General features: G+C 71.7%; 41 protein-coding genes and 2 pseudogenes (1 of these 43 running past the window's edge). 15 read left to right on the top strand and 28 right to left on the bottom strand.

Features of this window, described 5'->3' with window-relative positions; all coding sequences use genetic code 11:
• From ACZ6N8_RS10710 to rsgA, 5 genes and pseudogenes are all read right to left on the bottom strand, one after another.
• Positions 1-143: pseudogene (locus tag ACZ6N8_RS10710) on the bottom strand (C39 family peptidase); the annotation flags it as partial.
• A gap of 783 nt (positions 144-926) precedes the next feature.
• Complete coding sequence (gene uvrC, locus ACZ6N8_RS10705) at positions 927-2915, bottom strand: excinuclease ABC subunit UvrC (protein ID WP_466009123.1); 1989 nt, start codon at positions 2913-2915, stop codon at positions 927-929.
• 111 nt (positions 2916-3026) lie between these two features.
• Positions 3027-3509 carry a Rieske (2Fe-2S) protein gene (locus ACZ6N8_RS10700; protein WP_354829679.1) on the bottom strand — a complete coding sequence of 161 codons (483 nt, stop codon included), beginning with the start codon at positions 3507-3509 and terminating at the stop codon, positions 3027-3029.
• 167 nt (positions 3510-3676) lie between these two features.
• Positions 3677-6622, bottom strand: coding sequence for an excinuclease ABC subunit UvrA (uvrA, locus tag ACZ6N8_RS10695; RefSeq protein WP_466009121.1), 2946 nt, complete (start codon positions 6620-6622; stop codon positions 3677-3679).
• A gap of 217 nt (positions 6623-6839) precedes the next feature.
• The gene (gene rsgA, locus ACZ6N8_RS10690; protein WP_466009119.1) at positions 6840-7910 is read right to left on the bottom strand and encodes a ribosome small subunit-dependent GTPase A; all 1071 of its coding nucleotides are present in this window, start codon (positions 7908-7910) and stop codon (positions 6840-6842) included.
• Between the two features lie 179 nt (positions 7911-8089).
• Between rsgA and ACZ6N8_RS10685 the strand changes: the two genes are divergently transcribed.
• The gene (locus ACZ6N8_RS10685; protein WP_466009118.1) at positions 8090-8806 is read left to right on the top strand and encodes a maleylpyruvate isomerase family mycothiol-dependent enzyme; all 717 of its coding nucleotides are present in this window, start codon (positions 8090-8092) and stop codon (positions 8804-8806) included.
• A 7-nt stretch (positions 8807-8813) separates the two neighbouring features.
• Positions 8814-9467 (top strand): MBL fold metallo-hydrolase, encoded by a 654-nt coding sequence (locus ACZ6N8_RS10680; RefSeq protein WP_466009116.1) that lies wholly within the window; start codon positions 8814-8816, stop codon positions 9465-9467.
• A 147-nt stretch (positions 9468-9614) separates the two neighbouring features.
• Here the strand turns inward: ACZ6N8_RS10680 and ACZ6N8_RS10675 are convergent, their stop codons facing one another.
• Together ACZ6N8_RS10675 and ACZ6N8_RS10670 are read right to left on the bottom strand one after the other, a co-directional pair.
• The gene (locus tag ACZ6N8_RS10675; RefSeq protein WP_466009114.1) at positions 9615-10223 is read right to left on the bottom strand and encodes a DedA family protein; all 609 of its coding nucleotides are present in this window, start codon (positions 10221-10223) and stop codon (positions 9615-9617) included.
• Positions 10224-10324: 101 nt separating this feature from the next.
• Positions 10325-11008, bottom strand: coding sequence for a class I SAM-dependent methyltransferase (locus ACZ6N8_RS10670; RefSeq protein ID WP_466009112.1), 684 nt, complete (start codon positions 11006-11008; stop codon positions 10325-10327).
• Positions 11009-11201: 193 nt separating this feature from the next.
• Between ACZ6N8_RS10670 and ACZ6N8_RS10665 the strand changes: the two genes are divergently transcribed.
• Positions 11202-11405 carry a cold-shock protein gene (locus tag ACZ6N8_RS10665; RefSeq protein WP_007072071.1) on the top strand — a complete coding sequence of 68 codons (204 nt, stop codon included), beginning with the start codon at positions 11202-11204 and terminating at the stop codon, positions 11403-11405.
• A 49-nt stretch (positions 11406-11454) separates the two neighbouring features.
• Here the strand turns inward: ACZ6N8_RS10665 and ACZ6N8_RS10660 are convergent, their stop codons facing one another.
• From ACZ6N8_RS10660 to ACZ6N8_RS10640, 5 genes are all read right to left on the bottom strand, one after another.
• The gene (locus ACZ6N8_RS10660) at positions 11455-12732 is read right to left on the bottom strand and encodes an MFS transporter (protein ID WP_466009110.1); all 1278 of its coding nucleotides are present in this window, start codon (positions 12730-12732) and stop codon (positions 11455-11457) included.
• Positions 12729-13304, bottom strand: a complete 576-nt coding sequence (locus ACZ6N8_RS10655) for an ArsR/SmtB family transcription factor (protein WP_466009108.1) — start codon at positions 13302-13304, stop codon at positions 12729-12731. The genes ACZ6N8_RS10660 and ACZ6N8_RS10655 overlap by 4 nt, the downstream gene beginning before the upstream one ends.
• A 71-nt stretch (positions 13305-13375) precedes the next feature.
• Positions 13376-14251 carry a hypothetical protein gene (locus ACZ6N8_RS10650; RefSeq protein ID WP_466009107.1) on the bottom strand — a complete coding sequence of 292 codons (876 nt, stop codon included), beginning with the start codon at positions 14249-14251 and terminating at the stop codon, positions 13376-13378.
• Positions 14252-14395: 144 nt separating this feature from the next.
• Complete coding sequence (locus ACZ6N8_RS10645) at positions 14396-16069, bottom strand: CocE/NonD family hydrolase (protein WP_466009106.1); 1674 nt, start codon at positions 16067-16069, stop codon at positions 14396-14398.
• 2 nt (positions 16070-16071) lie between these two features.
• The gene (locus tag ACZ6N8_RS10640; protein WP_466009186.1) at positions 16072-16587 is read right to left on the bottom strand and encodes a MarR family winged helix-turn-helix transcriptional regulator; all 516 of its coding nucleotides are present in this window, start codon (positions 16585-16587) and stop codon (positions 16072-16074) included.
• 123 nt (positions 16588-16710) lie between these two features.
• On the opposite strand from ACZ6N8_RS10640, the gene ACZ6N8_RS10635 reads away from it, so the two are divergent.
• Positions 16711-18837, top strand: coding sequence for an MMPL family transporter (locus tag ACZ6N8_RS10635; RefSeq protein WP_466009104.1), 2127 nt, complete (start codon positions 16711-16713; stop codon positions 18835-18837).
• A gap of 60 nt (positions 18838-18897) precedes the next feature.
• Here ACZ6N8_RS10635 and ACZ6N8_RS10630 read toward each other — a convergent pair whose 3' ends face one another.
• Both ACZ6N8_RS10630 and ACZ6N8_RS10625 read right to left on the bottom strand, forming a co-directional pair.
• Positions 18898-19776, bottom strand: a complete 879-nt coding sequence (locus ACZ6N8_RS10630; protein ID WP_466009103.1) for a transglycosylase SLT domain-containing protein — start codon at positions 19774-19776, stop codon at positions 18898-18900.
• A gap of 34 nt (positions 19777-19810) precedes the next feature.
• Complete coding sequence (locus ACZ6N8_RS10625; RefSeq protein WP_466009101.1) at positions 19811-21229, bottom strand: DedA family protein; 1419 nt, start codon at positions 21227-21229, stop codon at positions 19811-19813.
• Positions 21230-21362: 133 nt separating this feature from the next.
• Between ACZ6N8_RS10625 and typA the strand changes: the two genes are divergently transcribed.
• The 3 genes from typA (at position 21363) to ACZ6N8_RS10610 (ending at position 24947) form a co-directional block, all read left to right on the top strand.
• Positions 21363-23231, top strand: a complete 1869-nt coding sequence (gene typA / locus ACZ6N8_RS10620) for a translational GTPase TypA (protein WP_203176814.1) — start codon at positions 21363-21365, stop codon at positions 23229-23231.
• Between the two features lie 113 nt (positions 23232-23344).
• Positions 23345-24193, top strand: coding sequence for a serine hydrolase (locus ACZ6N8_RS10615; protein WP_466009098.1), 849 nt, complete (start codon positions 23345-23347; stop codon positions 24191-24193).
• Between the two features lie 52 nt (positions 24194-24245).
• Positions 24246-24947 (top strand): lysoplasmalogenase, encoded by a 702-nt coding sequence (locus ACZ6N8_RS10610; RefSeq protein WP_466009097.1) that lies wholly within the window; start codon positions 24246-24248, stop codon positions 24945-24947.
• Here the strand turns inward: ACZ6N8_RS10610 and ACZ6N8_RS10605 are convergent.
• Positions 24916-25713 carry a tyrosine-protein phosphatase gene (locus ACZ6N8_RS10605; RefSeq protein ID WP_466009094.1) on the bottom strand — a complete coding sequence of 266 codons (798 nt, stop codon included), beginning with the start codon at positions 25711-25713 and terminating at the stop codon, positions 24916-24918. The two genes, ACZ6N8_RS10610 and ACZ6N8_RS10605, sit on opposite strands and share 32 nt — an antisense overlap.
• Positions 25714-25756: 43 nt before the next feature.
• Here ACZ6N8_RS10605 and ACZ6N8_RS10600 point away from each other — a divergent pair, with 43 nt between their 5' ends.
• Both ACZ6N8_RS10600 and ACZ6N8_RS10595 read left to right on the top strand, forming a co-directional pair.
• On the top strand, positions 25757-26854 hold the full coding sequence (locus ACZ6N8_RS10600; RefSeq protein ID WP_364362700.1) for a mandelate racemase/muconate lactonizing enzyme family protein: 1098 nt from the start codon (positions 25757-25759) through the stop codon (positions 26852-26854).
• Positions 26855-26913: 59 nt separating this feature from the next.
• On the top strand, positions 26914-27828 hold the full coding sequence (locus ACZ6N8_RS10595; protein ID WP_466009092.1) for a C40 family peptidase: 915 nt from the start codon (positions 26914-26916) through the stop codon (positions 27826-27828).
• A 37-nt stretch (positions 27829-27865) separates the two neighbouring features.
• Here the strand turns inward: ACZ6N8_RS10595 and ACZ6N8_RS10590 are convergent, their stop codons facing one another.
• Positions 27866-28864, bottom strand: a complete 999-nt coding sequence (locus ACZ6N8_RS10590) for a TerC family protein (protein WP_466009090.1) — start codon at positions 28862-28864, stop codon at positions 27866-27868.
• 386 nt (positions 28865-29250) lie between these two features.
• Between ACZ6N8_RS10590 and ACZ6N8_RS10585 the strand changes: the two genes are divergently transcribed.
• Entirely contained in the window at positions 29251-29544 is a 294-nt protein-coding gene (locus ACZ6N8_RS10585) for an antibiotic biosynthesis monooxygenase family protein (RefSeq protein WP_364362697.1), read from the top strand.
• A gap of 112 nt (positions 29545-29656) precedes the next feature.
• Here ACZ6N8_RS10585 and ACZ6N8_RS10580 read toward each other — a convergent pair whose 3' ends face one another.
• From ACZ6N8_RS10580 to uvrB, 4 genes are all read right to left on the bottom strand, one after another.
• Entirely contained in the window at positions 29657-30514 is an 858-nt protein-coding gene (locus tag ACZ6N8_RS10580; protein WP_364362696.1) for a helix-turn-helix domain-containing protein, read from the bottom strand.
• A gap of 186 nt (positions 30515-30700) precedes the next feature.
• Positions 30701-31069 (bottom strand): VOC family protein, encoded by a 369-nt coding sequence (locus tag ACZ6N8_RS10575; RefSeq protein WP_466009088.1) that lies wholly within the window; start codon positions 31067-31069, stop codon positions 30701-30703.
• 65 nt (positions 31070-31134) lie between these two features.
• Complete coding sequence (locus ACZ6N8_RS10570) at positions 31135-31971, bottom strand: AraC family transcriptional regulator (RefSeq protein WP_466009086.1); 837 nt, start codon at positions 31969-31971, stop codon at positions 31135-31137.
• Between the two features lie 70 nt (positions 31972-32041).
• Complete coding sequence (gene uvrB / locus ACZ6N8_RS10565; RefSeq protein ID WP_466009084.1) at positions 32042-34150, bottom strand: excinuclease ABC subunit UvrB; 2109 nt, start codon at positions 34148-34150, stop codon at positions 32042-32044.
• Between the two features lie 299 nt (positions 34151-34449).
• On the opposite strand from uvrB, the gene ACZ6N8_RS10560 reads away from it, so the two are divergent.
• Positions 34450-35928, top strand: coding sequence for a hypothetical protein (locus tag ACZ6N8_RS10560; protein ID WP_466009083.1), 1479 nt, complete (start codon positions 34450-34452; stop codon positions 35926-35928).
• 23 nt (positions 35929-35951) lie between these two features.
• Here the strand turns inward: ACZ6N8_RS10560 and coaE are convergent, their stop codons facing one another.
• Positions 35952-37130, bottom strand: a complete 1179-nt coding sequence (coaE, locus tag ACZ6N8_RS10555) for a dephospho-CoA kinase (protein WP_466009184.1) — start codon at positions 37128-37130, stop codon at positions 35952-35954.
• A 165-nt stretch (positions 37131-37295) separates the two neighbouring features.
• Entirely contained in the window at positions 37296-38795 is a 1500-nt protein-coding gene (gene rpsA / locus ACZ6N8_RS10550; RefSeq protein WP_139586953.1) for a 30S ribosomal protein S1, read from the bottom strand.
• A gap of 379 nt (positions 38796-39174) precedes the next feature.
• Between rpsA and ACZ6N8_RS10545 the strand changes: the two genes are divergently transcribed.
• The 4 genes and pseudogenes from ACZ6N8_RS10545 to ACZ6N8_RS10530 form a co-directional block, all read left to right on the top strand.
• A complete protein-coding gene (locus ACZ6N8_RS10545) occupies positions 39175-39981 on the top strand; it encodes a class I SAM-dependent methyltransferase (protein WP_466009082.1) in 807 nt (268 codons plus the stop codon).
• A gap of 57 nt (positions 39982-40038) precedes the next feature.
• A complete protein-coding gene (locus tag ACZ6N8_RS10540; protein WP_466009080.1) occupies positions 40039-40641 on the top strand; it encodes a Uma2 family endonuclease in 603 nt (200 codons plus the stop codon).
• Between the two features lie 36 nt (positions 40642-40677).
• On the top strand, positions 40678-40896 hold the full coding sequence (locus ACZ6N8_RS10535; RefSeq protein ID WP_466009078.1) for a hypervirulence associated TUDOR domain-containing protein: 219 nt from the start codon (positions 40678-40680) through the stop codon (positions 40894-40896).
• Positions 40883-41227, top strand: a pseudogene (locus tag ACZ6N8_RS10530) (DUF3140 domain-containing protein); the annotation flags it as partial. The gene ACZ6N8_RS10535 and the pseudogene ACZ6N8_RS10530, both read left to right, overlap by 14 nt.
• Before the next feature lie 162 nt (positions 41228-41389).
• Here ACZ6N8_RS10530 and polA read toward each other — a convergent pair.
• The 6 genes from polA to ACZ6N8_RS10500 all read right to left on the bottom strand — a co-directional run.
• On the bottom strand, positions 41390-44089 hold the full coding sequence (polA, locus tag ACZ6N8_RS10525) for a DNA polymerase I (protein WP_466009076.1): 2700 nt from the start codon (positions 44087-44089) through the stop codon (positions 41390-41392).
• A 133-nt stretch (positions 44090-44222) separates the two neighbouring features.
• Positions 44223-44933: an ABC transporter ATP-binding protein gene (locus tag ACZ6N8_RS10520; RefSeq protein ID WP_466009075.1), complete on the bottom strand. Its 711-nt coding sequence runs from the start codon at positions 44931-44933 to the stop codon at positions 44223-44225.
• A complete protein-coding gene (locus ACZ6N8_RS10515) occupies positions 44923-45828 on the bottom strand; it encodes an ABC transporter ATP-binding protein (protein ID WP_466009073.1) in 906 nt (301 codons plus the stop codon). The genes ACZ6N8_RS10520 and ACZ6N8_RS10515 overlap by 11 nt, the downstream gene beginning before the upstream one ends.
• A 7-nt stretch (positions 45829-45835) precedes the next feature.
• Positions 45836-47026, bottom strand: coding sequence for a branched-chain amino acid ABC transporter permease (locus ACZ6N8_RS10510; RefSeq protein WP_466009071.1), 1191 nt, complete (start codon positions 47024-47026; stop codon positions 45836-45838).
• The gene (locus ACZ6N8_RS10505; protein ID WP_364362684.1) at positions 47023-47973 is read right to left on the bottom strand and encodes a branched-chain amino acid ABC transporter permease; all 951 of its coding nucleotides are present in this window, start codon (positions 47971-47973) and stop codon (positions 47023-47025) included. Before ACZ6N8_RS10505 ends, ACZ6N8_RS10510 begins: the two co-directional genes overlap by 4 nt.
• 109 nt (positions 47974-48082) lie before the next feature.
• Positions 48083-48417, bottom strand: the 3' portion of a protein-coding gene (locus ACZ6N8_RS10500; RefSeq protein ID WP_364362683.1) for a branched-chain amino acid ABC transporter substrate-binding protein. 832 nt of this gene lie beyond the right edge of the window; 335 of the gene's 1167 nt are visible here — the last part of the coding sequence; the start codon falls outside the window, past its right edge; the stop codon is at positions 48083-48085.

The raw sequence follows: 48417 nt of genomic DNA, 5'->3' as shown, positions 1-48417 counted from the left end.
TTGCGGTCGGACTGCGACTGCGAGACGGGCTTGCTGGTGTTCGGGGCGGCGAACGCGGTGGTGACCGGTCCGGCGATGGCGCCACCGGTGAACGCCAGCCCAGCGGCGGTCAGTGCGGTCTTACGGATCAGATCGGTACGCATGATGGCGTGCTCCTCTGCATGTCGGGGGTACACGACACACCCACAAAGGGGGGCGGGTGCGCCGCACGTGCAAGGGGGAAAAGGTCTTTGCTCCCGGCGGCCCTAAAGGGGCCGGCGTCGGGAAGGGTGTAACGGTGCGGGGCGGCGGGTCATTCCACCCGGGCTCTGCGGCTTGCGGTGCTCCGGGGGGTGCGGGATGTGTAACCGGCCGGGCCGGCGACCCATTCCGCAGACTCGCGGCGGATGCTCTCGAGGGGATGCGACCCGGGGCGGCCTGTCAGGCGTTCCCGGCGGCTGCCGCCCTCAGCGACCCGAGGTCGCGGCGGCATGCCAGGTATAACGACCCCGCCCGGCCCACGATTCCACCCCCACCGTGGCACCGGGCACGAGACACCGACACCCAAACCCGACAGCCGCCCCACCATCGAACCCGCCGAACCCGACACCGCACCCATCCGCCACCAGACCGGACCTCCCCCCGAGCACCCCCGCAACCAGGCACCCTCACCAGATCGCCCCTCGAGGCCACGGACCGCACCCGAGGCAGCCGCGATGACCACGACCGCAGGTCCATCACCCACCCGACACCACCCCCAAAGATCCCCACAACGTCAGCGAAACTGCCGCCTCACCACGCGCTGACACAGCACCTTCCCCGAAGCCGCGCCGATCTTGGGCGCGTCGTGACCGGCGTGGCGATACCGGACAGCGCGGCCGGTGACGCCCAACGCGACGCATCACCCCGGGTCGTGCCGCGACGTGACCCGGGAGCAAGAGAGGGCGTCAGGTGCTGGGCGTCGCGTCCACGCTCTCGTCGGTCTTCGTGTCGTTGTCGAGGGCGGCCAGGATCGCCTCGGCGGTACGCCGACCCACCCCGGGCACCTCGGTGATCTCCTCGACCGTCGCGGCGGAGAGCCGCTTGAGCGACCCGAAGTGCCGCAGCAGTGCCTTGCGCCGCACCTCGCCCAGGCCGGGTACATGGTCGAGTGCCGATTCGGTCATCCGCTTCGAGCGGCGTTGCCGGTGGAAGGTGATGGCGAAGCGGTGCGCCTCGTCGCGAACCCGTTGCAGCAGGTAGAGGCCCTCGGAGGTACGCGGCAGGATGATCGGGAACTCGTCGTCGGGGACCCACACCTCCTCCAGTCGCTTGGCCAGCCCGCACAGGGCCACGTCGTCGATGCCCAGGTCGGCGAGGGCCTGGGCCGCGGCCGCGACCTGTGGGGCGCCGCCGTCGACGACCACCAGCTGCGGCGGGTACGCGAACTTGCGCGGCCGGCCGGTCGTCGGATCGATCAGCACGCCGACCTGCGGCTCAGCCGCGTCGTCCGGGGTGACCGGGTCGTCGGCCGACTCGACGCCCACCTCGCCCGTCTCCGCCCGCGCGTCCAGGTAGCGGGCAAAGCGACGGCGCAGCACCTCGGACATCGCGGAGAGGTCGTCGGTGGCGCCACGGACGATGAACCGCCGGTATTCGCTCTTGCGGGGCAGCCCGTCCTCGAAGACCACCATGCTGGCCACCACGTCGGTGCCCTGGATCTGCGAGATGTCGAAGCACTCGATGCGCAGCGGCGAGGTGCGCATGCCCAGCGCCTCGCTGATCTCGTCCAGTGCCTTGCCCCGGGTGGTGAGGTCGCCGGACCGTTTGAGCTTGTGACGGGCCAGCGCGTCCTTGGCGTTGCGCTCGACCGTCTCCATGAGTGAGCGCTTGTCGCCCCGCTGCGGCACCCGCAGCGACACCCGGCTGCCCCGGTGGTTGGAGAGCCATTCCGCGAGGGCGTCGGCGTCGGCGGGCAGCTCGGGCACCAGCAGCTCCCGGGGCACGTCGGCCTCGCCGTGCTCACCCCCGTACACCTGGGTGCAGAAGTGGTGGACGAGGTCGCCGGTGGTCAGGTCCTCGGTCTTCTCCACCACCCAGCCGCGCTGCCCCCGGACCCGGCCGTCGCGGACGTGGAAGACCTGCACGGCCGCCTCAAGCGGGTCGTCCGCGAACGCGACCACGTCGGCGTCGGTGCCGTCGCCCAACACCACTGTCTGCTTCTCCATGGCGCGGCGCAGCGCGGCCACGTCGTCGCGCAGTTTGGCGGCCCGCTCGAACTCCAGCTGCTCGCTCGCCTCGGTCATCTCGCGTTCGAGCTTGCGGACCATGGTGTCGGTCTTGCCGGCCATGAAGTCGCAGAAGCCGTCGACGATGGCGCGGTGCTCGTCGGCGGAGACGGTGCCCACACAGGGCGCCGAGCACTTGCCGATGTAGCCGAGCAGGCAGGGACGGCCGACCTGGCCGGCCCGCTTGAACACCCCGGCGGAGCACGTCCGGGCGGGGAACACCCGCAGCAGCAGGTCGAGGGTCTCGCGGATGGCCCAGGCGTGCGAGTACGGACCGAAGTAGCGCACCCCCTTGCGCTTGGCGCCACGCATCACCTGGAGACGCGGGTACTCCTCGTTGAGGGTCACCGCCAGATAGGGGTACGACTTGTCGTCGCGGTATCGGACGTTGAACCGGGGGTCGTACTGCTTGATCCAGGTGAACTCCTGCTGGAGCGCCTCGACCTCGGTGCCGACGGTGATCCAGTCCACCGACTCGGCGGTGGTGACCATCTGCCGGGTGCGCTCGTGCAGGTTCCAGATGTCGCCGAAGTAGGAGTTGAGCCGGCTGCGCAGGTTTCTCGCCTTGCCGACGTAGATCACCCGGCCGGTGCCGTCGCGGAAGCGGTAGACCCCCGGTAGCTCCGGGATGGTGCCGGGTGCGGGGCGGTAGGTCGAGGGGTCAGCCACGTCAGCAAGCCTAGTCCGCGCCCCCGACAGGCCACCGCAACCGCTTGATCGACTCAGGTTCCCGCGGGACGGGTCGACCCGGCGGCGGCGTCCTGCCGGGGGCGCGGCCGGTCAGGCGAGGGAGATCTGGTCGCCGGTGACCTTGATGTCCTTCGGCGGCAGGGGCTTGGTGGCCGGTCCGGCCTTCACCGAGCCGTCCTCGATCGAGAACTTGCTGCCGTGGCAAGTGCAGTTGATGGTCCCGCCGTCGACGTTCGTCACCGGGCAGTTCTGGTGCGTACAGATCGGGCTGAAGCCCTTGAACTGACCGGCGGTGGGCTGGGTGATCACCACGCCCTCGGCGGCGAGGACCTTGCCACCGCCGACCGGGATGTCGTTCGTGGTGGCCAGCGACTGGGCATTCTGCCTGTCGCCGCCGCCCGCGTCGCCGGTGCTGGGCACGGCCGGGCCGCCGCTGGTCGGGGCGGCGCCCTCACCACCGTCGTCGCTGCCGCAGGCGGCCAGGACGACGGCCGCGCCGACCGCCCCGACGCCGGTGAGCAGGGCCCGACGGGTCTGCGTACCCGGACCGGTCAGCGCCTGATCGTCACTCATGCCTCGCCTCTCTCTAGCCCACTGCGCCGGGTCGGAAGCCGGCCACACTTCTTCACACGGGCAACTGTGCCGGATGGTTCACCGCGCCGCCTGTCCGACCCGGGAAATGCGAACGGGGCGGGCCCGACCGGACCCGCCCCGTACAAACTGACAATGCCCGACCGGGGTCAGCGCGCGGCGGCTGGCATCTTGCGGCTGGCCCGCGCCTTCGTCACACCGTTGGCCTTGGCGGCCCGGGTGGTGGCGGCTGCCGCGCCCTTGGCCTCGCCGTCGAGCTTGAGCACCTGGCGCAGGAACTGACCGGTGTGGCTCTCGGCCACCTCGGCGACCTCCTCAGGGGTGCCGGTGGCGAGCACCGTGCCGCCCCGGTGACCACCCTCGGGACCCATGTCGATAAGCCAGTCGGCCGTCTTGATCACGTCGAGGTTGTGCTCGATGGTGATCACCGTGTTGCCCTTGTCGACAAGACCCTCGAGCACCATCAGCAGCTTGCGGATGTCCTCGAAGTGCAGGCCTGTGGTCGGCTCGTCGAGCACGTAGACCGTCCGCCCGGTGGAACGCTTCTGCAGCTCGGACGCGAGCTTCACCCGCTGCGCCTCGCCGCCGGAGAGGGTCGGCGCCGGCTGGCCGAGACGTACGTAGCCCAGGCCGACGTCGACAAGGGTCTTGAGGTGCCGGTGGATGGCCGGGATGGCGGAGAAGAACTCGGCTGCCTCCTCGATCGGCATCTCCAGCACGTCCGAGACGGTCTTGCCCTTGTAGTGCACCTCGAGGGTCTCCCGGTTGTACCGGGCGCCCTTGCAGACCTCGCAGGGGACGTACACGTCGGGCAGGAAGTTCATCTCGATCTTGATGGTGCCGTCGCCGGAGCACGCCTCGCAGCGACCGCCCTTGACGTTGAACGAGAACCGCCCGGGCCCGTACCCCCGCACCTTGGCCTCGGTGGTCTCGGCGAAGAGCTTGCGGACGTGGTCCCAGACACCGGTGTAGGTGGCCGGGTTGGAGCGGGGCGTCCGGCCGATCGGCGACTGGTCCACCCCGACGACCTTGTCCACGTGCTCCAGACCGGAGACCCGGGTGTGCCGGCCCGGCACCAGCCGGGCGCCGTTGATCTGGTTGGCCAGGACCGCGTAGAGGATGTCGTTGACAAGCGTCGACTTGCCCGAGCCGCTGACCCCTGTGACGGCGATCAGCTGACCCAGCGGAAACCCGACTGTCAGGTTGCGCAGGTTGTGCTCCCGCGCGCCGTGCACCACCAGTTCGCGGGACGCGTCCTGCGGGCGACGCGACGTCGGCGTCGGGATCGACCGCTTCCCGGACAGGTACGCCCCGGTGATCGACTCCTTGTTCTTCAGCAGCGCCGGGACCGAGCCGCTGTGCACGATCTTGCCGCCGTGCTCACCCGCGCCGGGCCCGATGTCGACGATCCAGTCGGCGGTACGGATGGTGTCCTCGTCGTGCTCGACCACGATCAGCGTGTTGCCGAGACCGCGCAGCCGGATCAGGGTCTCGATGAGCCGGTGGTTGTCGCGCTGGTGCAGGCCGATCGACGGCTCGTCGAGCACGTAGAGCACGCCCACCAGGCCGGAACCGATCTGGGTGGCCAGCCGGATGCGCTGCGCCTCGCCGCCGGACAGGGTGCCGGCCGGCCGGTCCAGGGACAGGTAGTCCAGGCCGACGTCGAGCAGGAACCGCAGCCGGGCGTTGATCTCCTTGAGGACCCGCTCGGCGATCATCTTCTGCCGGTCGGTCAGCTCGATGCCGGCGAGCAGGTCGGCGCACTCCCCCACGGACAGGTTGCAGACCTCGGCGATGCTCTTTCCGGCGAGGGTGACGGCGAGCACCTCGGGCTTGAGCCGGGCGCCGCCGCAGGCCGCGCACGGCACGTCGCGCATGTAGCCCTCGTACTTGTCGCGGGACCACTCGGACTCGGTGTCGGAGTGCCGGCGCTCGATCCACTGCACCACACCCTCGAAGCCGGTGTAGTAGGAGCGCTCACGGCCGTACTTGTTGCGGTAGCGCACGTGCACCTGGTCGTCTGAGCCGTGCAGGATCGTCTTCTGCGCCCGCGCCGGCAGCGCCCGCCACGGGGTGTCGACGTCGAAGTGCTGCGCTTCGCCGAGCGCCTCCAGCAGGCGCAGGAAGTATTCCAGGTTGTGCCCGGTGGACCAGGGCTGGATGGCACCCTCGCGCAGGGAGCGCTCCGGGTCGGGGACCAGCAGCTCCGGGTCGACCTCCTTCTTGGTGCCCAGACCTGTGCACTCCGGGCAGGCGCCGTACGGCGCGTTGAAGGAGAAGACCCGGGGCTCGAGATCCTCGATGGCGAGCGGGTGGTCGTTGGGGCAGGCGAGATGCTCGGAGTAGCGGCGCTCCCGGTCCGGGTCGTCCTCCGGCAGGTCGACGAAGTCGAGCAGCACCAGGCCGCTGGACAGGCCCAGGGCGGCCTCGACCGAGTCGGTCAACCGCTGCTTGGCGCTCGGCTTGACGGTGAGCCTGTCGATCACCACCTCGATGGTGTGCTTCTCCTGCTTCTTGAGCTTCGGCGGCTCGGTCAGCGGGTGCACCACGCCGTCGACGCGGGCGCGGGCGTAGCCCTTGGCCTGCAACTCGGCGAAGAGGTCGACGTACTCGCCCTTGCGGCCGCGGATGACCGGGGCGAGCACCATGAACTTGGTGCCCTCGGCCATCGCGAGGACCCGGTCGACGATCTGCTGCGGGCTCTGTCGGGAGATCCGCTCGCCGCAGACCGGGCAGTGCGGCTCGCCGATGCGGGCGTACAGCAGGCGCAGGTAGTCGTAGACCTCGGTGATGGTGCCGACTGTCGAACGCGGGTTGCGCGAGGTGGACTTCTGGTCGATCGAGACGGCCGGGCTCAGCCCCTCGATGAAGTCGACGTCGGGCTTGTCCATCTGACCGAGGAACTGCCGGGCGTACGACGAGAGCGACTCGACGTAGCGGCGCTGCCCCTCGGCGAAGATCGTGTCGAAGGCCAGGCTCGACTTGCCCGACCCGGACAGCCCGGTGAACACGATGAGCGCGTCCCGGGGCAGGTCGAGACTGACGTCACGCAGGTTGTGCTCGCGCGCGCCACGGATGATCAGTCGGTCGGCCACGGTGCGTGTACTCCCGGGAGAAGACGAAGCGGAGGATCTGTCCCGCTCTGGAGTGATTCGGAGCGGTCGTGCGGGCGCGGAGAACGCGCCTCGGCAACTCTAGCCCCGAGGTACGACAGTTTTCCCCGCCCGCACATTCCCCCAGCTCAGCCCGGTCGGCCGCACCCCCGCGAGCCCTCACCAGGCGCCGGGGTCAGTAGCCCCCGGGCGCCGGTGGTCAGTAGCCCCCGGGCGCGGGTGGCCGGGCCGCCCGCCGTCGGGCCGAACGCCATCCGCCACGCCGCTCGGCGGCCAGCCGCGCCTCGCGGCGTCGACTCTCGTGCGCCACCTCGCCCTGCAGCCGCCGCCAGCTCTCCCACCGGCGGGTGGAGAGCTCACCACTGCGCAGCGCATCGCGGACGGCGCACGCGGGCTCGCCGTCGTGCCCGCAGTCGGCGTACCGGCAGCCCTGCGCCAACCCGGCGATGTCGGCGAACGCCCGGTCGAGCCCGGCCACGCCGTCGAGCAGGCCGACCGCCCGTACGCCGGGCGTGTCGATCACCGCCCCGCCGCCGGGGATCGGTACGAGTGCCCGCCAGGTGGTGGTGTGCCGCCCCTTGCCGTCCACCCGCCGGATCGCCTGCGTCGGCATCATCACCGCGCCGGCGAGGGCGTTGACCAGGCTCGACTTGCCGGCGCCGGACGGCCCGAGCAGGCCGAGGGTGCGCCCCGGCGCCACCTCGTCGCGCAGCCGGTCGAGCCCGGCGCCGGCCTCGGCGCTGACCGGAAGCACCGGCACCCCGGGGGCGACAGCGGCGAGCTGCCGGGCCAGCGCGGCCGGGTCGGCCGCGAGGTCGGCCTTGGTCAGCACGACAAGCGGCCGCGCCCCGGACTCGTACACCAGGGAGAGCAGTCGCTCGATCCGGCCGACGTCCGGCTCCGGGTGCACCGGCTCGACGACGGCGGCCGTGTCGAGGTTGGTGGCGAGCACCTGGCCGCTGGCGTCCTTGCCGGCGGTACGACGGACCAGCGCGGTCCGTCGCGGCAGCACCGCCTCCACGGTGACCCGGCCGTCGGGCCAGTGCCCGAGCAGCACCCAGTCGCCCGTGCAGGGCAGCGCGGAGGGGTCCCGGGCGGCGGCGGCCAGGACCGTCCCGCCCAGGCTGGCCCGGACCGGGCCGGACGCGGTGAGCACCGTGCAGACCCCCCGGTCCGCCCGGGCCACCCGGCCCGGTCGGTACTCGTCGCGGGTAGCGGCGTACGCCGCGCGCTCGGCGTCCCAGCCGAGGGCGGTCAGGTCGATCGTCATGGCATCCTCATCGGTGTCGAAGCTGGTGATGGCGGTACACGCGTGCCACGTCCGGCATGATCACCACCTCCGTCCGACGTCCCGGTGCCGCATCTGCCGCTGACGGTAGGTCGCGCGCCGACGCGCCGAAAGCGATTTCCCCGGCGACTGTGTGACCGGTTCACCGTTAGGGTCTACGGGTGACCACGGATCCGCTGCTGCTGATGGGTGAGGTGGACGCCGCCACCGACCGGTTGCTGCGCACCGCGGCCTCCTTCGACGCCGCCGACCTGGCGGGCGCCTCGCTGCTGCCGGGCTGGACGCGCGGGCACGTGCTGGCCCACCTGGCGCGCAACGCCGACGGCTTCGTCAACCTGCTCACCTCGGCCCGCACCGGCGAGCCGGTGCCGATGTACGCCTCCCTGGCGGCCCGTACGACTGACATCGAGACCGGCTCGGGCCGGCCACCCGCCGCGCACCTGGAGGACCTGCGGCGGACCGCTGACCTGTTCGCCGAGGCGGTCGCGGCCATGCCTGTCGAGGCGTGGGCGGCGACGGTGCAGGCACGGCGGGGCCCGTGGCCGGCCGCTCTGCTCGTCTGGGGCCGTCTGCGGGAGATCGAGGTGCACCATCTCGATCTGGCCGCCGGTTACGGCGCCGCCGACTGGTCGGAGACGTTCACCCAGCGACTGCTGCGGGAGGCAGCCAGCCATCACGCGACGGGGGCGGCACCGCCGTCGCTGGTGCTCCGCGTCGACGGGAGCCGGCACGAGGTGGTCATCGGCGGCCGGGCCGACGCCCCTGTCGTCTCCGGTTCCGCCCCCGACCTCGCCGCCTGGCTGATCGGCCGTGGCGGCGGCGACACGCTCTCCGTCACCCCCGACGGTCCCCTGCCCACTCCACCGGAATGGATATAGAAACCTCATGACCTACAGCGGAGATGTCACCCAGGGTGGCGCGCCGGCGGTACGAGAGCTGGACGGGCTCACCATCAGCAAGCTGTCGGTGGGTCCGATGGACAACAACGCCTACCTGCTGCGCTGCACGGGCACAGGGGACCAGGTGCTGATCGACGCCGCCAACGAGGCGCCCCGGCTGCTGGAGTTGATCGGTGACGGTGGGCTGACCGCGGTGGTGACCACCCACCAGCACATGGACCACTGGGTGGCGCTGGAGGAGGTGGTGGCCAAGACCGGCGCGCGGGCGCTCGTGCACGCCGACGACGCGGAGGGGCTGCCGATCGAGGCGGAGCGGCTCGCCGACGGCGACACCGTGCCGGTCGGGGACTGCGCGTTGGAGGTCATCCACATCAAGGGGCACACCCCGGGCTCGATCGCGCTGCTCTACCGCGATCCGGCCGGCACCCCGCACCTCTTCACCGGCGACAGCCTCTTTCCCGGCGGGGTCGGCAACACGGACAAGGACCCGGAGCGCTTCGCCGCGCTTATCGACGACGTCGAGCACAAGGTGTTCGACAGGCTTCCGGACGACACCTGGTTCTACCCCGGCCACGGCAGGGACAGCACCCTGGGAGCCGAGCGCCCGGCCCTGCCCCAGTGGAAGGCCCGCGGCTGGTAACGCCGAACCCACGAAGATCCCCAACAGCGGGTCGCCGGCGAACACCGGCCACGACGGGGCGGGGGCCTGCCGTGCCCGGCGCAGGGATCAAGCCTGACCGCCCGGAGCCGGGCACGGCAGGCCCCCGCCCCCACCACGCACCAGGACTCACAAAGCAACAGCGAACAACCGACGCCGCGCCCCCAGCAGCACGACCGAGGCCAGCACCAGACCCACACCCATCGTGACAAGCAGGGGGCTGGGCTCGCCGGGGAGCAGGCCGGCCAGGGACCGCGACGCGGTGCCCAGCGCGAGGTAGAGACCGGCCCAGGCGGCGGCGCCGACGGTCGCGCAGCCGAGGAACCTGCGGTACGACATGCGCAGGCCACCGGCGGCCAGCGGCAGCAGAGCGTTGAACACCGGCAGGAACGGCGCGACGACCATCATCCGGCCACCGCCGCGACGCAGGATCCCTTCCGCCGCGCTCCAGCGGGCCTCGCCGATCCAGTCGCCGACCCGGCTGTGCCGCAGCCGCTCGGCGTACCGGCGGCCGACGAGGAAACTCATCGACCAGCCGGCGAGACACCCGGCGAGCACGGCGGCGAAGGTGGCGAGCCCGGTGGTGGGACGGCCCACCCCGACCGCGGCGAGGATCGCCACGTCGCCGGGGATGAGGACGCCCAGCAGCGGTACGGCGTCGAAGAGCATGACGACCCCGAGCGCCCCCATCAGCAGCAGGATGGGCAGCTCTCCGACCTGGGCAAGCCATTGCGTCATGTCCCGTACGCTATGGCCGGCGGGCCACCGTGGACATCCGGTCGCGTCCCCCAGCGTCCCCTGGTATCGGCCTCGGGGTCGCCCCTGAGGTGGCCTCGGCCTCAGGCCGGTCGCAGCACCAGCACCTGGCGTAGTGACGAGTCGACAGACGGTTCGGTGGTGGGCACCGGGTAGTCGGCAAGCACCGTCAGGCGGTCCTCGGGCAGGTGCCCCCGGTCGGGGTCGCCGACCAGGACCTCGGCACCGCCGGCGGCGGCCCGTTGCAGGAACGGCAGCACCCGCTCGGCCAGGGCGCGACTGTAGAAGACGTCTCCGGCGACCACCAGGTCGGCCTCCGCGCCGGCCTGGTCGAGCAGGTCGTCCCCGGTGGTGTCGACGCTCACCTGGTTGACCCGGGCGTTGATGGTGACGGCGGCCACGGCGTACGGGTCGATGTCGTTGGCGACCACCCGTGCGGCGCCGGACAGCGCGGCGGCGATGGCCACCAGGCCCGATCCGGCGGCGAGGTCGAGCACCCGCCGGCCGGCGGCGAGCTCGGGGTGGTCCAGCAGGTGGCGGGCCAGGGCCTGACCGCCGGCCCAGACGGAGGCCCAGTAGGGCGGCGGGAGGGCGTGCCCGGCGGCCGCCTCCATCCGTGCCCACCAGACGATCGCGTCCTCGGCGAGGTGCAGCCGTACCTCCGGGACGAAGGGGGTGGGCACGAGCCGAAGCCGGTCCAGCCCGTCGCCTGGAGCGTCGATCTCGCGCTCCAGCACGGACAGCGCGGCGGCTGTGGCACCCTTCATCGGCGCAAGCATGCCCCAGCGGAGGGTCGGCGGGGCGTGTTTCACGTGCCGCCGCGCAGAGTTCACCCGACTTCGCGCAAAGACCTACGGCACTTCGGCCGGCGGATCCGGGGTTTGCCCGTTACTGTCGAACAGGTACGGGCGATCATCGGTCAACGGCCGAGGGTCAGCCGCTTTGAACAGGGAGAGATGCATGGCAACCGGCACGGTTAAGTGGTTCAACTCGGAAAAGGGCTTCGGCTTCATCGAGCAGGATGGTGGAGGGCCGGACGTGTTCGTCCACTACTCCGCCATCGCGACGAGCGGCTACCGGGAGCTCAACGAGGGCCAGAAGGTCGAGTTCGAGGTGACCCAGGGGCAGAAGGGTCCGCAGGCGGACAACGTCCGCCCGATGTAGCTCCGTGCCGGTGACGGCGGCCGGGTCTCCGGCCGCCGTCGCAGCGCACTCAAGACGCCGCCGGGGCGGCGGGCAGGTCCCGCCGCCGCCGGAGCGGTCCGATCAACAGAATCATCGGCGTCAAGGCCAGCCAGGTGGTCATCACCGTGATCGCTGTGCCGACGCCGTAGCGCGCGCCGACCGCACCGGCGAGCAGGGCCGCCAGCGGGATGGCGCCGAAGTTGAGCAGATGCATGCTCACTGTCACGCGGCCGAGCAGGTGGTGCGGGGTGTACGTCTGCCGGAAGGCGCCCTTGACCACGTTGCCGACGGCCACCCCGAGGCCGATCAGCACGCCGCCGAGCGCGGGCCAGATCAGGCCCACACCGGGTGCGGCCAGGGGGATGAGCAGCGCGGGCGGGCCGGTCAGGGCCGCTCCGATCAGCATGGCCCGTGCGGTGCCGAACCGCCGCGCCAGTGTGGTGGCCAGCAGCGCGCCGACGATCCCTCCGACGCTCATGACCGCGACCAGGGCACCCACCATGCCGGGCGCGAGTCGCAGCTCGCGGACCAGGAAGACCACCAGAACGGCCTGGTAGCCGGTCAGTCCGATGTTGCTGGCCGCACCGAAGACCGTGAGCACCCGCAGGTACGGGTCGCGGATGACGAAGCGCAGCCCTTCGGCGATGTCGCGGCGCAGGGACCGGGAACGGTCGGTACGGCCGGCGCGTGGCTCGACGGTGCGGATGCGCAGCAGGAGGGCCGCGGAGAGCAGGAAGCTGACGGCGTCCAGCAGGAGCGCGGCGACAGCTCCGGTGAGCTGGGCGATCAGGCCGGCGAGACCCGGCCCGACGACGTAGCTGACGGTATGGGTTGCCTGGAGCTTCGCGTTGCCCTCGGGCAGTTGCTCGGGGCGCAGCACGACGGGCAGGTAGACCTGGTTGGCGGTTTCGAAGAAGACCCGCGCGGCGCCCGCGCCGAGTGCGACGAGCAGCAGCTGCCCGACGGTGAGCCGGTCGAGCGCGGCGGCGAGGGGCACGCTGAGGAAGGCCAGCGCGCAGAGCAGGTCGCAGATCACCATCACCGGCCGGCGTGGCAGCCGGTCCACCCACGCCCCTGCGGGGAGGCCGATCAGCAGCCACGGTAGCCAGGCCGCGGCGGTGAGCACCGCCACCTGGAACGTTCCGGCGTCGAGGACGGCCACCGCGACAAGCGGCAGTGCGACTGTGGTGACGTTGCTGCCGATGCTGCTGACGGTCTGGGCTGTCCAGAGCAGCCGGAAGTCCCGGTGCCGCAGCAGCCCGCCGCGCGCTGGGGCGCGACGGGGAGCGCCGGTGGTCGCGGTCACGGCCGGGCCGGGACGCCGTGGGCGAACACGAACACGGGCTGGCGGTCGCGGCCGTCGTCGGGCAGCGGGCGCTCGGCCCAGCGGGCCAGCAGATCGATCATTTCGCGGCTCAGTTCGGCCAGTTCCTCAGGGGTGAGGTGCATCCACTTGTCGGTGGAGAACGGGCCGTCGTACCAGGCGGCCTGCGTCGCCTCGTCGGCGGCGTGCCAGGCGCGGGCCAGGGCGACGTGCCTGTCGAGGTTGAGGGAGACGGCCGCGTCGGCGACGGCCCGGGCACCGGGGTCGCCGTCGAAGTCGCTGCTGGACCAGCGCACTCCCCTGGTGACGAGCCGCCACCACCGTTCGCGTCGATCGCGGGCCAGCTCGGGGGCCTCGGTGACCAGCTCAGCGGCGGCGAGGACCTTGAGGTGGTGGCTGACGTTCGCGGGCGCCTGCTCGGTGCGGTCGGCGAGCATGCCGACCGTGGACGGCCCGTGGACCTTGAGGACGTCCATGAGCCGGCGGCGCAGCGGGTGGGCCATGGCCGCGAGGACCCGCGAGTCGGTGACCTGGCGTACGTCTGGGCTCTCCATGCGGTCAGCGTGACATCCGCAACAACTCTTGCGCAATGGTTTTTGCCCAAGAGTTGTTGCGGATGGCCGGGTCAGGCCGCCAGACGACGCGCCAACTCGTCGGCCACCTGCTTGGCCATCGTGGGCGGGATGGCCGCCGCGATCCGCTCCGGGGTCAGGCCGGACAGCACGCCCTGGATGATGGCGGGCTCGTCGGTGAAGTCCCGACCGGACAGCGCGGCCAGGGCGGACTGCAGGGCGCTCAACTGCGCGCCCAACGTCTTGAGCGTCGGGTGCGCCGGCGCGTAGTTGGTGGCGGTGGCGTCCTCGCCCAGGGCCATCCTGGTGTAGATCTGGCCGATCGGGTTGCGGCCGTCCAGCACTGTCAGGTTCTTGTGGACGGCGGCCAGCCAGTTGTGCTCTTCGGGGGTCATGTCGTTCTCCTCCAGGAGTCCGATGGAGCTGAGGTAACGGCGGAACAGGGGTCGCTGGTCACGACCCGCCTTGATCGCGTCGCGGAAGAAGCTGACGTGGGTGTGCCAGCGGTGCGAACTGTCGCCGCTGGTGCGCTTGCCGAGCCGGTCCCACCGCTTCACTGTCTTACCGTCGAGGCTGTAGATGATCTCGCGGATGTCCCTGGTGTCCGCCGCGTTCGCGGCGCACTGCCCCACGCACCAGCGCGAGAAGCTGGCCAGGGTGTGCGTACTGCCGCCGGAGCGGACCTCGAAACCGCCGACGTCGAGCGCCGCCGCGTCGAGGGTCAGACCGGCCCGGTCCCGGGGTGACTCCACCACCGAGTAGTCGTTGGTGACCACCCGATCGGATCCACAGTGGTACCCGCCGCGGTGGGCCGGATCGCCGACGATGCCGACCTCCGCCGGCTCCAGATCGTCCGGTCCGGGGGCGTTGTCGAGGTGGGTGAGAAGCAGGGTTCGAAGGGCCAACAGATTCGCCGGGGCCCGGGTCATGGGGTCCCCCTTTCCGGATGGACGGGGGCCGGGCACGGCGTCACGCCGCGTACGCGGTGTGGGCTTGCGGGCGAGCCCGGCCTACTGGTGCACGGCGCCGGGCGTTGACCCAACCATAGCCCGCTATATGGACGAATGCCCAGCTCAGACGCGTGACGGTTGCGGGGAGCCAGAGTGGACGACTGGAAGGATCAGCGCGGAGGGGCGCTCGGGGTCGTGGAAGACCTGCCGCCAGCCGGCACGCAGCGTCACCGCCGTACCGAGGGATTCGCCGGTGCCCGGGTTGCGCGCCCAGCGCGGATGGGCGCCTCCGCTGACCTGCAACCGCAGCCGGTGCCCGGCGGCGAACCGGTGCGCGGTCGGCCAGAGCGGCACCGGCACGCGCACCGCGCCGGACGGGTCTGCCGGAAACCGGTCGGGCGCGACCCGGACCAACCCGTCGCAGATGTTCCGGGACCTGCCCCGGCGGTCCACGTCGCACAGTCGCACGAAGACATCCAGGTACGGCAGCTCGCCCCGGACGTGGATGTCGGCGCGTACCGGCCCGACGACCTCCAGCGGCCGGGTCAGCGGGGCGCTGGTGTACGTCAGCACGTCGGTTCGGGCCTCGACGCGCCTGTTGTCAACAGCGCCGGCGCGTTTCGCGACGAGCAGCGGCCCGCCCTGTGACGGGGTGGGATCGGCCGGGTCGTAGCGGAACTCGTCAGGCGTCGACGGCACTGGCGCACGTGTCGCCAGCTCGCCGTCCGGGTGCAGGTGCCAGGCGGTGTCCGTCGCGGGTGGCGGCCAGTCCGGCAGGTCACGCCAGCCGCCGCCGCGGCCCCCCACGTACAGCCGGACCGGCGCCGTCGACCCGCCCGGACGGCGACCCCCAGAGGTCAGTTGCGTGTCGAGCCAGGCCAACCCCTCCCGCAGGGCGGCGGCGAACAGTCCGGGACTGCCGTGCGTCCACGGCCCGATCACGAGGCGCCCCGGGGCACCGGCGGCGCGCAGCGTGGCGTGGTCGTCGAGCTGGGCGGGCAGGAAGATGTCGTGCCAGCCGGTGACCATCAGCACCGGTGCCCGTACGCGGGCGACCCGGTCGGCGAAGACCCGCGTCCGCCAGTACGGGGCGTCCGGAGTGTGGTGGCGCAGCCACTCCTGGAAGAAGGGGATGGTCACGCCGGTGGCCACCCGGTCGGCGTCGGCCAGCGGCAGGTGCTCCAGCGCGGCGGCCAGCCGGGGCTGCCCCCGTTTGAGCTCCCACTGCCGGGCCAGCCACGGCACGGTCTGCGCGTGCAGCAGCTCCGCCCAGGTCAGCACCGTGTCCAGGGCGAAGGACTCCCCCGCGTACGTCGAGTCGCGGGTGGCCGAGGCGGTGACCACCGCGACCATCGCCCGCAGGTCGTCGCCGGCGTCGGCGGCCAGCGCCCACTGCGCGAAACCCTGGTAGCTGATCCCGAACATGCCCAGCGCACCGGCCCACCAGGGTTGGCGGCGCAGCCAGTCGAGGGTGTCCAACCCGTCGTCGCGTTCGTGCACCAGCGGGGCGAAGGTGCCGCCGGATCCGCCGGTGCCCCGGCAGGACTGGATGACGGCGTGCCGGCCGCGTGCGGCGAGCAGCCGCCCGAGCAGACGTAGCGGGCCACCCCGCCCGTAGGGGGTGCGGATCAGCACCGTCGGGGCGTCGGAAACGGTAGGGGCGTAGTGGTCGGTGCGCAGCACCACCCCGTCGCGGACGCGCACCGGGATGTTCCGGGTGACCCGTACCGGCCCGGTGCGGGTCACCGGCAGCCGCAGTGCGGCACCGGCCAGGCGGGCGACGAGCGGACCCGGCACGGTCAGCTCGTCGGACGGCGGGGCGGCTCGGGTCGGGCGGCGCGCACCGAGTCGCGGTGGGTACGGATCGACTCGCTCATCGCCGTCATGAACCGCTGCACCACCTCCAGCTCGTCCTCGCTGAACCGGTCCATGACCGTGTCGGTACGGGCGCCCAGCGGCCGGAAGAACTCCATGGCCAGCGCGGCGCCCTGGTCGGCGTAGTGCAGCAGCACCTTGCGCCTGTCGGCGGTGTCCCGGTCCCGGCGGATGTGCCCGGCCCGTTCGAGTCTGTCGATCAGGGCGGTGACCGAGCCGGAGGAGAGGTTGAGCTGTTCACCGAGGCGCCCGGGGGTGATCGGGTCGCCGAGCATTTCGGCGTCCATCACGGCGATCAACGCCTGCAGGTCGGTCGGGTTGAGCCCGTGCAGGTTGGCGAACGCGTGGCCGACCTGCTGGGCGTCCACCGCGTACCGCCGAAGGTTGTTGGTGATCTCCCCGACCAGTTGTGCACGGCGCGTGTCACGCCGCCGGTACATGCCGTGAGTTGCCACCTCGTGCCGCTTCTCCCCGTCGTCCGACCTCCGGTTGCAGCATAGAGCAGCCGGAGATAATCTCGATAACCAAGATACTCGGCGCTCGAAACACATGGGGTCTACCTGATGTCCGTCTTCACCAGAGTCGCCCGCGGCCGGTTGGCCGCGTGGCTCACCGTGGCCGCCGCGATCGTCGTCGGCGCGGCCGTCTTCGGGCTACCCCGGCCGGACAATCCGGCGCCTGTCTCCGCCAGCGGGCTGTCCGTGCAGTGGCAGTCGACGCAGGTGGAACGCCTGCAGGACCAGCTTCCGTCGAGCGAGGTGCAACCCGCCATCGTGGTGGTCAGCCGCGACGACGGCGGCGCGCTGAGCGAGGCCGACCGGGGTGCCGTCGCCGCCCGCTCCGGTGAGTTGGGCAACCTCGCGGTGGGCGGGCGGGTCAGTCCCCCGCAGCTCTCCCCGGACGGCACGGTGGCGCTGGTCGCCGTACCGCTGAGCACCGCCGGCGGCCAGGATGAGGTCACCGGGAAGGTCGACGAGGTCCGCGCCGCGCTTGAGGCGCTGCCCGAGGGGCTCGCGGTCGAGGTGACCGGCGCTCCCGCCTTCACCGCCGACCTCGCCTCGGTGTTCGAGGGCGCCGACATCACACTGCTCGCGGTGACCGCCGCCGTGGTGGCGCTGCTGTTGCTGATCACCTACCGCAGCCCGTTCCTGTGGATCGTGCCGCTGGTCGTGGTCGCGGCGACCGAGCAGATCACCCTGCGCGCGGTCGACACGATCGTGCCGGCGTTCGGGATCACCCTCCAGTCCGGTCAGGTCACCGGCATCGCCAGCGTGCTGGTCTTCGGCGCCGCCACCGACTACGCCCTGCTGCTCATCGCCCGCTACCGCGAGGAGCTGCGCCGCGACGAGAACCGGTTCGCGGCGATGCGCGCCGCGTTGCGCCGCACGGCCGAACCGATCCTGGCCAGCGGCGGCACCGTGGTGCTCGGCGTGCTGACCCTCCTGCTCAGCGAGCAGGAGACGAACCGGGCACTGGCCGTGGCCTGCGCCACAGGTGTGGTCTTCGCCATGCTCTCGGCGCTTTTCGTGCTCCCCGCCGTGCTCGTGCTCTTCGGCCGTGGCCTGTTCTGGCCGTTCGTGCCCAAGGTCGGCGGCCCGGCCCGCGAGGGTCGGCTCTGGGGTCGGCTCGGCGCCGCCGTGGAACGCCGTCCCCTGCCGGTCGCCGTGCTGGCCACCCTGCTGCTCGCCGGCCTCGCGCTTGGTGGGCTCGGTATCCGCACCGGCCTGTCCGAGACCGAGCAGTTCCGGGCCCAGCCGGAGGCGGTCACCGGGGCGCAGACCCTGGCCCGGGCGTTCCCCGCCGGCACGACCCAGCCGGTGGCGGTGCTCACCACCCCGGCCGCGGTGCGGGCGGTCACCGACGCCGCCACCGGCGTACCCGGCGTCTCCTCGGCCCGTCCCGGCGACGCCGGAGAGGCCGTCGCCCAGGTCGACGTGGTGCTGGAGGCCGAACCCGGCACGGCCGCCTCGGACCGGGCGATCGAGGCGCTGCGCGACGCCGTCGCCGCCGTTCCCGACTCCGCGCCTCCCGCGGTCGACGGCGCCGACGCGCCCACCGGGGCGATCGTCGGCGGCACCGTGGCCGCCACGTACGACTCCGACGAGGCAAACGACCGGGACCTGCGGCTGATCATCCCGATCATCCTGCTGCTGGTCGGCGCGGTGCTCGTGCTCCTGCTGCGTGGCCTGCTCGCGCCGCTGCTGCTGGTGCTCACCGTCATCGCGTCGTTCTTCGCCAGCCTCGGCGCCGCGTGGCTGCTCTTCGACCACGTGCTGGGCTTCCCGGCACTGGACAGCGGGGTGCTGCTGCTCGCGTTCGTGTTCCTGGTGGCGCTCGGGGTGGACTACAACATCTTCCTGGTCACCAGGGCCCGGGAGGACGCCCGCACGGCCGGCACCCGGGACGGGATGCTCTCCGCCCTGCGGGTCACCGGCGGCGTGATCACCAGCGCCGGCGTGCTGCTCGCCGCGGTCTTCGCCGTCCTCGGTGTGCTGCCGCTGATCACGCTGACCCAGATCGGGATCATCGTCTGCATCGGCGTCCTGCTCGACACCCTGCTGGTCCGCACGGTCCTGGTGCCGGCGCTGGCGTTCCTGCTCGGCGACCGCTTCTGGTGGCCCGGCCGGATCAAGCGGGACCACGACGCGGACACCCAGGAGGCACCCGAGGCGGTCGCCGCCCGGGACTGACAGGCGTACCAACCCGACGGCGGGGCCGTGGCGCGACTGCCACGGCCCCGCCGCCGTCGGTCAGTACGTCAGGCAGACGCACTCGGTCATCAACGCCCGCACGTTGCGCACGTACGACGGGTTGGGGATGGTCAACGGCTCACCCTCCCGCGCCACCGCCGCGTGCCCGTAGTTGTACGCGGCGATGACGGCGTTGAGCAGGCAGGAGTCCAGCTCCGAGGTGCACAGGGCGGCGTCGAGGCGGAAGTCGGACTCGAAGTACATGTCGCCGATGTACTTGGTCAGCCAGGCCAGGTAGTTGGCCCCCAGGTACGCGTTGTCCCGGTAGTCGTCGATGTCGTAGCTCTGCTCGAACCGCTGGTTCATCCAGGTGGCGGTGCCCGACATCACCTGCATCAGGCCGACACCGCCGTCACAGGCGTAGATGTTGGACTGCCAGCCGCTCTCCTGCCAGGCGGTGGCCTTGACCAGTTCGAGTGGGATCTTGATGTCCGGTGCCGAGGTCGGCCAGTAGGTGCGCGCGGCGGCGTCGGTAAGTGCCGCCTTCACCGCCGACCGGCTCGCCTGGGTGCCCTTGTAGCTCGGCTTGCAGGAGGCCGGAGCCGGCTTCGGCGGCGGCGGCGGGACCTTTGTCTCGCTGGGCGGCTTGGCCACGGCGCGCGGCTTCGGCGCCGACCCGGTCGTCCGGGTCGGCTTCCTGGTCGGCTTGGGGGACGCGGTGCGGCTGGGCGCGACGCCCATCGACGCCACGGCGCTCGCCGACGGCGTCGGCTCCTCGGTCACCTCGTCCAGGGGGACGTCGGTCGGGGCGTCGGCGACCGGTACCGGCGCGCCCAGGTCCGCCGGGCTGTCGCCCTTGTCCGCGCAGCCGGCGAGCGTGCCCGCCAGTAGGAGCCCGGCGAGCCCCGCGGCGCTCAACCGACCTGTCCATCGAACCATCGCCGTGCCTCCCCCGTGAGACTGTCGCCGCACCCTAGCAAGGTTCGACAGGCCGCCGAGGCCCCTGCGGCGGCGTCCGGACCGGCTCCACGGGCTGCTCCCGATCCCTGATCGCCCGGTCCCTCGTGGCCCAGGCGACGACGAACACCACGGTCCACAGCACCCCGAGCAGCACCGCCGCCGCGGTCCCGCTCGCCGTGTCCAACCCGAGGTAGAGCCGCGCGCCGCCGACGCCCACCACGCCCGCGGCGGCGGCCGTCCAGGCGGCCACCGCCGCCGGCCAGCGGGCGCTGCGCGACACCAGCCAGGCCAGGGTGCAGAAGCTCGCCGCGACCACCGCGTTCTGGGTGGGGAACGGGACCGACTCGCGTCCGCCCGGCCCCGCCGCGGGCGACCCGGTCAGTTCCGCCACCACTGCCAGCACCAGCAGCGGCACGAACGCGCCCACCGTGCCGACCACGCTGAGCAGGTCGGCCCGCCACGGCCGGTTCCGCCACGCCACCACCGCCGCCACCAGCGCCACCAGCACGATCAGCACCCACCCGCGCACCAGCGACACCACTACCGCTGTGGCCTCGGCGGCGTCCGGGGTCCGCCGGGCGGCGAACCAGCCCCCGATCGCCCCGTCCAGCGTGGCGAGGCCGCTGTTGCGTACCACCACGGCGAGCAGACCGGCGATGGCGAACACGGCGGCGAAGAGCAGCAACAGCCCCGCCGCGAGGTTGAGCAGCAGCGTCCAGGCCGGCCCGACCCGCATGGCCACCAGGAAGAACAGCAGCCCGTACCGGGCGCTGAGCCAGCGCACCGGGGGCAGCGCGCCGGCGCGGGAGAGCAGCGCGCGCACCGGGTCGGGGTTACGGCCCAGCCACCGGCCGGCGAGCACCACGCCCAGCAGACCGGCCAGCAGCACCAGCGCCGCACCCGTGGCACGGCCCAGGAAGCCGGAGACCGTGTCGTACGACTCACCGGCGAGGTGGCCGAGCAGCACGGAGCCGCTCACCCAGGTCACCACGCCGGCGATGTTCCACGGCGCGAACCGCCGGTACGGCATGCCTGCCGCGCCGGCCAGCCGGGGCACCAGGGTGCGGGCGAAGGCCACCCAGCGGGCGGCGAACACGCCCCGTCCGCCGAGGCGGGCGAGCATGGCCTCGGCCCGACCCCACCGCTCCGGCCCGACCCGGTGCCCCAGCCCGGCGCGCAGCTTCGGGCCGTACCGCCGCCCGGCGCGGAACGCCAGCCCGTCACCGAGGACAGCCGCGACGATCATCGCGACCAACGCCGGGCCGAGCCGCAAGGTACCGTTGTAGGTGAGGAAGCCGACGAGCAGCAGGGTAGCCTCACCCGGCACCAGCAGGCCGAAGATCACCGCGGTCTCGCCCGCCACGATCAGCGCGGCGACCAGGTAGATCCACAGAGTGGGCAGACCCTGCACCGCGGTCAGCAGGTCGTGCACTCAGGCCCCCGGGACACGGGAGCCAGCATGCCAGCCGGGGGAACGACCGGCACAGCGGTTTCACCAGAGATCAGGGGCACCTGGGGGTGACCCCGACGCAGCCTGCGCGAGCGCAGGCGGAAGGATAGAGGGTATGCAGCTTCGCACCGACCTCCGCAACGTCGCCATCATCGCTCACGTCGACCACGGCAAGACCACCCTGGTCGACGCCATGTTGCGGCAGGCCGGCGCGTACGGCGCACGAGGCGAGACGACCGAGCGGGTGATGGACTCCGGTGACCTGGAACGGGAGAAGGGCATCACCATCCTGGCCAAGAACACCGGCGTGCGCTACCTGCCCGCCGACGGGTCGGACCCGGTCACCATCAACATCATCGACACCCCTGGCCACGCCGACTTCGGTGGCGAGGTGGAGCGCGGCCTGACCATGGTCGACGGTGTGGTGCTGCTGGTGGACGCCAGTGAGGGCCCACTGCCGCAGACCCGCTTCGTGCTGCGCAAGGCCCTGCGGGCCCGGATGCCGATCATCCTGGTGATCAACAAGGTGGACCGTCCGGACGCCCGGATCAAGGAGGTCGTGGACGACACCTACGAGCTCTTCCTCGACCTGGACGCCGACGAGGAGCAGATCGACTTCCCGATCGTCTACGCCTGCGCCCGTGACGGCATCGCCTCGCTGACCCAGCCCGCCGACGGTTCGGTGCCCGACGACAGCACCTCCCTGGAGCCGCTGTTCCGCACCCTGCTGGACACCATCCCGGCCCCCGCGTACGAGGACGGCGCGCCGTTGCAGGCGCACGTCACCAACCTCGACGCCTCGCCGTTCCTCGGCCGGCTGGCGCTGTGCCGGGTCCGCCAGGGCACCATCAGCAAGGGCCAGACGGTGGCCTGGTGCCGCACCGACGGCAGCACCCAGCGGGTCCGCATCTCCGAGATGCTGATGACCGAGGGTCTGGAGCGCAAGCCGGCCGAGACCGCCGGGCCGGGCGACATCATCGCCGTGGCCGGCATCTCGGACATCATGATCGGTGAGACCCTCGCCGACGCGGAGAACCCGGTGGCGCTGCCGCTGATCACCGTGGACGAGCCGGCCATCTCGATGACCATCGGCACCAACACCTCGCCGCTTGTCGGCCGGGTCAAGGGCTCCAAGGTCACCGCCCGGATGGTCAAGGACCGGCTCGACAAGGAGCTGATCGGCAACGTGTCGCTGCGGGTGCTGCCCACCGAGCGGCCGGACGCCTGGGAGGTGCAGGGCCGCGGTGAGCTGGCCCTTGCCATCCTGGTCGAGCAGATGCGCCGGGAGAGCTACGAGCTGACCGTCGGCAAGCCGCAGGTGGTCACCCGGGTGATCGACGGCAAGACCTGCGAGCCGGTGGAGCGGCTGACCATCGACGCGCCGGAGGAGTACCTGGGCGCGATCACCCAGCTCCTCGCGACCCGCAAGGGCCGGATGGAGCAGCTGGTCAACCACGGCACCGGCTGGATCCGGATGGAGTGGCTGGTTCCGGCGCGTGGCCTGATCGGCTTCCGCACCGAGTTCCTCACCGACACCCGTGGCACCGGCATCCTGCACCACGTCTTCGAGTCGTACGAGCCGTGGTTCGGCGAGCTGCGGACCCGCAACAACGGCTCGCTCGTCGCCGACCGGGCGGGCGCGGTCACCGCCTTCGCGATGATCAACCTCCAGGAGCGCGGTCAGCTCTTCGTCGAGCCGACCACCGAGGTGTACGAGGGCATGATCGTCGGGGAGAACTCCCGCTCCGACGACATGGACGTCAACATCACCAAGGAGAAGAAGCTCACCAACATGCGGGCGTCGACCTCCGACGAGACCGAGAAGCTGATCCCGCCGCGCAAGCTGTCGCTGGAGCAGGCGCTGGAGTTCTGCCGCGAGGACGAGTGCGTCGAGGTCACCCCGACCGCTGTGCGCATCCGCAAGGTGGTGCTGGACCAGCAGCTGCGCGGCCGGGCCGCCGCCCGCCGCAAGCACGCCGGCTGACCCACCGGCACCCGGCTTCCGGGCGCGTCGGCCGCTCGCGGCCGGCGCGCCCGTTTGCTTCCCGGCGCGGGTACGCGGGCCCGCCCGGCAGGTGATCGGCTACGGTCACCGGCATGACCTGGGATGATCTCGACGCCCACCTGGACCGGGTGCCCGGCACCGTGTCGGCGTACGTGGGCCGGCTCGACGCACCGCCGACCTGGACCCGGCACGCCGACGCCGCCCACTACGCCGCCAGCACCATGAAGGTGGCGGTGCTCGCCGCGCTGCACCGCGCCGCCGAGTCCGGCGTCCTGGACCTGGACGCGCAGGTCCCCGTGGTCAACGAGTTCGACTCGGCCCAGCCCGGCGCGCCCCGGTTCTCCTGCGCCAGGCACTACGACAACGACGACGCGGTCTGGGACCGGGTCGGCGGCGCCGCCCCACTGCGGTGGCTCTCCGACCGGATGATCGTGCGGTCCAGCAACCTGGCCACCAACCTGGTCATCGGGCACGTCGGGCTGCCGGCGGTGGCGCAGGTGTGGGCGGCGGTCGGCGCCCGTACCAGCGTCACCGGGCGGGGCATCGAGGACTTCGCCGCCCGCGAGGCAGGCATCACCAACGAGGTGACCGCCGCGGACCTGGCCGCCCTGTTCGGCGCGCTGGCCACCGGGGCCACCGCCCCCGGCCACCTCGCGTCCCCGGCGGGATGCGCGGCCATGCTGGACGTCCTGTTCGCCCAGGAGCACCGCGAGGACCTGGCGGCCGGCCTGCCCGAGGGCACCCGCATCGCGCACAAGAACGGGTGGGTGCGCGGGGTCCGGCACGGCGCGGGAGTGGTACTGCCGGACGACGCCCCGCCGTACCTGATCGCCGTCTGCACCACCACCGACCTGGCCGGCGGCGACGACGTCGAGGACGACGCCTGCCTGCTGCTCGCGCACGTCTCGGCGCAGGTGTGGGCCGCCCGTCACCAGCTCTGACCGGGACCGCCGCTGCGGCTAGGCTGCTCGCACCCCAACCCCGGAGCCGTCGATGCCGCGCAGCCGCACCATCCTGATCGTCTTCCTCGCCGTCACGGCGGTGAACCTGCTGGCCAACGCCACCGACAACCGCCTGGCCGAGGTGCTCAGCAAGCCGCTGCTCATGCCGCTGCTGGCCGCGTACCTGTGGCGGTCCACAGTCGAGCGCGGCGCCCGGGCGGACCGGCTGGTGCTCGCCGGGTTGGCGTTCGCCACAGGCGGCGACGTGGCCCTGCTGGGCGACGGCACCGGCTGGTTCATCGCCGGCATGGCCTCTTTCCTCGGCACCCATCTGTGCTACCTCGCGGCGTTCACCAGGGGCGGCGCCGCGACCGCGCTGCGCCGCCCGCCGCTTGTCGCGGTCCCCCTGGGGTACGCGGTCCTGACCGTCCTCGCGCTCGCCTGGATGTGGGCGGGACTGACCGACGAGGGTCTGGCCGTACCGGTGGCCGGCTACGCGCTCGCGTTGGCCGCGATGGCCACCACCGCCGTCACGCAGGGCTGGCGGGTGGGGCTCGGCGCCGCGCTGTTCCTCGGCTCCGATCTGCTGATCGCCGCCGGGGTGGCCGACGTGGCACAGCCGCCGGGCGCGCCGGTGCTGGTCATGGCGACGTACGCGGCAGGTCAGGCGCTGATCGTCGCGGGCCGGGCGGCCCACGCGCAGACAACGCCCGGCGCGCCTGTCACTCCAGCAGTTGCGCCCGCAGCGCCGTGAGGACGTCGTCGGTCAGCCCGAGCCCGTCGCGCAGGTAGCCGTCGAACGAGCCGTGCACCAGGCGTACCTCGTCGTAGCCGGCGTCGAGGTACGCGTCGCGAACCTCCAGCACCGGCAGCACGGCCTCCGCGTCCAGTTCCGGCTGCCGCCGCCGCATCGCCTCGATGATCACCGCGCGCAGGCTCTCGGTCAGCGCGTTGTTGCGCAGGTACTCGGCACGGATGGTCGCCTCGTCGACGCCGAGCGCGGTCAGCAGGATGACGGTGAGCCAGCCGGTGCGGTCCTTGCCCGCGGAGCAGTGGTAGACCAGCGGCAGGTTCTCCGGCCGGGTGGCCAGCCGCACCGCCTCGGCGAAGCCGACCCGAGCCGACTCACCCGTGACGAACCACCTGTAGATCTGGGCCATCGCCCCGGCCGTGCCCTGCCGGGCCAGCTCCGCGTACGCGTCGAGGTCGTGGCCGAGCAGCACCGCCGAGACGTACGTGAAGACGGGGTGTTCCGGGTCGTGCACCGGCAGGTGCACCAGCCGCGGTTCGCCGGCCAGCCGGTCGGCCGGGGCGACCGCGACCTCCGAGGAGTCCCGCAGGTCCAGCACACAGGCCGGTCCGAGTTTCGCGAGCACCGGCAGGTCCTCGTCGGTGAGGCGGCCCAGCGCGGGGGTGCGGATCAGCCGTCCGGCGCGTACCCGCCGGCCGTCGGCGCCCGGCAGGCCACCAAGGTCACGGGCGTTCGGCGCGCCCACCAGCTCCCAGTCCCGCCCGGTCATCGGTCTCCCCCTCCGCCGCGAGTCTGCGTATAGGGTGCCCCACATGACGATCTCGGCGGTACGCACCCACCGGGTTTCCGCCCCCTTACACACCCCGTTCGTCACCGCACTTCGCCGCACCACGACTGTCGACACCCTGGTCGTCGAACTCGTCGACGCGGACGGCCGGTCAGGTTTCGGCGAGGCGCCGCAGGTCTGGCAGGTCACCGGGGCGTCGGTCGCCGGTTCCCAGGCGTGCGTGCGCGAGCTGCTCGGGCCGCTGTTGATCGGCCGTGACCCGGACGACCTGGTGGCCCGCTGCGCGCAGGTGCAGCGGGCGGTGGTCGGTAACGAGGCCGCGAAGGCGGCTGTGGACGTGGCGCTGCACGACCTGGCCGCACGGCGGCTGGGCGTACCACTGGTGCGTCTGCTGGGTGGCACGGCGCTGCGGGTCCCGACGGACGTGACCCTCGCGGCCGGCGACGCGGTCGACCTGGCGGCGGCCGCGCGGCAGCGGCAGGCCGACGGTTTCGGCGTGCTCAAGATGAAGGTGGGCACCGACGCGGCAGGTGACCTGGACCGGGTGCGGGCGGTCCGCGCGGCGGTAGGCGCCGGGGTCCGGATCCGGCTGGACGCCAACCAGGGGTGGACGCCCCGCGAGGCGGTACGGGTGATCCGGGGTATCGAGGACGCCGGCCTCGACGTGGAACTGGTCGAGCAGCCGGTGGCGCGCTGGGACCTGGACGGTCTGGCGTGGGTCAGCGACCGGGTGTCCGTGCCGATCCTCGCCGACGAGGCGGTCTTCGGGGTGCGTGACCTGGTGGAGGTGATCCGTCGCCGGGCCGCCGACATGGTGAACGTCAAGCTTGCCAAGTGCGGCGGGCTGCAGCCGGCGCGCACGCTGCTGGAGCTGGCCGCCGCGCACGGCCTGGGCACTGTGGTCGGGTCGATGATGGAGAGTCAGGTGGGCATCGGCGCGGCGGCGAGCCTGGTCGCGGCGTACGGCACCACGGCCGTGGCGGACCTGGACGCCGGCTGGTGGCTGGCCTGGTCGCCGGTGCAGGGTGGGATCCGCTACGACGGGGCGACTGTGGTGTTGCCGGAGGCCCCTGGCCTGGGCATTTCCGGCCTGGCTGAAGCTAAGGTGCAAGACCGAGGTTGATGGCCGTTGGTTTCTTTCATAGAGTTCCCCGGGACAGCCGATTCGAGCTGGGGGTTGACGTGGAGCTGCAAACGGGCCGCGAGGCCCTCGTCCGGGTCGCGGTGGCCACCCTGTGGACCTCCCCCGAGGCGGTCCGCCCGGTCGACGGCCCGGCGCTGAGCGCCGGCGCCGACATCTCGGCCTGGATCTCCGGTCTGGACACCGACCAGCAGGTAGGCGACTGCGTGCTGAGCCAACTTCTGCTCGGCGAGCGGGTCCTGGTCAGCGAGCTGCGCCCGGACGGTTGGGCGCGGGTGGTCGCCGTCGAGCAGCCGGCCGCCAAACTGGACCCCCGCGGCTACCCGGGCTGGCTCCCCGCCGACCAGCTCACCCCCGTCGACCCGGCCGTCGCCGGGGACGCGCTCGTGGTGGACGCGACGGTCACCGGGCTGCGCGCCACGCCGAACGGGCCTGTCGTGGTGCCAGGTGTGGTCGTCGGGACCCGCCTCGTGCCGGCCGGCCCGGCCCGCGACGGCTGGCAGCCGGTGCACGTCCCCGGCCAGCCCACGCCGCTCTGGCTGTCCGAGGGCGACCTCGCCCCGCCGTCGACCGAGCCGCCGAACGCGGAGCAGGTGCTCGCCGTGGCGCAGCGCCTGCTGGACGTGGCGTACGTGTGGGGTGGGCTGTCCTCGTACGGCATCGACTGTTCCGGGCTGGTGCACCTGGCGTGGCGGCGCTTCGGGGTCCTGCTGCCCCGCGACGCCGACGACCAGGCGGTGGCCACCACTCCCCTGCCGCTGGGCGCGGAACGCCCCGGCGACCTCTACTTCTTCGCGCGGCCCGGCCGCGGCATCCACCACATCGGGATCGTCACCGCGCCGCCCGGCGGGGAGCAGCGACGGATGTTGCACGCCTGCTACCGGCGGCGGCGGGTCGTCGAGGAGGCCCTGCCGGCCGAGCGCACCGCCACCCTGGTCGGCGCGCACCGGGTCTGACACCGGCCGGGCGTCCGGACGCCCGGCCGGCGCGACGTCAGCGTCGGGCGTCGGTCAGCTCGCGGCGCCGGTCCCGGGAGGACTTGATCAGACTGGCGGCGGTGGCGATGCCCAGCGTGCCGATGATGACCAGCAGCGAGAGCCAGATCGGGATGTGCGGCGCCCAGCCCACGTGCTCCCCGCCGTTGATGAACGGCAGGTTGTTGTCGGCGAGCGCCTCCAGCACGAGCTTGACCCCGATGAAACCGAGCACCACGGCCAGGCCGTAGCTCAGGTAGATCAGCCGGTCGAGCAGGCCGCCGAGCAGGAAGTAGAGCTGCCGCAGGCCCATCAGCGCGAACACGTTGGCGGTGAAGACCAGGTACGGCTCCTGTGTGATGCCGAAGATCGCCGGGATCGAGTCCAGAGCGAAGATCAGGTCGGTGGTGCCGATCGCGATCATCACGATGAGCATCGGGGTGAACAGCCGCTTGCCGTTCTCGTGGGTCATCAGCTTCGCGTCGTCGTAGCCCTTGGAGATCGGCAGCGCCCGGCGGCTCCAGCGGATCAGCAGGTTCTCGGAGAACTCGTCCTCGTCCGGCTCACCCTGGCGGGCGAGGTTGACCGCCGTGTAGATCAGGAACGCGCCGAAGATGTAGAAGACCCAGGAGAACTGCGAGATCAGCGCGGCGCCCGCCGCGATGAACCCGCCGCGCATCACCAGTGCCAGCACGATGCCGATGAGCAGCACCTTCTGCTGGTACTGCCGGGGCACCCCGAAGCGGGCCATGATGATCACGAAGACGAAGAGGTTGTCCACCGAGAGGCTGTACTCGGTGAGCCAACCCGTGTAGAACTGCCCCGCCGCGCTGGCCCCTGAGGTCAACCAGAGGCCGGCGCCGAAGAGCAGGGCCAGGCCGACGTAGAACGCGACCCAGAGGCTCGACTCCCGCACGCTCGGCTCGTGCGGACGCCGACCGATGATCAACAGGTCGACGAGCAGAACCGCAGTCAGTGCGACGAGGGTCCCCGCCCACACCAATCCGGACACGTCCAACGTTCCATCCTCCGGCAGACACGCGACGTCGGGCACACCGTACGCCCGTGGGGAGGCCGGTGTACCGGTGACGCTCACTCTGGTGACTGTCGGAGGTCTCTTCCGCCGCCGCCCCACCGGGCGACGACCGACGGAGCCGGGTCGGGACGCCCGGGGCTTGCGGCGATCGACCGTGCTGACGACTCCGACGCGGGGGAATACTCCCCTCCTCGATGACCATTGTTGCCCACCACGCGCCGTGATCACACCCCGGGCAGCCGGTGGCTCCGCCCACCCATATCGCGCGCGTCACACCGCACACGTGTCCTAGGAGGCTAGTGCAGGTCCGACGTGGACGCCGACCCCACGAGGCCGCCGCTCCCCCGGGCCGTGGGAGGCTGTGCGACATGGTGCTTGAGGTCGCGTTGATCGACGTACTGCCCGGACACGAGGACGCGTTCGCCGCCGCGTACGCCGAGGGTCACCCGATCCTGGCCGGTGCCACCGGCTGCCGGTCGGTGCGGATGACCCGGGGCATCGAGTCCCCGACCCGGTTCGTGCTGCTCGTCGAATGGGACTCGGTCGAGGCGCACGAGGAGAACTTCCGGGCCACCGAGCGGTTCGAGCAGTGGCGCGCCCTGATCGGCCCGCACTTCGCCGGGCCGCCAGTGGTCGAGCACTTCCTCGACGTACCGGCCTGAGCGAAGCTGTCGTACCCCCCGGATAGCGTGCCCGCGCACGCGCCGGTCGCCGGTCCCGACGGGCTCGGGGGCGCCGGGCCCGGTGGCCGCGCGGGCGCCACCGTGCCCGCCCTCACTCGCCGACGCGCCGGGCCAGCGCGGTGACCGACTCCTCCGGTGACAGCGCGGCCGCCAGCAGGGCCTCGGTCATCCGCTCGTAGCGGTCGACGTCCAGCACCGTGGCCAGCCGCACGTCGGTGGTCAACGCCTCCAACATCACCGTCCGCGGGTCCGCCGGGTCGGGAAAGGCATAGCAGGAGTACGGCGTGAGCGGGTGCAGGCCGCCACCGGCCGCCCCACGCGGCAGCAGCCGCACCGTCACGTGCGCCAGCCCGGTCACGGCGACCAGGTGCCGCAACTGTTCGCGCCACACCTCGACGGGCAGGTCGCCCGGGTCGCAGGCCGCCTCGGCGAGCACCGCCGTGTAGCGCGGCGGGTCGGCCCGACGCAGCACCTCCTGGCGCAGCGCCCGGGCGCGCACCTCCACCTCGACGTTCACGTCGGGCGCGAGCAGGGCGCCGGCGGCGACCCGCAACCGGGCGTACGCCGGTGTCTGGAGCAGCCCCGGCACGATCGCCGGCTGGTACTCGACGATGTGCGCCGCACCGGCCTCCAGTTCGGCGTACGTGCGTTGCCGCTCGCTCATCTCACCGAACGTCCTCCACCAGCCCCGGCTGGTGGCCGCGTCCCGGGCGATCACGATCAGCGCCTCGCGGGCCGGCGACGGCACCTGGTAGACGTCCAGCAGGTCCAGCACGTCGGCGAGGTCCGGTCGGCTCTGCCCCAGCTCGATGCGGGACAGCTTCGACGTCGAGGCCCACCCCAGCCGGTCACAGACCTGTTCCAGGGTCAGCGCCTCACGTCGGCGCAACTGGCGCAGTTCTGCGCCCAGACGTACTCGTCGAATGACAGGACTTGTTGGCAGCGGCATCCCGGCCTCCCCACCGAGGGAGAGTACGCAGGACGATCACCCAGTGCAATACCTTGCTCGCAGACCGCAACCGGCGAGGTTCGCAAGGTCACCTGGCCCGGACCGAGCCCGACCTGCGGTTTCGGCTCCGGTGCGGGTGGCCGACCGGCCGCGCCCCGTGTCGGCCGGTCGGCGTCCCACCGGAGGTCAGGGCCGGTACGTGCCGAACGCCCACACGACGCCGGCCAGGTCTCGGGCGGCGTAGTCGCGGGAGCCGTAGTCGGTGTCGAAGGGCTCACGCGTGATCTCCGCCCCGGCGGCGCGGGCCCGGGCGCAGTGAGCGTCGACGTCCGGCACCGCCACGTAGACCGACCAGTCGGTGTCGCCCGGTCGGGGCGCAGCCTCGGCCCGGGGACCCAGCATGACCATGCCGGTGTCGAGGACGAGCTCGGCGTGCGCGACAGAGCCGTCCGGCGCCTCGTGCACGGCATGCACCTGAAAGCCGAAGGCGGCGCAGAGCCAGTCGATCGCGGAGCGGGGATCGGGATAGCGGAGGATCGGATAGACGGTTCGCATGCGACAAGTCTCCCGCCCGCGCCCCGCTCCCGATTGGACGAATGTGACCTGCGGCGGGCCGGCGGTCAGCCCGCCGGGCGGGCGGCGAGAAGTGCCGCCGGAGTGGCCCCGGCGAACTGGTGGAAGTCCCGGATGAGGTGGGACTGGTCGTAGTACCCGCAACGGGCCGCCACCTCGGCCCAGTCGACGGCCCGCCCGGCCGACGCCGTTCCGCTCGCCGCCTCGGCGCTGCCCAGTGCCGCGCGGGCCTGCTGGAAGCGCAGCAGCCGGGCCGCCGTCTTGGGCGGCAGGCCGACCTCCTGCCGGAACCGGGCCGCCAGGTGCCGCCGGCTCCATCCCAGCTCGGTGGCGAGCGCGCCCACGCCGCCCTGCCCACCCCGTGCCACGAGCCACCGCCAGGCCCAGTCGAGCCGGGCGTCGACAGGTGGGGACGCCGCCAGCCGGGCGGCGAGCGCCGCGTCGAGGAGCGCGAAACGGCGCGGCCAGTCCGGCGCGTCGGCCAGCCGGCACCGCAGCCGATCGAGCCAACCGCCCGGGAGTTGCCCGACACCCACCGCCCGGTTGGTCAGCTCACCCAGCGGCAGGCCGAGAAGGCGGCGGGCGGTCAGCGGCGACAACAGCAGCTCAACGCCCTCCCCCACCCCCACCGTGCGGGTCGTGCACCAGCCGTCGAACGTGCCGGCCACGAACGAGTCCACCCGCCGGACGCCGCGCTCCGCACTGCGCGGGTCGGTCACGTCCAGCGGGGCGCCCCAACCCAGGATCAGCACCACGAACACGCCCGCGGTCTCGCGGCGGACCAGCGGCACATCCGCGCGTTCCCGGTAGCCGATGTACCTGTCGACGAACGGCCGCAACCGGACCTCGGGCAGGCCGACGACCATCTCGTCGGCAGGCGTCACCGCTGTCAACCCGACCGCCCTCCCCCGCCCCGACCGGCCGCGCCCACCCGCGCGTCGCCGGGGACCGTCGTCACTTCACGCCTGCGGCGTCCATCCCGCGCAGCTCCTTCTTCAGGTCGGCCACCTCGTCGCGGATCCGCGCCGCCAGCTCGAACTGCAACTCGCGGGCGGCGGCCAACATCTGGTCGTTGAGCTCCTGGATGAGCTGGGCGAGGTCGGCACGGGCCATCCCCTCCCGCGAGGGAGTGGAGGCGCCGGCCCGACTCCGGCTGCGCGTCTCCTTGACGGGCGCCTTACCCCGGGAGAGCTGGCGCACCGCGCCGCCGACCCGGGAGTTCTCGGTGTCCTCCGCCTCGCGGTAGATGTCGTCCAGGATGTCGTGGATCTTCTTGCGCAGCGGCTCCGGGCTGATGCCGTTCGCCTCGTTGTGCGCGATCTGCTTGGCCCGACGCCTGTCGGTCTCGTCGATCGCCGCCGCCATCGACGGGGTGATCTTGTCGGCGTACATGTGCACCTGCCCGGACACGTTACGAGCGGCCCGCCCGATGGTCTGGATCAGCGAACGGCCGCTGCGCAGGAAGCCCTCCTTGTCGGCGTCGAGGATCGCCACCAGCGACACCTCGGGCAGGTCCAGACCCTCGCGGAGCAGGTTGATGCCGACCAGCACGTCGTACTCGCCCTTGCGCAGCTCGCGCAGCAGCTCCACCCGGCGCAGCGTGTCCACCTCCGAGTGCAGGTAGCGCACCCGGATGCCGTTCTCGAGCAGGTAGTCCGACAGGTCCTCGGCCATCTTCTTGGTCAGCGTGGTGACCAGGACCCGCTCGTCCTTCTCGGTGCGCAGCTTGATCTCGTGCATGAGGTCGTCGATCTGCCCCTTGGTCGGCTTGATGACGACCTCCGGGTCGATCAGGCCGGTGGGTCGGATGACCTGCTCGACGAACTCCCCCTGGGACTGCTCCAGCTCCCACGGGCCGGGGGTCGCGGAGAGGTAGACCATCTGGCCCACCCGCTCCAGGAACTCGTCGAAGCGCAGCGGCCGGTTGTCGGCGGCGCTGGGCAGCCGGAAGCCGTGGTCGATGAGCATCCGCTTCCGGGAGGCGTCACCCTCGTACATGCTGCCGATCTGCGGAATCGTCACGTGCGACTCGTCGACCACGGTGAGGAAGTCGTCGGGGAAGTAGTCGAGCAGGCAGTGCGGCGGGCTGCCGGGCAGCCGCCCGTCCATGTGCATCGAGTAGTTCTCGATGCCGGAGCAGAAGCCGACCTGCCGCATCATCTCGATGTCGTAGGTGGTGCGCATCCGCAGTCGCTGCGCCTCCAGCAGCTTGCCCTGCCGTTCCAGCTCGGCCAGCCGCTCGGCCAGCTCCGCCTCGATGTCGCGGATCGCCCGCTCCATCCGCTCCGGGCCCGCCGCGTAGTGCGTCGCCGGGAAGATCACCAGCTGGTCGACCTCGCGGACCACGTCACCGGTGAGCGGGTTGAGGTAGTAGAGCTTCTCCACCTCGTCGCCGAACAACTCGATGCGGACCGCCAGCTCCTCGTACGCCGGAATGATCTCCAGGGTGTCGCCCCGGACCCGGAACGTGCCCCGCTGGAAGGCCATGTCGTTGCGGGTGTACTGGATGTCGACCAACCGGCGCAGCAACTGGTCGCGGTCGAGCTCCTGGCCGACCCCGACCCGGACCGCCCGGTCCAGGTACTCCTCCGGGGTGCCCAGACCGTAGATCGCCGAGACGGTCGCCACCACGATCACGTCGCGGCGGGTGAGCAGCGACATCGTCGCCGAGTGCCGCAGCCGCTCGACCTCCTCGTTGATCGAGGAGTCCTTCTCGATGTAGGTGTCGGTCTGCGGAATGTACGCCTCGGGCTGGTAGTAGTCGTAGTACGAGACGAAGTATTCGACAGCGTTGTGCGGCAGCAGCTCGCTGAACTCCTTGGCCAGCTGCGCGCAGAGCGTCTTGTTGGGGGCGAGCACCAGGGTCGGGCGCTGCAACCGCTCGATCAGCCACGCCGTCGTGGCGCTCTTGCCGGTGCCTGTCGCGCCGAGCAGCACCGTGTTACGGTCGCCACGCCGCACACGTCGCTCAAGATCGTCGATGGCGGCCGGTTGGTCACCGGCCGGCTGGAACTCACTGACGACCTGGAAGCGGCTGTCCAGCCGGGGAATGTCGAGCGCCATGACCTCAACGGTACGCCGGAGGTCCGACAGGATCGGCCGTCACGCCGGGTACGTGATCAGCTTCAATATTCCCATTGTGTGGCACATGTCACCGGCGCTAGGCTCTCGACGTAGGCCGCTCGCGGCGGCCGACCGGGCCGGTGGCCGGGCCGTCATCTCGGCCGGTCGCCCCCGGCACTGCGGGTCGCAGCACCCGGCACGTCCGGCGTGCGCACCTGTGTGGTCGCGCTCGAGGCGCAGACCGGCCGCCGCGAGCGCCCCTGCTCGTCACCCCGTCGCGCTCCACCCGTTTCACATCCGTGGACACCTCTGCGCACCCGGCAACCGACACCGACTCCGGGGACGCGCCCCGGTCCGACGGCCCGACGCCACCCGCCCGCCGGCGGCGCACGGTGCTGCTGCTGCTCGGCCTGACCGCGGCGATGTCCGCGACGGCGCTGGTGATCGGTCTGCTGAGCTGGGCTCCCGACCCACCCGAGCCGGCCCGGCCGCTCACCCTCGCCGAGGGCGAGCGACTGGCCGCGATGCGGGTCACCAACCTGCGGGACCTGCGCGCCGGGGTCCGTGTCACGGCCGGCACCGGCGCCGCGCGCACCGAACTGGTCGGCTGGGTGGACTGGTCGCGGTCCCTGCTCTACCTGGACGTGGGCGGGCCGGGCGCGGGCGCCGAGCGGGGCCTGTTGCAGCGCGTCGGCCCGGCACTGGTGATCCGGCCGGACCCGGCGGCGGTGCCCACCCCCGCCGCGCCGCCCCTGGTGCCTCCCGCCGACCGCTGGCGGCAGCACCGCCTGACGCCCGGCACGGGCCTGGCGCCGGTGCTCGACCTACTACTCGGCCTCTGCGCCGACCGGCCCGACCCGTCGCCGACGGTGGGCCGCTGGGTTGCCCGGGACACCGTCGCCGGCGGTCCGGTGGACGTCCTCGCCGCCCCACTGCCCGCCGCGACACTGCCCGCCGCGACACCGGCCAGCCCGGCCGCGCCCGACGACGGGCAGCCCCGCTACTGGCTCGACGGGGACGCCCGGCTGCACAAGCTGGTGACCCGGCTGCCCGGAGTCGGCCCGGTCACGGTGACCCTCAACCGCGCGGACCGCCCGACGCTGCGCCCGGTGGACGCGCTCGGCGGCCGGCCCGGGCTGCCCCGCGCGCTCACCGACGCCGAGCGGCGCCGACTGGACCGGCTACCCGCCCGGCTGCGGGCCCAGGGCGGTGGCGCCACGGCGACCCTTACCGCGCCGGTGGGCACCGACACCAACCTGCGGGGCGCCGGCTGGTTGAGCTGGACCACGCGCACCGCCTACCTGGCGGTCGCCGACCTCGGCGTACCCGACCGGCGGACCCTGCTCTGGCGGGACGCCGCGACGCAGGCCCGCGCGGACGTGCCCGCCACGGCCGGTGGCGGCGGCACCGCCGAGACGCCCGGCCGGCCACCCATGCCACCGCCCGCCGGCGCCTGGCGCTTCGACCGCACCGGCACGGACGACCTGAGCGTCCTGGCCGGGGCCGCGCTCGCCGCCGGCACGGACGTGCGGCGCGGTCCGGCCCAACGGGTACGCGAGGACGTCGCCGACGGGCGGACCGTGGACGTCATCGAGCTGGGCACCGGCCCCGGCCGGCTGCGCTACTGGATCGACCGCGACGGCTCACTGCGCCGGCTGGAACTGCACACCAGCGCCGGCATGTGGGCACAACTGGACCTCAGCCCCGGCGTCATGCCCCGGCTGGCCCCGGCGCCCCGGCCACCGGCCACGAACCGCCCGGCCGCCCGGCCGCGCTGACCCGCGCCGCGCCGTCGCGACCCTCAGGGCCGCCAACCGGTCTGCACGGCCCACTGCTCGGCGCGCAGGTACTCCTCGTCGAACCACGGGTCGCGCGCCGTACCGGACCCGCCGGCGTCCGGCGCGGCGTCGACCAGCTCCCGCTTGAGCAGCAGGTACGCGGACCGCCGGTCAGGGTCGGCCCGCAGGTGGTCGCGCATCAGCAACGCGTGCCGCCAGCCCGGCGAGTCGACCTGGCGCACGTGCAGGCGCACCAGGCGGCAGGGGTCGGCGCTGCCGTGCAGCCGCTTCTCCCAACGGCCGCCGGCCGGCCGCGGGTCGTCCCACCACTGGCCCGGCACCCGGGGAAACCCGGCGTTCGCCAACCGGTCGGTGAACACCCCGTCGGCGTCGGCGAGGTCGGTCAGCGCCACCTGCACGTCGATGACGTCCTCCGCGGCGACGCCGGGCACCGCCGTCGGACCGACGTGGTCGATCCGGAGTTCGGCCGGCGCGAGCGCGTGCCGGATCCGCGCGGCCAGCCGGGCGAACTGCTCGGGCCACGTCGGGTCGGCCACCGCCCCGTCGACCCGGGCCGGCGGCACCACCCGGCGCGACCGCAGGTTGCGCTCGTAGGGCAGCAGACGCCGCTCCCACAGCTCGTCGACGGCGGTGTGCAGCGCCGTCAGGGACGCTTCGTTCGTCAGCACCACGTCCGCCGCCGCGCGGCGGCGGTCGTCGTCGGCCTGTGCGGCGATCCGCCGCTCGGCGTCCGCCCGGTCCATCCCCCGGGTGCGCACCAGCCGGTCCAGTCGCGTCGACACGGCCGCCTGCACCACGACCACCAGGTGGTACGTGGGCGCGAGTCCGACCTCCACGAGCAGCGGCACGTCGTTGACGACTACCGCGTCGGGTGGTGCCGCGGCCGTCAGCTCGGCGGTACGGGCCCGCACCCGAGGATGGGTGATGGCCTCCAGCCGACGGCGGGCCGCCTCGTCGGCGAACACCACGGCGCCCAGCGCGGCCCGGTCCAACGCGCCGTCGGCGTCCAGCACCCGGTCGGAGAAGGCGGCCACGATCTCGGCCAGGCCCGGGCTGCCCGGTGCGACGACCTCGCGGGCGATCTGGTCGGCGTCGATGAGCACCGCGCCCCGCTCGACGAGCCGCGCGGCCACCGCGCTCTTGCCCGATCCGATTCCACCGGTCAACCCCACCCTCAGCACCTGACCAGTCAACCGGATCACCGTGCCCGCCGCCAAACCCGGCACCGCGCCGGCCGCGCGTCGCGCCCGGTCCGGTGTGCGCAGCACGGCCGGGTCCAAACGGCGAAGGCCCCGCCCCCGGCGATCCGAAGATCGCGGGGACGGGGCCTGTCGTCGTTCAGCGGGTCACTTACCGCCGGCGAGCTTCTCCCGCAGTGCGGCGAGCGCCTCGTCGGTGGCCAGCGTGCCGGCCGGCTCCTCGGCCTGCCGGCTCGGGGCCGGGCTGGACGAGGAGGTGGTGCCCCCAGCGGCGGCCGGGACGGCCGGAGTCGGGTTGGCAGCGGCCTCGGCGTCGGCGGCCCGAGAGGTCTGCACCTGCTTGGTGTGGGCCTCCCAACGCTGACGGGCCTCGGCGTACTGGTTCTCCCAGGTCTCGCGCTGCTTGTCGTACCCCTCGAGCCACTCGCCCGTCTCCGGGTCGAAGCCCTCCGGGTAGATGTAGTTGCCCTCGGCGTCGTACGTCGCGGCCATGCCGTAGAGGGTCGGGTCGAAGTGCTCCTCGCCCTCGACGAAGCCCTCGTTGGCCTGCTTGAGCGACAGCGAGATCCGGCGACGCTCCAGGTCGATGTCGATGACCTTGACCATGACCTCGGAGCCGACCTGGACGACCTGCTCCGGGATCTCCACGTGGCGCTCGGCCAGCTCGGAGATGTGGACCAGGCCCTCGATGCCGTCGTCCACCCGGACGAACGCGCCGAACGGAACCAGCTTGGTGACCTTACCGGGCACGATCTGCTGGATCGCGTGGGTGCGGGCGAACTGACGCCACGGGTCCTCCTGCGTCGCCTTCAGCGACAGGGAGACGCGCTCGCGGTCCAGGTCGACGTCCAGGACCTCGACCTCGACCTCCTGGCCCACCTCGACGACCTCGGACGGGTGGTCGATGTGCTTCCAGGACAGCTCGGAGACGTGCACCAGACCGTCGACGCCGCCGAGGTCCACGAAGGCGCCGAAGTTGACGATCGAGGACACGACGCCCTTGCGGACCTGGCCCTTCTGCAGCTTGTTGAGGAACTCGGTGCGCACCTCGGACTGCGTCTGCTCCAGCCAGGCCCGGCGGGACAGGACCACGTTGTTGCGGTTCTTGTCCAGCTCGATGATCTTGGCCTCGAGCTCCCGCCCGACGTACGGCTGCAGGTCGCGCACGCGCCGCATCTCGACCAGGGACGCGGGCAGGAAGCCGCGCAGCCCGATGTCGAGGATGAGGCCACCCTTGACCACCTCGATGACCGAACCGCGGACGACGCCGTCCTCGTCCTTGATCTTCTCGATCGTGCCCCAGGCCCGCTCGTACTGCGCCCGCTTCTTGGAGAGGATCAGACGACCCTCCTTGTCCTCCTTCTGGAGGACCAGGGCCTCGATGTGGTCGCCAACAGTCACAACCTCGGCGGGGTCCACGTCGTGCTTGATCGACAACTCCCGAGAGGGGATGACACCCTCGGTCTTGTAGCCGATGTCGAGCAGGACCTCGTCCCGATCGACCTTGACGACGGTGCCTTCGACAATGTCGCCGTCGTTGAAGTACTTGATGGTCTCGTCGATCGCGGCGAGGAAAGCCTCCTCGGAACCGAGATCGTCGTGGGTGACCCGGGTGGCGCTCGAGGGGGCCTCGATGCTGCTCGTCATGTGGGCGGTTGCTCCGGTCGGTGGGTTGTCACAGCAGGCTGGTGTCGCAGTGACCTGTTCGCGCCAGCGGATCCGTCGCCGGGCACACCGAACGATCGCCTAGTGAGATCATGATGTGGCTCCGTCGACCGCGCACCTGCTCCCTGCCGAGACACACGATCCGCGAGCGCATCGTCTAGCCTACCGTGCGCATTACCACAGCGTGCAAGCCCTCCCGGCTTCTCTGGGTGCGACGACCTGCGAAAGCCGAACAATCGCCCGGAAACCGCCCCTGCTGTCTCGTGCGTCACACCCGCCCCGACAGCCACCGCCGGAGCGGGTCGGCGGGTCGGGTCGGCCCAGCGGGCCGCTCGGCCCCGAGGGGGCCTAGCGTGGGCGGGTGGATGACGACAGCCGGGTGACCCGGCGCCGGGTGGGTGACGCCGAGGCCCGGCGCGCCAACCGCGGCTGGTGGGACGCCGACGCCGACGACTACCAGGCCGAGCACGGCGGGTTCCTCGGCGACGTGGACTTCGTCTGGTGCCCGGAGGGCCTGCGGGAGGCCGACGCCCGGCTGCTCGGCGACGTGTCGGGGCGACGGGTGCTGGAGGTGGGCTGCGGCGCCGCGGCCGCCGCCCGCTGGCTCGCCACCCAGGGCGCCCGGCCGGTCGCCTTCGACCTGTCCGCCGGCATGTTGCGGCACGCCGCCGAGGCCGCCGACCGCACCGGGGTACGCGTACCGCTGGCGCAGGCCGACGCGCTCGCCATGCCGTTCGCCGACCTGTCGTTCGACCTCGCGTGCACCGCGTTCGGCGCGATCCCGTTCGTGGACGACTCGGCGGCGCTGCACGCCGAGGTGCACCGGGTGCTGCGCCCGGGCGGCAGGTGGGTGTTCTCGGTGACCCACCCGATGCGGTGGATCTTCCTCGACGACCCGGGCGAGGGCGGCCTGACGGCCGTGCACTCGTACTTCGACCGCTCCCCCTACGTCGAGCAGGACGAGGCGGGCGTCGCCACCTACGTCGAGCAGCACCGCACCCTCGGCGACCGGATCCGCGAACTTGTCGGCGCGGGGTTCCGGCTGGTGGACCTGGTGGAGCCCGAGTGGCCGCAGGGGCACGACGGGATCTGGGGGCAGTGGAGCCCGCTGCGGGGGCGACTCTTCCCCGGTACCGCCGTCTTCGTCACCGAGAAGCCGCTCGAGTGAGCGCGGCGCACCCGTTGTCCGGCCTGCGTTCCATCGATCGCCGGTAGGCTCGTCCCCATGAGCGCCGAGCCCATCCCGACATCACCTGGCCCCTGGTGTCCGGATCCGATGCGGCAGCAGCGTGCCGACTACACGCTGGAGGACCTGCTCGCCCTGCCGGACGACGCCCCCCGCGTCGAACTCGTCGACGGAGTTGTCCAGGTGACACCCTCCCCCACCCTGGGCCATCAGGACATTTGCAGCCTGCTGTGGCTGTGGCTGCGCTCGCACGCCCCGGCGGACCTCCGTGCCGCGCAGGCCGTCGGCGTCGCGCTCAGCCGAAACACGAGCCGCCAGCCGGACGTGCTGCTCTGCCACGCCGAGATCCCGTCCCACCGGTCCACACTGCGGCCGACCGACGTCGTGCTCGCCGTGGAGATCGTCTCGCCCGGCACGCGACGAATCGACCGGTTCGCGAAGCCCGGTGAGTACGCCGCCGCCGGCATCCCCTACTACTGGAGGATCGAGCAGGACCCGGTGCACGTGTACGCGTACCGGATCGGCGACCGGGTGGGGCCGGGCGGTGAGCGACAGTACGAGCTGGTCACCGACGGCGCCGACGTGATCGAGCTGACCGAGCCGTTCGACATGAAACTGCCGATCGCCGAGATCAGGCCGTAGCCGTTTCGCCCCGGCGGGGTCGGGTAGCCGGGGCGCATGGCCGAACAGAGGTTCCGCAAGGGCGACCACGTCTCCTGGTCGGCCCACGGAAGCCGCGCGTACGGCGTGGTGCAGGGCACGATCACCGAACGGACCCGGATTCGTGGGCGGGCGGTGAACGCCTCCCCGGACGACCCGCAGTACCGGGTCCGCAGCGACGGAACGGGCCGCGACGTGGCCCACCGACCCGAGGCGCTGCGCCATGAGCAGAGCTGACGACGGCCGGGACACCTACCGGGAGTTCACCGAGGCGGTGAACATGAAGCCCCGCGAGTTGTCCACCTGGCTGGAGACCGACGAGTCGAAGCAGGTCGGCTGGCACAAGGGCGGCCGCTCCGGCGGCGGCGAGTCCGTCGGGCACGAGTCCGGTCGGAAGATCATCGACCTGTTGCGCCGCAAGCGCGCCGACCTGTCCGAGGGCGACTACAAGCACATGCGCAAGGTGGTCGGCTACGTCCGCCGGCACATGGCCCAACGCCCCTCCGGCGACGTCCGCGACACCAAGTGGCGCTGGTCCCTCATGAACTGGGGCCACGACCCGATGAAGTAACCCACCACCGAGCGCCTCCAGATCAAGCGCTCACGGCGGTGGACGCGACCAGCATGACCTGGTCAGGGTTTCCGGGGCAGCCCGACCCGGCGCAGGGATCAAGCCTGACCGCCCGGAGCGGGTCGGGCTGCCCCGGAAACCCCCACCACAACCACAAGATCAGTGATCGGCGCTGTTCCAGTCCCGGCCCTCGCCGACCGACACCGACAACGGCACCGACAGCGGGTACGCCCCACCCATCTCCCGCCGGACCAGCGCCTCCAACGCCTCCCGCTCACCGGGGGCGACCTCGAAGACCAACTCGTCGTGCACCTGCAGCAGCATCCGCGAGCGCAGCCCGGCTTCGCCCAGCGCGGTGTCGACGTGCAGCATCGCCACCTTGATGATGTCTGCCGCCGAGCCCTGGATGGGGGCGTTGAGCGCCATCCGTTCGGCGATGTCGCGACGCTGCCGGTTGTCGCTGACCAGGTCGGGCAGGTAGCGGCGGCGGCCCAGGATGGTCGACGTGTAGCCGTCCTGGCGGGCTCGGGCAACCACCTGGTGCAGGTAGTCGCGCACTCCGCCGAAGCCGGCGAAGTAGTTTTCCATCAGCCCGCGTGCCTCTTCGGTGCTGATGCCGAGTTGCTGGGACAGGCCGAACGCGCTCAGCCCGTACGCCAGGCCGTAGTTCATCGCCTTGATCTTGCGACGCTGGTCGGGGGTGACCTCGTCGACGGGCACCCCGAACACCGACGACGCGGTGGCGGCGTGGAAGTCGGCTCCGGAGTTGAACGCGTCGATCAGGGCGTCGTCCGAGGAGAGGTGCGCCATGATGCGCATCTCGATCTGGCTGTAGTCGGCGGTGAGCAGGCACTCGTAGCCCTCGCCGACCACGAACGCGCGGCGGATCCGCCGGCCCTCCTCGGTGCGGATCGGGATGTTCTGCAGGTTGGGTTCGGTGGAGGAGAGCCGCCCGGTGGCCGCCACCGTCTGGTTGAACGTGGTGTGGATGCGGCCGTCGTCGGACACCGACTTGAGCAGGCCGTCCACTGTCGACTTGAGCTTGGCGACGTCGCGGTGACGCAGCAGGTGGGCCAGCACCGGGTGCGGCTGCTGCGCGTAGAGCCACTGCAACGCGTCCGCGTCGGTCGTGTAACCGGTCTTGATCTTTTTGGTCTTCGGCAGGCCCAGCTCGGTGAAGAGGATCTCCTGCAACTGCTTGGGCGAACCCAGGTTGAACTCCCGGCCCACCGCCTCGTACGCGCCCTGCGCGGCGGCCTTCACCTCGGCCGCGAAGTGCGCCTCCAGCTCGGAGAGGTAGTCCGTGTCGGCGGCGATGCCGGTGCGCTCCATGCCGGCCAGCACCCGCATCAGGGGCAGCTCCACACCCGCCATCAGCCGGGCGGACTGCTCGCCGTCGCGGGACAGCTCGGCGTCGATCGCGTCGGCCAGATCCAGTGTCGCGCGGGCCTGGAGCATCAGGTTCTGCTCGACGACACCCTCGTCACCCAGCCCGTCGAGGGTCAGCTGGCCGGACTCCGGAACGTCGACGCGCAGCTCCCGGTGCAGGTAGCGCAGCGCCAGGTCGGTCAGGTCGTAGGACCGCTGGTCCGGTCGGGCCAGGTACGCGGCGATCTGGGTGTCGCGCTGGATCCCCGCCAGCTCCCAGCCGTGCGCGGCGCACGCCAGCACGGCTGGTTTGCTGTCGTGCAGCACCTTGGGTCGTTGCGCGTCGGCCAGCCAGGCGGCCAGGGCGCTCTCGTCCGTCGGGTCGAGCCCCACCGGGTCGACCCAGGCCGCCGCCCCCCCGGCGGTGGCAAGCGCCAGGCCGGTGATCGAGGCGGTGTGCCGGCGGTTGGGGCCGGTGTCGAGCTTGACCGCCAACCCGACGGGCGTACCCGCCGGAGCATGGTCGGCCAGCCAGGCGGCGAGCGCGCCCGGCTCGGTGAGCACGGCGCCGGTGAGGTCGAACCCGGACTCGGCCTCCGGCTCGACGGACTCCAGGTACTGGTAGAGGCGGTCGCGCAGGATGCGGAACTCCAGGGTGTCGAAGACCTGGTGCACCGCCTCGCGGTCCCAACCGGTCCACCTGGTGTCCTCCGGGCGCAACGGCAGCTCCAGGTCGGACACCAGGCAGTTGATCTCGTAGTTGCGGATCACGTCCGCGAGGCGTTCGCGCAGGCTGTCGCCGGCCTTGCCCTTGATCTCGTCGGCGCGGGCGATCACGCCCTCCAACCCGCCGTACGTGGTGATCCACTTGGCCGCGGTCTTCGGGCCCACGCCCGGGATGCCGGGCAGGTTGTCACTTGTCTCGCCGACGAGCGCGGCCAGGTCGCGGTACTGCTGCGGCGGAACGCCGTACTTCGCCTCGATCGCCGCCGGGTCCATCCGGGCCAGGTCGGAGACGCCCTTGCGCGGGTACAGCACGGTCACCTGGTCGTCGACCAGCTGGAACGCGTCCCGGTCACCACTGCTGATCAGCACCGTCATGCCCTGGTCGCGGGCCTGGCAGGCGAGCGTGGCGATCACGTCGTCGGCCTCGAAGCCCTCCTTCTCGACCACCGGGATCTGCAGCGCGGCCAGGACCTCCTTGACGAGGCTGACCTGGCCCTTGAAGTCGTTGGGGGTCTCGCTGCGGCCGGCCTTGTACTCCGCGTACTTCTCGGTGCGGAAGGAGCGGCGGGAGACGTCGAACGCCACGACGATGTGGGTGGGCTGCTCGTCGCGCAGCACGTTGATCAGCATCGAGGTGAAGCCGTACACCGCGTTTGTCGGCTGACCCGTCGTGGTGGAGAAGTTTTCCACGGGTAGGGCGAAGAAGGCCCGGTATGCCATGGAATGTCCGTCGACGAGGAGCAGGCGCGGCGTCGTAGCTGTCACGGCAGCGACTCTAGTCCGTCGCACCGACATCTCCCGGCGGCGGCACCGCGCGCGCCGGGGCCGGAACGGACAGCCCGGTCGAAACGGCGGCGGCCGGCCACCCCGAGGGATGACCGGCCGCCGCACGTACAGCTCAGGCGACGCCGAGGTACGCCTCCTTGACCGCCGGGTCGTGCAGGAGTTCCTGGCCGGTGCCCTCCTTGACGATCCGGCCGGTCTCCAACACGTACCCCCGGTGGGCCCGGGACAGCGCCTGCTGGGCGTTCTGCTCCACCAGCAGGATCGTGGTGCCCTGCTCGTTGATCCGCGTGATGATCTCGAAGATCTGCTGGATCAGCTTCGGCGCCAACCCCATCGACGGCTCGTCGAGCAGCAGCAGCTTCGGACGGGTCATCAGCGCCCGACCCACCGCCAGCATCTGCTGCTCACCGCCGGAGAGCGTGCCGCCGGCCTGCTTGCGGCGCTCCTGCAACCGCGGGAACAGGTCGAACACCATCGCCAGGTCCTTGGTGATGCCGGCCTTGTCCTTGCGGGTGTAGGCCCCCATCTCCAGGTTCTCCAGCACGGTCATGCCGGGGAAGACACCGCGCCCCTCGGGCGACTGCCCGATGCCCCGGATCACCCGCAGGTCGGCGCGCAGCCGACTGACGTCGGCGCCCTCGAACTTGATGCTGCCCCCGGAGATGGCGTGCAGCCCCGAGATCGCCTTCATGGTCGTGGTCTTGCCCGCGCCGTTCGCGCCGATCAGCGCCACGATCTCGCCCTGCTCCACGTGCAGGCTGATGCCGTGCAGCGCCTCGATCCGGCCGTAGAGCAGTTTCAGGTTGTCGATCTCAAGCAGCATCCTCGACACCTCCCAGGTACGCCGCGATCACCTTCGGGTCGTCGCGCACCTCGGCCGGCGACCCCTCGGCGATCTTCTGGCCGAACTCCAGCACCACGAGCCGGTCCACCACGCCCATGACCAGTCGCATGTCGTGCTCGATCAGCAGGACGGTGACGCCCGAGTCGCGGATCTTGCGGATCAGCTGGAGCAGCGCCACCTTCTCGGCCGGGTTGAAGCCGGCGGCCGGCTCGTCGAGGCAGAGCAGCTGCGGGTCGGTGGCCAGCGCCCGAGCGATCTCCAGTCGGCGCTGGTCACCGTACGACAGGTTACGCGCCAGGTCACCGGCGCGGCCGTCGATGCCCACGAAGTCCAGCAGCGCGCGTGCCTTCTCCTTGCCCTGCCGCTCCTCGCGCCAGTGCCGCGGCAACCGCAGCAGGGCGCTCGGGACGCTGGTCTTGTGGTTGGCGTCCGCGCCGACCTGCACGTTCTCCAGGGCCGTCATCTCCGGGAAGAGACGGATGTTCTGGAAGGTACGCGCGATGCCCAGCTTGGTGATCTGGAACCGCTTGCGGCCGCTGACCTTCTCGCCCCGGAACCGGATCTGCCCGGTCGTCGGGGTGTAGACGCCGGTCATGGCGTTGAAGCAGGTGGTCTTGCCCGCGCCGTTCGGGCCGATCAGCCCGAGGATCTCCCCCTCGTAGAGGGTGAAGTTGACGTCGTTGAGGGCCACCACGCCGCCGAACCGCAGCGTGACGTGGTCGACCTCCAGCAGCGGCTTGCGACCGTCGGCCGACGGCGTCGGCTCGCTGACCGCCTCGTCCGGCGCCGACGAGGTCTCCGGCGGGCTACCCGCCGTCGTCCGCGCGTCGATCGCCATGTCGCGCTCGCTGGTGACGTCGCGCTCGCTACCCATCCGTGGCTCACTCAACGACAGCCACCTCCTTCTGCCGGTCCTTGAGCTCGGCGGCCCGCCGCCGGTTCGGCCAGAGACCCTGCGGCCGGAAGATCATCACGATGATCAGCAGAATCCCGAAGATGAAGTAGCGCAACGACGTCGGGCTCACGTCGAAGTCGTTGCCGAAGACGGTGGCCGTCTCCGGCAGACCGAACACGTCACCCACCGACCGCAGCCACTCCGGAATGTAGATGACCAGGAAGCCGCCGAGGATCGCGCCGCCGATGCTGCCGGCACCGCCGAGCAGCACCGCCGCCAACACCAGAATCGAATTCTCCAACGAGAACGTCGAGGAGTTGACGAAGTTGGCCTGACCGGCCCACAGCGTGCCGGACAGACCACCGACCGCCGCGCCGATCGCGAACGCCCACAGCTTGAACCGGAACGTCGGAACGCCCATCAGCTCTGCCGCGTCCTCGTCCTCACGGATCGCGACCCACGCCCGACCCACCCGGCTGTTGGCCAGGTTACGGATCAGGAAGACGGCGCCGATGATCACGGTGAGCAGCAGCCAGTAGTACGGCTTGAACTCGAACTGGAAGATGGCCGTTCCGTCCGGGTACTTGCCCGGCGGGTGCGCCACCTGCGGGATACCGCGGTCACCGTTGAGGATCCAGTCCTGGTTCTTCGCGATGATCCGGATCATCTCGGCGAAGCCGAGCGTCACGATCGCCAGGTAGTCACCGCGCAGCCGCAGGGTCGGAGCGCCCAGCAGCACACCTGACAACAACGCCAGGGCGATCGCGATGGGCACCGTGACCAACCACGGCCACGGGCTCTCCAGCCAGTTGTACTCGGTGATGAGCTTGCTCTCCGGCGACGTCAACAACGCCACCGTGTACGCCCCGACCGCGAAGAAGCCGAAGAACCCCAGGTCCAGCAGACCGGCGTACCCCACCACCACGTTGAGGCCGAGCGACAGCAGCACGATCCACGCGCAGTAGAACAGCACGGCCGCCATGTCGTTGCGCGTGGTGTACAGCGGGATCCACAGACCAGGGATGTTCAGGTACTCGTAGAACCACTTGTTCGGCAGGACGTACATGAAGGCGATGAAGGCCAGCAACCCGGTGATCCGGGCGGACTTCGGCAGCCCGTCGACCCGCCGACCGATGGCACTCGAAGCGGAGTGCCAGCGCTCTCGCAGAGCGGTCATGCCCGCGCCCTCCCCAACGACTCGCCCAGCAGACCGGTCGGCCGGAACATCAGCAGGACGATCAGCACGACGAACGCGATGAGGTCCCGCCACTGCGAGCCGAACAGCGCCGACCCGTAGTTCTCGACCAGACCCAGCAGAACGCCGCCGATCGCCGCGCCCCGCAGGTTGCCGATACCGCCCAGCACCGCTGCGGAGAACGCCTTGAGCCCGAGCAGGAAGCCGATGTTGTACCTGGTGTTGCCGCTCTTCATGTCACTGAAGACGGCGGCCACACCGGCCATCAGACCACCCAGGACGAAGACCAGCGCGATCACGCGGCTCTTGTTGACACCCATCAGCGCGGCGGTGTTGGAGTCCTGCGCGACAGCGCGGATGCCCTTGCCGAAGCGGGTGCGGTTAACGAACCAGTCGAGCCCGACCATCATGACGATGGCCACGCTCAGCGTCAGCATCTGCACCGGCGTGACGCTCCAGCCGCCGATGCTGAACAACGTGTCAGCGGGCAGCAGCGCCGGCGCGCCGACCTGGCGACGCTGGGTCAGCGTCCCCATCAGCTCCATCAGGGCGTACGACGCGCCGATCGCCGTGATCAGGAAGGCCAGCGGCGGCGCGTTGCGCCGCCGTAGCGGACGGTAGGCGGTAACCTCGATCAGGAGCGCGACACTGCCGGACAGCAGCGCCGCCGCCACGATCGCCAGTGCGATCAGCAGCAGGGCGCGACCCACCGAGGGTGCCCCGCTGTTGCTATCGAGCCCGAAGGCTGCCCAGGTCCAGATGGCACCGAACGTGCCGATCATGAAGACCTCGGAGTGCGCGAAGTTGATGAGGCGCAGTACGCCGTAGACGAGGGTGTAGCCGAGGGCGATGAGCGCGTAGATCGCACCCTGCACCAACCCGGTTGTGGTCAGTTCCGGGAAGCCCCGGACGAGTTCTGCAAAGTCCACCGATGCTCCGAAGGGTGTTGCGTTGAGCCGATGCGGCCGGGGTTACGCACCCCGACCGCATCGAAACAACTCTGTTCGTCACGCCCTCAAACCTGTGACCCCGACGGGATCAGGCCTTCGGGATCTCCACGTCCGGAGCCCACGCACCGGCGGTCGCCTTGAAGGCCCACACCTTGACCTGCGCCGGGTCCAGCTCGCCGTTGGCCTCCCACTTGTAGGTCACGCCGGAGGCGGAACCAGCCTTGTTGTAGGAGGAGAGGAAGGCCTGGATGTCGGTGCGGGTGGTCTTGCCGGCCTTGATCGCCTCGAGGTAGATGTTGGCCAGGTCGAACGCCACGTCCGCGTACACGCCCGGGTCCACGTTGTACTTGGCCTTGAAGTCGGTCACGAAGGTGCCCTTGGCCGCGGTCGCCGGGCCACACGGGCAGGTCGCGATGGTGCCCT

Source organism: Micromonospora sp. NPDC047521 (assembly GCF_055587305.1).
The sequence above is the reverse complement of the archived record's forward strand: the minus strand, read 5'-3'. Positions and strand labels throughout refer to the sequence as shown.

Coding starts and splice junctions, on each gene's coding strand:
- ACZ6N8_RS10630 (WP_466009103.1), bottom strand. CDS start 19,776: ATGGTTCGATGGACAGGTCGGTTGAGCGCCGCGGGGCTCGCCGGGCTC.
- ACZ6N8_RS10615 (WP_466009098.1), top strand. CDS start 23,345: ATGACCTGGGATGATCTCGACGCCCACCTGGACCGGGTGCCCGGCACC.
- ACZ6N8_RS10665 (WP_007072071.1), top strand. CDS start 11,202: ATGGCAACCGGCACGGTTAAGTGGTTCAACTCGGAAAAGGGCTTCGGC.
- ACZ6N8_RS10575 (WP_466009088.1), bottom strand. CDS start 31,069: ATGCGAACCGTCTATCCGATCCTCCGCTATCCCGATCCCCGCTCCGCG.
- ACZ6N8_RS10635 (WP_466009104.1), top strand. CDS start 16,711: ATGTCCGTCTTCACCAGAGTCGCCCGCGGCCGGTTGGCCGCGTGGCTC.
- ACZ6N8_RS10510 (WP_466009071.1), bottom strand. CDS start 47,026: ATGACCGCTCTGCGAGAGCGCTGGCACTCCGCTTCGAGTGCCATCGGT.
- ACZ6N8_RS10540 (WP_466009080.1), top strand. CDS start 40,039: ATGAGCGCCGAGCCCATCCCGACATCACCTGGCCCCTGGTGTCCGGAT.
- ACZ6N8_RS10700 (WP_354829679.1), bottom strand. CDS start 3,509: ATGAGTGACGATCAGGCGCTGACCGGTCCGGGTACGCAGACCCGTCGG.
- typA (WP_203176814.1), top strand. CDS start 21,363: ATGCAGCTTCGCACCGACCTCCGCAACGTCGCCATCATCGCTCACGTC.
- ACZ6N8_RS10675 (WP_466009114.1), bottom strand. CDS start 10,223: ATGACGCAATGGCTTGCCCAGGTCGGAGAGCTGCCCATCCTGCTGCTG.
- ACZ6N8_RS10605 (WP_466009094.1), bottom strand. CDS start 25,713: ATGACCGGGCGGGACTGGGAGCTGGTGGGCGCGCCGAACGCCCGTGAC.
- ACZ6N8_RS10600 (WP_364362700.1), top strand. CDS start 25,757: ATGACGATCTCGGCGGTACGCACCCACCGGGTTTCCGCCCCCTTACAC.
- rpsA (WP_139586953.1), bottom strand. CDS start 38,795: ATGACGAGCAGCATCGAGGCCCCCTCGAGCGCCACCCGGGTCACCCAC.
- ACZ6N8_RS10520 (WP_466009075.1), bottom strand. CDS start 44,933: ATGCTGCTTGAGATCGACAACCTGAAACTGCTCTACGGCCGGATCGAG.
- ACZ6N8_RS10610 (WP_466009097.1), top strand. CDS start 24,246: ATGCCGCGCAGCCGCACCATCCTGATCGTCTTCCTCGCCGTCACGGCG.
- ACZ6N8_RS10655 (WP_466009108.1), bottom strand. CDS start 13,304: ATGGAGAGCCCAGACGTACGCCAGGTCACCGACTCGCGGGTCCTCGCG.
- ACZ6N8_RS10640 (WP_466009186.1), bottom strand. CDS start 16,587: ATGTACCGGCGGCGTGACACGCGCCGTGCACAACTGGTCGGGGAGATC.
- uvrB (WP_466009084.1), bottom strand. CDS start 34,150: ATGGCGCTCGACATTCCCCGGCTGGACAGCCGCTTCCAGGTCGTCAGT.
- ACZ6N8_RS10670 (WP_466009112.1), bottom strand. CDS start 11,008: ATGAAGGGTGCCACAGCCGCCGCGCTGTCCGTGCTGGAGCGCGAGATC.
- ACZ6N8_RS10585 (WP_364362697.1), top strand. CDS start 29,251: ATGGTGCTTGAGGTCGCGTTGATCGACGTACTGCCCGGACACGAGGAC.
- ACZ6N8_RS10680 (WP_466009116.1), top strand. CDS start 8,814: ATGACCTACAGCGGAGATGTCACCCAGGGTGGCGCGCCGGCGGTACGA.
- ACZ6N8_RS10650 (WP_466009107.1), bottom strand. CDS start 14,251: ATGACCCGGGCCCCGGCGAATCTGTTGGCCCTTCGAACCCTGCTTCTC.
- ACZ6N8_RS10535 (WP_466009078.1), top strand. CDS start 40,678: ATGGCCGAACAGAGGTTCCGCAAGGGCGACCACGTCTCCTGGTCGGCC.
- rsgA (WP_466009119.1), bottom strand. CDS start 7,910: ATGACGATCGACCTGACCGCCCTCGGCTGGGACGCCGAGCGCGCGGCG.
- ACZ6N8_RS10515 (WP_466009073.1), bottom strand. CDS start 45,828: ATGGGTAGCGAGCGCGACGTCACCAGCGAGCGCGACATGGCGATCGAC.
- ACZ6N8_RS10580 (WP_364362696.1), bottom strand. CDS start 30,514: ATGCCGCTGCCAACAAGTCCTGTCATTCGACGAGTACGTCTGGGCGCA.